Source organism: Thalassolituus sp. UBA2590 (assembly GCF_002339775.1).
GTDB lineage: Bacteria > Pseudomonadota > Gammaproteobacteria > Pseudomonadales > Oceanobacteraceae > Thalassolituus.
This window is the reverse complement of sequence record NZ_DDKU01000026.1, coordinates 1-45402: the sequence shown is the minus strand read 5'-3', so window position 1 is coordinate 45402 and position 45402 is coordinate 1. Positions and strand designations below refer to the sequence as shown.

The window sequence follows — 45402 nt, the reverse complement described above, 5'->3', positions numbered from 1 at the left end:
ATGAATTTCGCTTTTCCTGATTCAGTATAGAAATATCCATCGTCGTAAAAACGTGCACGACCAGAGGGATATTTATCATTCACTGGCCACTGAACCGGCGCAAGTGCGTCGTATTGTTCACGGCTCATATTGGTCAGGCCACTGAGGTCAAAGTCCCGCGTGCCTTTGTTCTCAAACATGGAAAGTCGCGCATGCTCGTCAAAAATATCGGCGGGATGCTCGTATGGGAATTCTTTCCCGAAACCCAGTCGACGTGCGACCTGAGTAATTATCCACCAGTCAGGGCGAGCTTCGCCCGGCGGAGGGAGGAAGCCTCTCTGACGCGATATACGGCGCTCAGAGTTTGTGACAGTACCGTTCTTTTCACCCCAGCTGGCAGCGGGCAGCAGTACATGAGCAGCCGCGGTTGTATCGGTGTTTGCCATGCAATCTGAGACGACGACCAGCTCACAGTGTTTCATGGCTTCTTTAACATCATCAGCATCGGGCATGCTGACCAGCGGGTTAGTTGACATAACCCAAAGAAACTTTATTTTCCCGCTTTTGACTTCGTTGAACAGATCGACCGCTTTTAGCCCTGGCTTTTCTGCAATACGAGGTGACTGCCAGAAACGTCGTACGCGGTCTCTATCGGCGGGGGAGAAGTCCATATGCGCAGCCAGCTGGTTGGCCAGGCCTCCAACTTCCCGCCCACCCATTGCATTAGGTTGCCCAGTAATTGAGAACGGACAGGCGCCGGGCTTACCAATACGACCCGTCGCGAGGGGAAGGTTGATAATGCTGTTTGCTTTATCAGTTCCATCGACACTCTGATTAACCCCTTGAGAATAAAAGGTCACTGTTTTCGGCATGTCGCGGAACCAGGCGAAGAAGGTTTCCAGGTCCTGCTGGCTGACATCAGTAATATCAGCGAGTGAAGAAAAATCAGCGGCTGCCTGTGATGCGGCATCAAGTGCTGCGCTGATATTTTCAGAACACTGTTCAATAAAGTGTGTATCCAGTGCGTTCTGTTGGTGTAAGTAGGTCAGCAGCGCATTGAACAGCGTCGTATCGGAACCCGGCTTTATTGGCAGGTGCAGGTCTGCAATGTCACAGGTTGCTGTTTTACGAGGGTCGATCACAACAACCTTCATATCCGGGCGAGCTTTCTTCGCCGCAGCCATACGTTGGAACAGGATAGGGTGGGCCCAGGCGGCATTGCTTCCGGTGATCACCAGAAGGTCAGCCTGTTCCAGGTCTTCGTAGCATCCCGGTACCGTATCACTGCCAATAGACCGTTTGTAAGAAGCAACAGCCGATGCCATACAAAGGCGGGAATTCGTATCCATATTCGCGCTGCCAATAAAGCCCTTCATCAGCTTGTTGGCAACGTAGTAATCTTCGGTCAGCAGCTGGCCAGAACCGTAGAAAGCAACGGCCTCAGGGCCGTGGGTAGAGATCACCTGACGGATCTTATCTGCCACCAGGTTCAGAGCTGTGTCCCAGTCTGTTGTCTGGCCATTCATTGTGGGGTGAAGCAAGCGGTCGGCGTGACCCAGGGTGTCATGCAGCGCGGAACCCTTAACACACAGGCGTCCGAAATTAGCAGGGTGCGACTTCATACCGGCAACGGGAGCGATATCTTCCTGAGTACCGGAGATATCCACGCCACAACCTACTCCACAGTAGGGGCATGTTGTCTGAACCTGTAATTTTTCATGACTCATAGGGGTATCCCATCACTGGACCTGATCCATCTCAGGTCTTTTCGGAGCAAAAAAAAACGCCCGCGGAGTTATCCGCGAGCGCCAATGCTCATAAACACAACACAAAACGACGACACCAACGCTGGTGTCTGGACCGCTGAATCTGGCTCCCTGCCAATGCACAAGGTCTTGTTGATTAGTAAACAAAAAAGGTGCCAAGTCTCGATTGTGACCGTGAAAATAGTGTAGGGGGCTCGCTCAACCCGCGCTACTACTGAACTTGGTTATGTAAGGGATGCTTAATCTTGCGCGATTCTGGATGCTTTTGTCTTTTCACTATGGGCTGATTTTCTCCGTGGCGTGCTTTGTCGGAGTGCAGGAGTGGGGTTTTTAGCACTCTTGTGGTGCGCAAAGTGATATTGAGTTGGCTGCCAGTTGTAAGAATGTGGGCTGGAGGCCAGACGGGCCGGACAGGAGCCGTATGTCAGTGTCGTTGGCATCCATATTGCTAAAGCCTATTCGATACTGTTTGCTGCAACGGCGTAGCAACTAAGTAGAGCAACGATGCACTTATTTAAGGAGACAAGAAGAATGTCTAAATAAGAGAGAGTCATCGCCATGAGTAAGAAGCGCATCATAGTTGTTGGTAACGGTATGGTTGGCCACAACTTCCTCGCCACTATGGCCGAATCTGATCACGCCTCAGAATTCGAACTAATTACATTTTCAGAAGAACCTCGCCTCGCTTACGACCGTGTACAGCTGAGCAAGTATTTTTCAGGCGCTACCGCGGCTGATCTCGCACTCACGACAGAATCTGAGTACGACGACTGCGGTATTACCTATTTAAAAAATGAGAAAGTCCTCGAGATCGACGCTGACAATAAAACAATAACGACCTCAACCGGTCGTATTGAAGGCTACGATAAACTCGTTCTGGCAACCGGCTCTTACCCATTTGTTCCACCGATTCCGGGTAAAGATCAGGAACACTGCCTTGTTTATCGTACGATAGAAGATCTTGAAGCAATTTCTGCGTCTGCCGAAGTATCTAAAACTGGTGTTGTTGTCGGTGGCGGCCTGCTCGGCCTCGAGGCGGCAAATGCACTTAAAGAAGCCGGTCTTGATACCCACGTTGTTGAATTCGCTCCGCGCCTAATGGCAGTGCAGCTCGATGAGGGCGGCGGTAACCTGCTGCGTCATAAGATCGAGTCGCTGGGTGTGTCAGTACACACTGAGAAAAACACCAAAGAAATTGTTGCTGGTGAAGAATGCCGCTATCGCATGAACTTTGCAGATGGCTCGCATCTTGAAACTGACATGATTCTTTTCTCCGCGGGTATTCGCCCTCAGGATGAACTTGCCCGTCAATTTGGAATTGATGTCGGCGAGCGTGGCGGCATCGTTATCAACGATTATTGCCAGACCTCGGTAGAAGATATCTACGCCATCGGCGAGTGTGCGCTTTGGGATAGCAAAATTTTCGGTCTTGTTGCTCCTGGTTATCAGATGGCCAAGGTAACTGCTACGCATATCACCGATACCCTGATTAACCTGAAAACCCCAGAGCTGGCATTTAAAGGCGCAGATATGAGCACCAAGCTTAAACTGCTGGGTGTGGATGTCGCCTCGATAGGGGATGCACATGGTCATACTGCGGGCTCTCAGTCGTTTGTGTTCAGCGATGATATTGAGGAAGTCTATAAGCGCCTTATCGTATCGGCAGATGGCAAGAAACTGTTGGGTGCAGTGTTGGTGGGTGAGACTGATTCATACGGTACTCTCCTGCAACTGATGCTCAACGATATGGATATCCCGGGTAATCCAGCTGCCTTGATCTTACCTGCATTGGGTGACGAGGCTCCAGCTGGTCTTGGTGTTACTGCATTACCTGATACGGCTCAGATCTGTTCATGCTACGACGTATCAAAGGGTGACATTGCTGCTGCGGTACAAGGTGGCTGCTGCACCATGGGAGACATTAAAGGTGCGACCAAAGCGACCTCCGGTTGTGGTGGTTGTGCTGCTCTGACTAAGCAGGTAATGGATGCCGAACTGGAAGCTCTGGGCGTAGAGGTAAATAATGATCTGTGCGAACACTTTGCCTACACCCGTGCTGAGCTGGCAGACATTATTCGTGTAAAAGGCTATGCCACCTTTAAAGATGTATTACAGGGGCATGGTAAGGGACACGGCTGTGAAATCTGTAAGCCGACCATTGGCTCTATTCTGGCTTCTTACAAGAACGAGTATGTCCTGAAAGATGATCTGATGCCGCTGCAGGATACCAACGATATTTTCCTCGGCAATATGCAGAAAGATGGTACTTACTCAGTAGTACCGCGCGTACCGGGTGGTGAGATTACTCCCGATAAACTTATTGCCATTGGTGAGGTCGCTAAAGAGTTTGACCTCTATACGAAAATCACGGGTGGTCAGCGAATCGACTTATTTGGTGCACAACTGCATGAGCTGCCAAAGATCTGGGAAAAGCTGATTGCCGCTGGTCTCGAAACAGGGCATGCCTACGGTAAAGCGCTTCGTACCGTGAAGTCGTGCGTAGGAAGCACCTGGTGTCGTTATGGTGTTCTTGATTCTGTCTCTATGGCTGTCGCTCTTGAACATCGCTACAAAGGGCTTCGTGCACCGCACAAAATTAAGTTCGGTGTTTCCGGGTGTACTCGCGAATGTGCCGAAGCACAATCAAAGGATATCGGTGTAATTGCAACCGAGAGTGGCTGGAACCTGTACGTCTGTGGTAACGGCGGTATGCGTCCTCGCCATGCTGATCTGTTTGCAACAGATCTGGACGATGAAACTCTGATCAAATACATCGACCGTGTGCTCATGTTTTATGTTCGTACAGCGGATCGCCTGCAACGTACCTCTGTATGGCTTGAGAACCTTGAAGGTGGTCTCGATTATCTGCGCGAAGTGGTTATCGATGACAAGCTGGATATCTGTGGCGAGCTTGAAAATGACATGACTCGTGTCGTGGGTACTTATCAGTGTGAGTGGAAAACTACCGTTGAATCTCCTGAGAAACTCAAACGCTTCAGTCACTTTATTAATGCCGCAGAAGAAGACAACAACCTTCTCTATGTGCGTGAGCGAGGGCAGCGACGCCCGGCGACTGATAACGAGCGTATCGAACTGGTTGAGTTAACGGCAGAGAAGCACTGATCTCTGGCAGACCTTAATAGAATTAAAGTATGCAGCAACGCCTGCATGCAGGAGAAAAATGATGACTGACTGGACAAATATTTGTTCTCTTGAAGATCTGGTTCCCGATACTGGCGTATGTGCGCTGGTGGAAGGAAAACAAGTAGCGGTATTCCGCTTTGGTGATGGCGAGACTGTATACGCGATCAGTAATTATGATCCGTTCGGAAAGGCGAACGTACTGTCGCGCGGAATTCTGGGCTCGATAGGTGAGCGTCCTGTGGTAGCGTCTCCGCTTTACAAGCAGCACTTCGATCTTTCGAATGGCGAGTGCCTGGAAGATGATGCAGTGAAGTTGGAGCACTTCCCAGTACGCATTGAGAACGGAATTGTACAAGTGAGATCAGCCGCGTAAGCGGCTCTCCCTGCAATCATATTGCTTTTATATCGTTACTAAGGCCATTTATGACCTCTGAAAAATTTAATATCTTCTCATTCACCGGGAAGATGAAGATTCTGCACCTCAGCTGGATTGCATTTTTTATTACTTTTGTTGTTTGGTTTAACCACGCACCATTATTAATGGCAATTGCAGACAGCCTGGGGCTGGCACCGTCAGAAATTAAGACGCTGCTGATCCTGAATGTTGCACTGACTATTCCAGCACGTGTTGTCATTGGAATGTTGACTGACCGGTTTGGTCCTCGGGTTGTATATTCCTCGCTGCTGGCAGTGTGCTCAATTCCCTGCTTTATGTTCGCGTTTGCCGATAGTTTTGTTCAGGCCGCGGTAGCACGCTTTATGCTTGGCTTTATTGGTGCTGGGTTTGTGATTGGCATCCGCATGGTAAGCGAATGGTTTCCTGCAAATGAACTGGGCACAGCCGAAGGTATTTACGGCGGTTGGGGGAACTTCGGTTCCGCAGCAGCAGCTTTCACTTTACCTGCCGTTGCTTTGTGGTTCGGTGGTGAAGACGGCTGGCGTTATGCCATCGCAGTAACAGGAGCGATGAGCCTGCTGTTCAGTGTTGTGTACTACATGAACGTTTCTGATACACCGAAAGGATCAACTTACTTCAAACCGAAGAATATTGGTGCGATGGAAGTGACCAGCAAAGGCGATTTCTTCTTCCTGCTGTTCATGAAGATTCCTATGTACGCAGCGCTGGCGCTGTTGACCTGGAAGCTGTCTCCAAACGGTGTTGGTCTTCTGACAGAAACCACTGCGATCTTCTGTTACGTCGGTCTGGCTCTGTTGTTTATCTACGAGGTGAGCCAAGTATGGAAGGTAAACAAAGAAATCTTTGAAAAGCCAGTACCAGAAATGCACCAGTACAAGTTTAAACAGGTTGCTGTTCTCAATGTACTCTACTTCGCAACCTTCGGTTCTGAACTGGCGGTTGTTTCTATGCTGCCACTTTTCTTTGCTGAAACTTTCACCCTGGACCCTGTTATGGCCGGTATGGTTGCGTCGGCTTACGCCTTCATGAATCTTATGTCCCGTCCGGGCGGCGGCTGGTTGTCTGATAAGTTCGGACGTAAGTCGACCTTGTTGATTCTGACAGCGGGTCTGGCTGTGGGTTATTTTATAATGTCTCTGGTTGATAGCAGCTGGCCACTCTGGCTCGCAGTTGTTGCTGCGATGGCGTGTTCGTTCTTTGTTCAGTCAGGTGAGGGTGCAGTATTCGCTGCAGTGCCTCTGATCAAGCGTCGTCTGACTGGTCAGATTGCGGGTATGACTGGAGCCTACGGCAACGTGGGTGCTGTTACTTATCTGACAGTGCTGTCGTTCGTCGATTATTCTGTCTTCTTTATGGTAATCGCGGCGACCGCCGTAGTAGGCTTTATTACTCTTCTGTTCATGGAAGAACCGAAAGGTCACATTGCTGAAGTCCGTGAAGACGGATCGGTTGAGATGATCAGTGTAAACTGATGGGTCTCGGTTCGGTAAAAAAGTGGCTCCGGCCACTTTTTTTATGGGAGAAAGAAAATGACGCCGCCAGGCAACGAACGTAACCTCGAAGTGACATTCGGTGGTTTTAGCTCTGCTGGGAACAAACCAGAAAATCAGGATGCTTTCGCAGCCTGGCAGCCGTCGACGAACAGCGCCCGTTACAAAGGCATCGCTTGCTGTATTGCTGACGGAGTGAGCTGCAGTGACAACGCTCAGCAGGCGAGTACAACCAGCGTTACCCATTTTCTTAATGACTATTACAGCACGCCAGACAGCTGGGACGTAAAAACCGCAGCCGGAAAAGTACTCAGTTCATTGAATGCCTGGTTATACCACCACGGGCAACAGGCCAGCGCACGGCATAATTCTCTGGTGACCACTCTCAGTTCAGTCGTACTTAAATCGAGTACCTTGCACGTCTTTCATGTAGGAGACTCACGCGTGTACCGATTACGGAACGGTTCTCTGGAGTGCCTGACCCGTGATCATACTCATCAGCATGGTAATGGGCAGGATTACCTCAGCCGTGCAATGGGGATGGATACGCATCTGGAGGTTGATTATCTGAGTCAGCCATTGGAAAACAGCGATGTACTCCTGATGACGACAGATGGCGTACATGGTTTTCTTACAGATAAAAGAATTCGCGATATTCTGATTAAGGAATTGAAGCCGCAGAGTACACAAACTCATTTTGAGCGGTGTGCAGAAACCCTGGTGAACCAGGCACTGGATAACGGTAGCAATGACAATCTTACCGCCATGGTTATTCGTGTTGAAAGCTTACCTGAGCAGAATATTGAAGAAACCCATCGTGTATTAACAGAGCGTGTTATACCTCCAGTACTAAATATCGGTGATTGCATTGATCACTATGAAGTCGAGCAGGTCTTGTATGCGGGCACCCGAAGCCATTTATATCGGGTGCTGAGCCGGCGTGATAAAAGGCGCTATGTGCTGAAAGCACCGTCTTTGAATTTTGAAGAGGACCTGGTCTATCTCGAGGGTTTTGTGCGTGAGCAATGGGTAGGTGCTCGTGTAGATCATGCTAATGTCATGAAAATTCTTCCGCCTGAACCTCACGCACGGTTTATGTACCATGTCTGTGAGTTGATTGAAGGCGAGTCTCTGCGACAGTGGATGAATGATCATCCTCAACCTGAACTGAGTAGTGTACGGAATATAGTCGAGCAGATAGTGATGGCGCTTCGCGCATTCCAGCGAATGGGAATGGTACACCGTGACCTGAAGCCTGAGAATGTCATGATCACTGCACAAGGGCAGGTGAAACTGATCGACTTTGGCACGGTTCAGGTGAAAGGCCTTGCCGAAGTCGCGAGTCCGGTAGAGGAAGATTGTCCGGTTGGATCGGTAAACTATATTGCACCTGAGTACGTCATGTATGGAGCCGCGACAACCCAGAGCGACTTATTTTCTCTGGGCGTCATGGTGTATGAAATGCTTAGTGGGCAGCAGCCGTTCCAGATGTCTCATATACATAGAAGAGGGGCTCGCTCTGTTTCCGAATGGAAATATCAGCCCTTGCGTGACGTTCGCTCTGATATTCCTTTATGGTTGGATCTCGCTATAGAAAAATCCTGCCATCCTGATATTCATGCCAGACACTCTGCCTTGTCTGAGTTCTGGGCTGATCTGACAAAACCAAATGATGCACTGGTCAGTGCCTACTCTGGAAAGCCCCTGATAGAGCGTCATGCTGATAAGGTGTGGCCGACAATATCAGCGGTTCTTTTGCTGGTGGTTATACTTCAGTCCTGGTTGCTATTATCAGAGTAAGAAGGCAACCTGAAGATAAAACAGAACCCACAACAGAACCCACAAGGAAGAAACAGATGAAACACGAAAAGATGGATTACGTTGAGTTTGCAGAACGTGATCTTGAAGCAACCAAAACGTTTTTTAATCAGGTATTTCACTGGCAGTTCACCGATTATGGTGAGTCGTACACAGCGTTCGACTTTCAGGGGTTAATGGGCGGTTTCTATCAGGCTGAGTTAGCCTCTGACCCCGCCCGAGGTGGTGCATTGCTGGTGTTTTATAGCCGCAATATAGAAAACACCATGAGTAAGGTCAGTGCTGCTGGCGGTGAAATCGTGCGCCCGGTTTTTGAGTTTCCAGGAGGGAAGCGTTTCCATTTCCGTGAGCCCAGTGGGAATGAGTTCGCAGTCTGGTCTGATCACTGATCAGGCTGCGTCGGAACAATACGCTTGCCCGAATATGAGCATGTCGCGATAGTCACTGACGTCTGTTTTTTCTTCCATCATTTGGTAGTACCAATGGCTGTCGGTGACATCTCCTATACATAACGCACCTATGATCCGGTTGGCCTTCAGGATCACTTTCTTGTAGACACCATATTCTCGGTCTTCCAGTACCAGGGCGTCTGCGCCTTCCGGTGTTTCGTACTCACCGATACTATGGATGTCCAGGCCCGATACTTTGAGTTTGGTCAGGTGTGATCGCTCAATGTAACCACTGGCGTTATCTTTGGATGTTAGTTGTCTGACGATGACGTCGGCCTGATCCCAGATAGGTGCTACTAAACCGTAAGTGGTTCCTGAAAACTCACAGCATTCTCCCAGGGCAAAGATGTCGTCAGCAGATGTCTGCATTCTTTCATCGACACAGATACCTCGATTCACGCTGAGTCCTGAGCTATCCGCAAGTTCTTTGTTAGGAAGAATACCCGTTGCAAAGATAACCAGTTGAGTATCGCGTTTTTCGAGAGTATCGGCGGTTGCAAAGGATACTTCGCGGACCCCTGAGTCGTCTGTCAGAACTTCTTCTGGATTTACTCCAGTGATCACTTCAATTCCTCGTTCCTCCAAAGCCCCTTTTAAAAGATCAGACGCTTTTGCATCAAGCTGGCGGTTCATTAAAACAGGATTGCGATGAATCAGAGTGACGTCGATTCCTCGTAGTTTCAGCCCGACGGCAGCTTCTACGCCAAGCAAGCCAGCGCCTATTACGGTTGCATGTTTAAGGCCGTTGAGCTTTTCTTCCATAGCATCAACATCACTCATTGTGCGAAAACCGATGACATCCGGGTGATCTGCACCTTTGACCGGAGGTATAAACGAACGGCTCCCCGTGGCGAATACCAACTTTTCATATGGATAGCTACGACCGCTTTGGGTGGTAACGATTTTTTGTTCTGTATCAACCAGAGTGGCACTGTCACCCAGCTGAATCGATATACGGTAGTTGGAATACCATGCGTCATCATGGGGTGTTATGTTCGCCAGAGTCGTTTCTTTGGCGAGAAGAGGTGAGAGCATAATGCGATTGTAGTGAGGGATCTTTTCATCGCCGAGCACAAGAATCCGGTCGTATGGATGATCTTCAGCAAGCCCCTCCAGTATGCGATTAGCCGCCATACCGTTACCGATAATTACCAGTTGGTTTTCTACTTTCTTGTCTTCACTCTTCACTCGATTCTCCACATCTTTTATAACAGAATAAACGAAAACAGCGGCCATAGGCCGCTGAGTTTCGTTGCGGGGTATCAGAACTTAGCCTGAACCCATGCCCACATTTTAGTGGTATCTACGCCGGTATCACCCGCAGAGTAAAACGCCGCTTTTGCACCTACAGTGAAGGTGTCATCGAGTTTCTTAACTGCCAGCAGGTCCAGTTCGTTACCAAAATCAACGTCATCTTCAACAGAGTTGAAAGTGTGGTAAAAACCAACCAGTTTTACGCCAGCGACTGCACCAGCGGCTTTGACATAAGTATCGCTCAGGCCGTCACCGCTGGTACTTACCGTGGTACTCAGGAACTTATCCGCCCAACCATTAAACTTGTGTTTGGTTGCCAACGGAGTTTCAAATGCTGCATTACCATCATCGCTACCCAGTGTTTCATTACCCAGTGCCAATGTTACGCCAGATACCACGGCGCCACCCTCAAGGGCAAAGTAGTTAGTGTCTGCAGTTTCCGTGCTCTGAGTAGCATACTCGGCCTTATAGATGAGTTTAGTGCCATCCATATCATAGCTACCGTTGTAGCTAAGGCCGAATGTGTCACGTTGACTATTTTCGGTATCATCGTCTTCTAGCAGGTAAGCGTACGCAGTGATTTTACCGGTACCTACTTTATAACCAGCGTTTAGTAAATGGCTTGTCGTATCGGCGTCAAACCTCGGCAAGATACCATTGACCTGATCAATGAAAGAGTAGTGCAAAGAAAGCTCATCTTTAGAATAGGTCAGCGTAACAGCATCAAACGTTTGCTCGTTTGCGCGCCAGCCTACGTTACCAACAAAACGTGCGCCGTCGAGAATAATACGCTGGCGGCCGACGATTGCACCGAATTCGTCTTTTTTGTAGCTGACCTGGGCCCGGTTCCATTCGCGGGTTTCAGGATCTGCAATAGCATCATAGCCTGCCTTTTCGGGAGCGTAATCGTCAATCAGAGGCTGAACAATTTCGTATTCTACAAGAGCCGAGAACCCTTCGTAATTGAGCGTTTCAAAGCCGACTGCAGCGTCAGTAATCAGGCCTGTCGCGGCGTCATTATCAGTCGCATCGTCAGTATCATTGGTCTCGTAACGCACTTTGACATCAGCGTAGGCATTGCCGTACTCAGTTTCATACGCAGATGCACCCAGTGTGGCAGTCCCCAATGCGATCGCCAGTAACGTTTTCTTAGCTTGCATGGCATTCTCCTTTTAATTCGAAGCCTTTTTATCAATAGAGGTTAAGCAACTTCACCGGTCTTTTTGTCGACCTTTTCTTCATTACTATCGTCGGAGTCGGCAGCCTTCTTAGCGGGCGCATCTGTATCCGGCTTTCTCTGTTTTTCATACAGGAAACTCAGAACCTGCTGACGGTACTTGTTGTATTGCGGGTCGTCGGCAAGTTGAATTCGGTTACGTGGGCGTTCAAGTTCTACGTCCATAATTTCGCCTATGGTCGCGGACGGACCATTGGTCATCATCACAATACGATCCGAAAGCAATACTGCCTCGTCGACATCGTGGGTAATCATGATGACGGTGTTGTTCAGGTCTTTCTGAATTTCCATCAGAGAGTCCTGCAGGTGAGCGCGTGTCAGGGCATCAAGTGCGCCGAACGGCTCGTCCATTAACAGAACCTGCGGCTCCATCGACAGGGCTCGCGCAATACCAACGCGCTGTTTCATACCACCGGAGATTTCATCCGGGCGTTTGTGCATAGCGTGGCTCATGTGAACCAGCTCGAGGTTGTGCTCAATCCATTCACGCATTTCTGCTTTGGATTTATGACCTTTAAATACGCGCTTTACAGCCAGCTCAACGTTCTGATAAGCGGTGAGCCAGGGCAGGAGAGAGTGGTTCTGGAAGACAACAGCACGCTCAGGGCCTGGTTCATTCACTTCTTTTCCGCTCAGGACGACGCCGCCCTGAGTCGCCTGATACAGACCAGCCACGATATTCAGTACCGTAGACTTACCGCAGCCTGAGTGACCAATCAGCGAAATGAATTCGCCTTTCTTAATTTTCAGGTTCACATTCTGAAGGGCACAGAAAGGACCTTTCGGTGTTGGAAATTCGATACCAACATCTGATAGTTCGAGTAATGGGTTCATAATGAAACTCCTCTGTCCTTTGTGTACTTATCGTGTAGCTGCTGACTTATCCCACGACACTTTGCGCTGAATCATCAGCATGACGCGGTCAAGTAAGAAGCCAATCAAACCAATGGTGATAACGGCGACCATAATCCGGCCTAAGGAGTCAGAAGAGCCGTTCTGGAATTCGTCCCAGACGAATTTTCCAAGGCCTGGATTCTGCGCGAGCATTTCCGCCGCGATCAGTACCATCCAGGCAATACCCAGAGAGAGACGTAGACCGGTAAATACCATAGGGATGGATGAAGGAAGTACGATCTTACGAACGTGTTCCATATAGCTCAGGCGCAAGACCTGTGACACATTCACGAGATCTTTAGGAATAGATGCGACACCCACCGCGGTATTAATTACCGTTGGCCAAAGGCAGCACAGCATGACTGTGATCATGGAAGTCACGAATGATTTCGGCACCATCGGATCGTCTGATACATAGAGAGCAGATACCACCATAGTGACGATAGGGAGCCAGGCTAAAGGTGATACTGGCTTGAAAATCTGGATAACAGGATTGAATGCGCTGTAAAGGTTGGCACTCAGTCCAATAACGATACCGAATGGGATAGCAATCAGTGAGGCCAGGACAAAACCACTTAATACGGTTACCAGGCTGGTCCCAATCTGATCAATGTAGGTTGGTTTACCTGTGTAGTCCCGGGTTTTCGGAACGTAAGTTGGGTCTTGTTTAACGCGGGCAGCGTTACGCTTTTCCTGTCGCTCGTAAAACGCTTCGGCTTTTTCACGTTCAGTGAAGTGTTCAGATAGCAGACCTTTGGTCTGGGTAACAACGTCACCTGGTCCGGGGAACTGCCCCAGAGAGGTATTGATATTACTGGCGGCGGCTTGCCAGATCATCAGAAAAACCAATAAGCCGGCCAGTGGCAGACCAATAGTTTTAATAATCGTCTGGATATTTCCAGAAACATCTTCACCTTTCGCAATACTCACAAAGGGTGAAATCCAGGCAATATTCGACAGCGCAGTAGTCATAAAAACTCCTTCGGTCCGGACCATTGAGTCCGTTGACCCTTTTTAATGGGTGGGTGAGGAAAGCCTCACCCACTTTGTTGCATCCGATCGGATATTCAGATCAGATTTTCTCGGCGCCTTTCAGGCCGATTTCGAACTTCTTGAGGTACTCATTAGGCTTGCTACCGTCGTATACGATATTGTCGATGAAGCCTTTCTGAGCGGGTTTGAAGCCGGTTTCTGTTGCGAAATCCGGAAAGTCTTTCGCATCAAGCTTGCCTTCTTTGATCAGCTCTTTGGCTGCAGAAGCGTAGATATCTGGGCGATAAACTTTCTTCGCTGTTTCCATGAACCAGTCATCTGATTTTTCTTCAGAAATCTGACCCCAGCGACGCATTTGAGTGAGGTACCAGATGGCATCCGAGTAGTATGGGTAGGTTGCGTTGTAACGGAAGAACACGTTGAAGTCCGGTACTTCGCGCTTATCGCCTTTCTCGTATTCGAAGGTGCCTGTCATTGAGTTAGCAATAACGTCATAGTCAGCGCCTACGTACTGGGATTTAGACAGAATTTTTACTGCTTCAGGGCGGTTCGCGTTGTTATCAGCATCCAGCCAGGCTGCTGCACGAATCATCGCCTTAACAACTTTCTTATGAGTGATTGGGTATTTGTCTGCCCACTCTTTGCTTACACCAAACACTTTTTCTGGGTTGTTTTTCCAGATTTCGTAGTCGGTAATAACGGGTACACCAATGCCTTTAAATACGGCTTGCTGGTTCCATGGTTCACCTACGCAGTAACCGTAAATGGTGCCGGCTTCCATCGTTGCAGGCATTTGCGGTGGTGGAGTTACAGAAAGCAGCGCATCGGCATCAATCTGACCCGAGGTATCACCCTTATGCGGTGCGTAGTAGCCAGGGTGAATACCGCCCGCAGCCAACCAGTAACGCAGTTCATAGTTGTGTGTTGAAACCGGGAATACCATGCCCATGTTGAATGGCTTACCGTCGGCTTTATATTTCTCAACGACTGGTTTAAGTGCATCTGCTTTAATCGGGTGAACTGGCTTGCCATTTTCGTGCGGGATATGTTCTTTCATCTGGCTCCAGATATCGTTTGATACCGTGATGCCATTGCCGTTGAGGTCCATGCTGAACGCAGTGATGATGTGTGCCTGCGTACCGAAGCCAATGGTTGCGCCCAGGGGCTGACCAGCAAGCATGTGGGCACCGTCGAGCTGACCATCGATTACGCGGTCGAGCAGGACTTTCCAGTTAGCCTGTGCTTCGAGGGTGACGTACAGACCTTCTTCTTCGAAGTAGCCTTTTTCATAGGCTACAGCCAGAGGAGCCATGTCGGTCAGCTTGATAAAACCGAACTTCAGTTCTTCTTTTTCTGCCCATTCCTCAGCGGATACCAGAGGCGCTGACATGGTTGCCATGCCTGCGGCCAATACCAGTGCGCTTTTCACAAACGTGCGGCGCAGAGTTTTGATTCCTCGCATTTCCTTCCCCTTTTTAAAGCAACAAAAAAAGGCGCTACGACAGCACTGCTATTAGCAGGAGTCGAAAGCGCCTTTGCTTTGTAAATCTTGATTTGAAAATTGCGAACTTCGCCATTGAAGTTCTGAAATGCTTAATACAAGCACCGTGCCAATTAATTTATTAAATTGAAATAATTCCAGAGAAGCCTTGTTTCATGCAGGTTTCAGAGAGGTAAGGATTATATGGTTGTCAGTTTTAAATATGAGGTTGAGAATTATTATTAGATATCTGCGATTACCTTCGGCTCGTTTTGGTGCGGAGCGCAGATGTTTGGTGATACTCTGGTGCAGCTCGTATCGTAATCACTATAACCATTTGTGAAATAAGGAATTTTTATGCTCAACCGCAAGCGCACCGGCCTGATCATTGTGGATGTTCAGGGTAAGTTAGCCCGATTGATGCACGATTCCGAGGCAATGCACGCCTCTCTGAGAACACTGATTTCCGGCATAAAGGCGATTGACCTGCCGATTATCTGGCTTGAGCAGAACCCGGAAAAGCTGGGCGAGACATCACCTGAGTTAACGGAGCTTCTTTCTGGAGAACCCATCTCTAAGTACACCTTCAGTGCGTGTGGTGAACCGCGTTTCGTCGACGCTATTGAAGCGAGTGATGTACATACCTGGCTGGTCGCGGGTATCGAGTCGCATATCTGTGTGTATCAGACCGTACGGGATCTGATTGAGCTTGGGCGTAAAGTTGAGGTCGTTACTGACTGCGTTTCCTCGCGAACACCCGCAAACCGTCAGCTGGGAATTGATCGTATGCTGGATGCCGGTGCTCGCCCAACCAGCGTCGAAATGTGCCTGTTCGAGCTGGTGGGCAGTTGCAAGGTACCGGAGTTTAAAGCCGTATTGGATCAGATTAAGTAATCTCTACCGTAATATGGGCGAGGCCAGACACCTCGCTCAGCCAGCGCTTCACAGTTTATTACATGTCAGGTGTGAGAAAGCACCAACCATACAAGCCATAAAGCCGGTGTGCACATTGGCTCTGGGCTCTGATTTTGAGACAATAGCTGACCATACTCCTCGGTCTTTGCGGTTATCCATGAATCAGCCTTCCAGCCAGACGAACAAGCACTTGTTCTCCAACTATCCATACTGGGCAGAGTGCTTCGGCACAGCGCCGTTTCTGCCTATGTCCAGGGAAGAGATGGATCAGCTCGGCTGGGATTCCTGTGACGTCATCCTGGTAACCGGTGACGCCTACGTTGATCACCCCAGTTTTGGTATGGCGGTCATGGGGCGGATGCTGGAATCTCAGGGGTTCCGTGTCGGCATCATTGCTCAGCCTGACTGGAACAACCCCGAAGACTTTACCAGGTTAGGTAAGCCGAATTTCTATTTCGGCATCACCGCGGGCAACATGGACTCCATGATTAACCGTTACACGGCCGACCTGAAAGTCCGCTCAGACGATGCCTACACACCGCATGGCGAGCCGGGTAAGCGACCAGATCGGGCGGTGATTGTCTATTCGCAGAAATGCCGGGAAGCCTATAAAGATGTCCCCATCGTGATTGGTGGCATTGAGGCATCACTGCGTCGAATCGCTCAATACGACTACTGGACTGATCAGGTACGTCGTTCGGTACTGATCGACTCTGGTGCGGACATCCTCCTATATGGCAACGCAGAACGCGCGATTGTCGATTTGACGCATGCGTTAGCTCAGGGGCGGGAAGTTAAAGATCTGACCGATCTTCGGGGTACGACAATCGTTCGTGAGGCAACTCCGGAAGGCTGGGCAGAAGTCGACTCCACACGAATCGACTGGCCTGGTCGTATCGACGAGATACCGAATCCGTATGAAATGAAAGATACAGAGACGATGTCCTGTAGTACCAACGGAGACGGGGAAGAGCAGGAAGGCAGCGCAGAAGACAGTGATGTGATGCCGGTTAAGATTGTGCCTATGCCGCTGCATCGTAAGGCCGATCTTGATCCTGAAACAACGGTGATTCGTCTGCCGTCGTTCGAGAAAGTCCGCAACGACAGCGCGCTGTATGCGCATGCATCACGGGTGCTTCATCAGGAGTCGAACCCATACAACGCACGACCACTGGTGCAGAAACATGGCACCCGTGAAATCTGGGTCAACCCGCCACCGATCCCTCTCGAAACCGACGAGATGGACAGCGTGTTCGGCTTCCAATACCAGCGTGTTCCTCACCCTTCGTATGGCGATGCCAAAATTCCGGCTTATGAAATGATCCGTTTTTCGGTCAATATCATGCGTGGTTGCTTTGGTGGCTGTACTTTCTGCTCAATTACCGAGCACGAGGGGCGGATTATTCAGAGCCGCTCGCAGGAATCCGTGATTAACGAAATTGAAGAAATCCGCGATAAAGTTCCGGGCTTTACCGGTACTATTTCGGATCTCGGCGGCCCGACCGCAAATATGTATCACCTGAACTGTAAGAGCCCGGAAATCCTGAAAAACTGCCGCCGTTTGAGCTGTGTTTTCCCTGGAATCTGTAAAAACCTGAAAACCGACCACAGTGCAACGACTCAGCTTTATCGTGCCGCCCGCGCACTGCCGGGAATTAAGCGAGTAGCGATTGCCTCTGGCCTTCGTTATGACCTGGCAGTCAAAGATCCCGAGTACGTTCGTGAATTGGTGACGCATCATGTTGGTGGCTATCTAAAGATCGCGCCAGAGCACACGGAGATGAACGTGCTCAACAAAATGATGAAGCCGGGTATGGGCACCTACGATGCCTTTAAGCGCATGTTCGATAAATTCTCGAAAGAGGCGGGTAAAGAGCAGTACCTGATTCCTTACTTTATTGCGGCGCACCCGGGTACTGAAACCAAAGACATGATGAATCTGGCGCTGTGGCTGAAACGCAACAAGTTCCGGGTCGATCAGGTACAGACTTTCTATCCGTCACCAATGGCACTGGCAACCGCCATGTATCATTCCGAGCGTGATCCGTTACACCGGATGAGCTATAAATCGAAGAAGATGCATATCCCGCGCAAGCTTGAGGAGCGTCGTCTGCAAAAGGCTTTCCTTCGTTATCACGATTCAAGAGGCTGGCCTGCCTTGCGTGAGGAGCTGAAACGCATCGGGCGTACCGATCTTATTGGTAGTGGCCCGAATGCATTGATTCCCGCAGAGGATGAAGTACCTTCCAAGCGTCATCAACGCCCGGGTTTCAAACCAAAGGCGGCTGCCGCGAAACGGAAAGGTGGAGCGCCGGCGAGTTCAGCTAAACCCGGTACTGCAAAGAAGGCTGGCCCACGTAAGCGCCGCTGAACTCTGGTGGCTTGCTGACGTCCAACCTGGATATGGACAATATGACACAGCAGTTTACTTCTTACGACGATATGGTCGCGCAGGTTATTGAGACCTGCGGGCCGGACATTCGTCTGGCTACTATTCTGGGGCTAGGCAAACCCAACCGTTTAATCAACGCGCTGTACGATACGGTGAAAGATCGCAGTGATTTATCACTGACTATTTTCACCGCACTTTCTCTTAACCCTCCTGAGCCTGCCTCCGATCTTGAATCCCGATTTCTGACTCCCTTTGTCGAAAGGTTGTATGGCAAGGATTTCCCGCGGCTGAAGTACGCTGACGATATGAAGGCCGGTAAGTTGCCTGGGAACATTCACGTTGAGGAGTTTTACACTCAGCCCGGCAGCTATGTGAAATCCGCGCAAGGGCAACAGAATTACAACAGCCTTAATTACACAGAAGTGGCGGATGCTTTATCGACCAAAGGGATAAACGTTGTTTTTCAGCGAGTATCAGCTAACGACAGTGGAGAATATTCGCTCTCGTCGAATACAGATTTGACACAGGACGTGCTTGATAGAATACAGCAGGCAGGGCAACCCCGACCTTTCTGTGTCGGTGAAGTTGATCACAACCTTCCGTGGGTCGGTGGCAAGGCCGTCATGCCTTCTCAGTTTTTCGACGCTATCGTCAATGTTACAAGTACCAATGACCAGTTGTTTGCTTTGCCTCGTCAGCCGGTCAGTGACAGTGATTTTGCCATAGGCTTTTATGCGTCATTACTGGTAAAAGACGGAGGTACCCTACAGGTGGGGATTGGGGCATTAGCCGATGCCCTTTGCTACGCACTGGTCCTCCGACATACGGACAATGCACTTTATCGTAAGATTATTAACGCGCTGAACCCGGATGTTCTGGCGTCTGATCTGGTGCGGGAGTACGGGGGATACGAGCCTTTCGAAACCGGAGTATACGGTTGTAGCGAAATGGTGAACGAAGGGTTCAGGGTGCTCGTCGAGCAAGGCATTATGAAGCGGCGCGTGGTTGATAATCTGACTCTTATGCGCAAACAGAATACGGGCGAACTCTCAGCTGAAGAGCAGGACATCATTGAGTCTGAAGGTAAGTACCTTCGCGGTGGATTTTATCTCGGCTCGCCGGAGTTTTATCAATGGATTGAAGAACAGGGCGCGCAACCGAATACGTTAGAGATGGACCGTATCGGTCGTATTAATTCTGTTACCGGGCCGGACTATGAGCTTGAGGTTGAACAGAGGCGCCATGCGCGATTTATGAATATATGTATGATGGCAACGCCGCTCGGCGGAGCTGCTTCTGAAACATTGCCCGATGGCCGCGTCGTCTCGGGTGTTGGTGGACAATATAATTTCGTATCCATGGCAGCGGATTTACCCGAAGCACGTTCAGTGCTGATGTTCCATGCTGCTCGCGGCGATAAGCAGGAAAGTAATGTCCGCTGGAACTTATCCAACCTGACGATACCTCGCCATCTTCGCGATATTTATGTGACCGAATACGGCATTGCCGATCTGCGTTTTGCGTCCGACGAAGAATGTATTCAGCGAATGCTCAGCGTATCGGCGTCGGGCTCAGTCACGAGTCTGAAAGAGCAGGCTGTTGCCGCCGGTAAATTGAAGGCTTCTTTTTATATCAGTACGATTAAACAGAAAAATTCACCGGAAATTCTGGGAAAAAGACTCGCAGAGTTTCGTCGCAATGGTAGCCTGATCGACTACCCACTTGGCAGTGACTTTACCCCGGTCGAGCAGAAACTGGTCACAGCCTTGCAGATATTGAGGCGAAGCACGTCGACCACAGCCGGTAAGTTACAGCTGATATATCGAGCCCTGACAACCCAGCTCCCGGATTACGAAGAAGAAGTATCGCGAATGTCGCTCAGTGAGGCTACGTCGCTCAAGGAAAAATTAACCGCCAGGTTGTTACGTTATGCATTATTCTCAAGCGAGTAGCAACAATATAAATGTCATCTGTGCAATGCATCATTGCATGAAGATAGGGCAGCCTCAGGAGACGGCGAGTGGCGGATAATCTCGATATAACCTCAGTACTGACGACACTGCGTGAGGATACCGACGATGAGCGTATTTCGCTGGGGGATATTGTCAGTTCGCTGGAAGGGCGGGGCTTTGGTCCGCTACTGATGGCTCCGGCACTGATAGCATTTTTACCCAGTGGTGCCATACCCGGTATACCGAGTTTGTGTGGGATTCTTATTGCCCTTATTGCAGTACAGAAAGTATTTGGAAAAAGTCATCCCTGGATTCCATCCCGTTTACGCAAAGCAGACTTCGACCGGGAACGCTTCAGTGAGGGCGTTGATCAGATCACTCCAGTGACCAAGCGAATTGACCGCTTGTTCAAGCCACGGCTGACGTTTTTATTCGGCCCTGTCATCAGTCGCTTAATCGCAGCGCTGTGCGTTATGTTTGGCTTGTTAATGATACCGCTTGAACTCATCCCTATGGCTGCAGCAATCCCTGCACTTGCGATTATTTTCGCTGCCATCGGCTTGAGTACCCGCGATGGGATTATGTTGGTTCTTGCACTGGTTCTTTTCTCTGTAGCCGGTTATTGGGCCGGTACTGAATTTGGCTTTCTTTGAGTCTGGCTCTAAGCTCGGAACAGCGCGAGAGGTCTGAGTAGAGTCGGGCGATAACTTAATACCTGGCCAACGATAAAAGCAGCAGTTGCGCTTAGCATGGCCCAGACAAGCACTGCCATTGAGGCGTGGTCAGCCTGAAGGCACGCCAGACCAGACAGCATGACGCACAACCAGCCCAGGCTTCTGAGAATACGCGAGGCGGGCTTTCCGTCCGTCACCTGCTTCCAGTGTGACTTGAGAGACAGCGCGAACCAGCTCATTGCCAGCAGCATCAGTACAAAGGCGATTGTTAACCATGCTGCCTCATTCATAAGCGGTTTCTCCTGTAGCTATCTCTTCTTGTCCGGCTTCCTGTTTGCTTTGTGTTTCATTCATTGCGGACATCTTTTTTACTGTCAGTAGAGCGATGAGGCTTCCCGCTAGCAGGCTGAGGTCGACACCCGCGACTGCCCAGTAGGGATCTGTAAAGATTGTTTTAATTAAATGGTCTCCGGTACTGATCCAGTTCGCGATGACCGCGACAACCCCCAGGAGGGCAATTAGCATCGTCTGCTCTTTCCAGGCGGGATTACTTTTCGCCAGAGCAACAGGAGCACTACGCCATGCTGCGTGCAGGAACGACAGCGCCCACACAGACCAGAAGACAATTTTCTCTATCTCACCTTTGCCTTCCGTTGCTGCAGGAATAAAGCGGTTGGCGATCAGCATTGCGATGGCGGCGATGACCATGCCGGTCACTGTGGTCACTGCAAATGCGTCGACAACTCTGCTTCCCTGAGAACCTGCTTTGGCATGCTGCTGCTTGCGCTTTTCGACAAAGAACATAAACCCAGTAGCAATACATGCACAGCCGAGCAGGCCTCCAATAACGTAGAGCCAGCGTAGGAACCAGTGCTCAAAATGCTGGAGGTGCAGGCCGGCGAGAAAATCGCCAATTGATTCGGCAAGACTGTGAGGGGGATCTTCGCGAAGAACCTCACCCGTAACCCCATTAAAGTGGATACCTTCACCAACGAGTGCAACACGATCGCTACCCGCGCGATAAATGCTGACGTAAGCATTCTGGTCGCCGACATGGTGCATCTGTAGGAAGCCGACTTCGCCAGCCATATCCCTTGCTGCCCAGCGACGTTTCGCTTCAGCCACCATCGCATCGACAGAGGCCATAGGTGCAGCAATGCCTGCGCGTTCATGAGGTAACCCCAGTTCTTGCGCTTGGATCTCCTGCTGAGCGCTGTGCAAGGGCTCGAGCATGGTATTGGTGACGGGCATATAGTAAAAGGCGACGAAGATAATCAGGCCGGTAAACGCAAAAAAGAAGTGAAATGGCAGTGCCACCACGCCGGTCATATTGTGCATGTCGAGAATACTGCGCTGCTTACTTTTATTGCGGCGGAAGGTAAACAATTCGCGGAAAATTTTACGGTGTATCCATACACCAGAAATAAGAGCAACCAGCATAAAGAAACCGGCAATGCCCACAATGAAAAAGCCGAGAAAGTTCCAGTTAATATTCAGGCTGTAATGGAGTGGGTAAAACCACTCACTGCCTATTTTGAGATGATGATCAGGAACACTGACACCAGTACGAGGATCGATCGTGGTATTGCCGTGGATATGGTTGTGACCTTCAGTGTCGGCAGGAAAGGGAACCCGGAATCCCGCACCCATACGTAAGACAGGATCGCGATGGGTGGTGTAAGCCCAATACTCATCCGCCGGTAGCTCCAGTCGGGGCGTCATCTCGCCAGCGCTGGCATCATGGTATTTCGGCATCATACGATTGTATTCAGCTTCATCCGGTTCGATGCGCTCGAACACACCCATCAGCAAGTGGTCGAATGAAGGCATAGGTTGCGGATCAAAGCGAGTCTCAGGTATCGCCCAGCGATCAATCTCACGATCGAATACAGACAGTGCGCCGAAGAAAAAACAGACCATCAGGACGAAGCCCAGAATCAGACCGAGCCAGGTGTGCAGCCAGGCCATACCCTGGCGTATGTTATTGAATTGCATGGTCAACCTCCCTGAGTCAGTAGAACAGTTTGTAGCCAGACTGATATGCCTGTCATAGCAATGCCCCCGCCGTAGGCAACGACATGCGTCAGCAAGGTTTTCCGGCTCAGGAACAACCAGAAGAAAACAAAAAGGAAAACAGGAATGGCCAGCAGAAATGCAGTGTGCTCTGCGGTATGAAAGCCCCAGCCAAGGGCGACCGTTGCGGTGACCGTCAGGGCAACGAAGCCCCAGGTGAACAGGTAGCCACCAATGAAGGCAGTAAGAACCGGGCCAAGCGACCTGCGGGTGAAACTTAAAAGAGTCGACATAAATCCTAAACGATTGTGGGTATGGCATTTCGCTTGTGATAGTACAAGAGATAATGGTTCGCATTCAATTGTTATCGTGAAACTCATCGGCCAGTAGTAAGGTCATTGTCAGGTGTTGTGTTTTTGCAACGGGGAGTGTGGTATTTGTGGCCTGAAAGAACATATCGGGCCGGGGTGCTGCTATTCTGAGGAGTAAGTCGACAGGAGACGTATTTATGCGAGTTGGCGTACCAAAAGAAATAAAGAATCACGAGTATCGGGCAGGGTTGACGCCCGACAGCGTCAGAGAGCTGGTACATCGGGGACATGATGTCTTTGTTGAAACGGGCACCGGAGAGGCGATAGGTTTCACCGACGATCTCTACCTGAACAGTGGCGCTGAAGTAGTCAGCAGTGCTGCCGAATTATTCGATGTTGCTGAACTCATCATTAAGGTGAAAGAGCCGCAGGCGTCTGAAGTAGAATTACTTACGTCCAAGCACACTTTATTCACATATCTCCATCTGGCACCTGACCATGACTTAACTGACTCGCTTATTGCGTCTGGCGCTACCTGTATCGCATACGAGACAGTCACAGACGAGCAAGGGCGATTACCTCTGTTAGCACCTATGTCCGAGATAGCCGGGCGTATGGCTGTTCAGGCAGGGGCTCATAGCCTTGAGATGGCCGCTGGTGGGCGGGGAGTGCTGCTGTCAGGTGCTGCTGGGGTGCCAGCGGCTGAAGTGATTATTCTGGGCGGCGGCGTGGTCGGGAGCAATGCGCTTGCCGTCGCTGTGGGTATGGGGGCTCGTGTCACAGTGCTGGATACATCGATGAATCGGTTGCGTGAACTCGACTCTCACTATGGCAACAGAATAAATACCGTGTACTCAACGAGAACAGCGCTGGACGAACACCTGGCTCGTGCTGATCTGGTCGTCGGTGCGGTTCTTCTTCCCGGGGCTTCAGCGCCCAAGCTGATTAAGCATAGCCACCTGCATTCCATGAAGCTTGGCTCTGTTATTGTGGATGTGGCTATCGATCAGGGTGGATGCGCTGAAACCTCGCGTCCTACAACTCACGAATCACCTGTATTCATTGAAGAGAGCGTTGTTCACTACTGTGTAGCCAATATGCCCGGCGCCGTTGCCCGCACGTCCACCCTTGCGCTGAATAACGCAACGCTGCCGTTTATTTTTGCGTTGGCCAATCATGGTGTGAAAGAGGCGCTGGTTGCAGATACTAACCTTTTAAATGGCTTGAATGTTTATCGAGGAGAGCTTGTCAGCCCTGAGGTTGCGGCGAGTCAGAATCGATCTTTCACAGATCGCCTGAGACTACTGTCGAGAAGTTGAGAGTAATTGATCTAATGATTTTTGAAAAATTACAGATGTCGGAACTTTGCAGCCTCGCCTTGGTCATTTAATGTAAGCTCAATAAATAAAAGCTTATGGAGATGATTATGAAACGTATTACATTCGCAATGCTCACTCTGATGTTTGGTCTGGTACTGGCAGGGTGTGAACAGGCCAAAGAAACGGCGGATACAGCCAAAGCCGAAGCCGAAGAAATGGCCGAAGCGGCAGGTGACAAAGCGGAAGACGCGATGCGCGCGGCGGAGGATGCTGCAGAAGAAGCCGCTGCTGCAGTCGAAAATACCTTTACCGATAAATCAGCTGCCGAAAAAGCAGCGGATAAAGTCTCTTCTGCCGCAGAGGATGCTGGTGAAGCAACGGAAGATGCTGCTGAAGATGTAGCAGATGAGATCGACGACGCAGCGACCGCAGCTGCTGAATAATCTCAGCCTTCAGAGCGAAAAGAAGCCACTCATCTGAGTGGCTTTTTTTGTTGTATCTGCCACAAACACAGCCCACCAGAGCCCCACCAACCTGTTACACTATCGCCTTGTTCTCAGTCACCCAGACAGACAAGGACGCCATGTTCCGCTTATATCACTCCAACGACCTGGAAATTCTCAAAGAACTGCTTCTGAATGAGATTCGTCAGAACCCGCCCGGTGTGTTCGAAGCTGAGCAGATTCTGGTGCAATCACAGGGTATGGCGCATTGGTTAAAACTACAGCTCGCCGATGGTCTTGGTGTGGCTGCTCAAGTCGATTTTCCTCTGCCATCGGCCTACGTCTGGAAGGTATTCAATACGCTCAAACCTGAGCTGCCCGAGCGTTCGCACTTTGAGAAACAGGCCATGGCATGGAAGTTAATGCGCCTTCTACCGGGGCTGAAAGATGAACCTGAGTGTGAAGGTATTGCCCGTTACCTCAAGAGCGACCCTGATGGCCTGCGCTGCTATGAACTTGCTCATAAAATAGCCGACGTTTTTGACCAGTATCTGGTGTATCGCCCCGACTGGCTGCTTAACTGGGAAAAGGGCATAGACGGGATCGACGACAGTGATGTAACGGTTCACCCCTGGCAGCCGCGGGTCTGGCGAGCGCTGGTGGCTGACAGTCAGGCGTTGGGGAATAGCCTCGAGCACCGCGCCCGGCTGACGACCTCATTAGCGTCCATCGTTGCTGAAAATGGGCATCGCTTAAACGCTATGCCACAACGCTTATTTGTATTTGGTATCGCAGCTTTACCCGGTGGTTACTGGGATGTTCTTAATGCGATTTCTGGTCATATCGATGTGCATTTCTTCCTGTTGAATCCTTGTCGTAATTTCTGGGGAGATATTGTCAGTGACCGACAGAAAGCCTGGATTCTGAAGACCAACCCAGATGCGGAGAATTACCTAGAGCGTGGTAACCCGTTACTGGCCAGCTGGGGGCGTCTTGGTAAAGATTTTCTGACGCTTGTGCACGAAACCTCAGATGAAGGTCAGTTACAGGACGTTGAAGCGTTTACAGAGATTGAGCGAACAAGCCTACTGAAGCATATTCAGGCAGATCTGTTAGACCTCCGGGATGGTCAATCAGCGGCCTATCAACCAGCAGCTTTAAAAAGTAGCCGCTTCAAATCATCAATATCTAAGAATGATGAGAGTCTGAGGGTAGTCTCGGGACACAGCCCGTTGCGGGAAGTTCAACGCCTGCATGACCAGCTCCTGTTCTGGTTCAACGACAACCCATCGCTTAAACCTCGCGACGTTGTGGTGATGGTGCCCGATATCGACCAGTACGCCCCCTATATCGATGCTGTATTCGCCAGCGCGCCCGAAGGTCATCGTGTTCCGTGGGCGATTGCAGATCAGTCGCAGGTTCAGGAGAACCCGCTACTCGATAGCGTCGTGTCTCTGATGAGTTTATTTGATAGCCGGTTGCAACTGACCGATGTGCTTGATTGGTTGGACGTGCCCGCCATACGTCGTCGGTTCAGCATTGAAGAGGGCGATCTCGAGGGCGTGCGTGAATGGCTTGATAACGCAGGTGTTCGCTGGGGGTTAGACAGTGATCACCGCAGTGACCTTGGTTTTCCTGCCTTTGGTCAGAACAGCTGGCGCAAAGGTTTGCGTCAGTTATTGTTAGGGTTAATGCTGCCCACCGCTGCTACAGCGCATCAGGGCGAAGATTGGCCAGTGTTTGGCGTAGAAGGTGGAGCAGCTGAGCTTCTTGGCCAGCTGATCCAGTTAATCGAAACTCTTGATCATTGGCGCGGCTATCAGTCTGAAACGCATACGGTAGAAGAATGGATGACCGCCATTCCTGAATTACTGGATGATTTTTATGAACCCGACCTTGATGAAGGTGTTCAGCTTCAGCGGGTCCGCGATGCTATTCAGCGCTGGGCAGAAGAACTCAGTGATGCAGCGTACGACCAAGCCTTATCACCTCAGGTGGTGCGCAGCTGGTTTCAGGAACATCTCGGTCAACAAGGTGGCTGGCAGCGTTTTCTGGCGGGTCCGGTAAACTTCTGTACCTTAATGCCGATGCGATCGATTCCGTTCAAAGCAGTCTGCCTGTTGGGAATGAATGATCAGGATTATCCGCGTCAGGTGACTCCGGTCGGTTTTGATTTAATGGTGCAGGGGCGAGCGCGTCGGGGGGATCGTTCCCGACGTGAAGACGACCGTTACCTCGTTCTTGAGGCACTGTGTTCTGCGCAGGAGAATTTCTACATCAGTTACCGCGGACGCGATGCCCGGGAAAACCACGAGTTGCAACCCTCGGTTCTGATCAGCGAACTTCTTGATTACATCGGTGATGCATATTGCCTTGAAGGTGATGAAAAACTACCTGCACGAGAGAGCCGGGAGCGATTGCGCAACTGGTTAACCGAAGAACTTCCATTGCAGCCGTTTAATCGGCGCACCTATGAGCCTGAGCACATAAATGCCGTAGCTGGCTATCACAAATTATGGGCAGACGTGGCCAACGCAGACCACAGTGATTCTGAAGTCAGGCCATTCTATTCAGCCCCCGTGGCGATACCAGAAGGCTTCAGTCGTAAACAAGTACTGTGGAGTGATGTAAAAGAATCTCTGTTGAAACCCGCGAGCTTTTTCGTAAAGCGCCGACTCCGATTGCAGCCCGATCTCCATATGACGCAATCGCGCAATGAAGAGATATTCCAACCGGGCGCACTGGAAAACAGTCTTCTGAAACAACGCTGGATACAGGATCAATTAGCCACTTCCGAACCCTCAGATATTCCTGACTTCACATACAGAGAACAGGCACTGGGCAGCCTACCGGTCAATGCGCTGGGAGACATCTACGTAAGCCGGATTGAAAATGAATTAGCGCCGTTACTTGATGGCGTTAAACATTTTATCTCCGGCGAACCAGACAGCGGCGCTCTGACCTTGCTGGTGAATGACCCTGGTATAACCGATGAGAATACGTCGACGGTTGAAATCAGTGGAGAGTATGCACAGTGCTGGAATCAACAGTTGGTGTATTGGCGAGCGGGTGATCTTCGAGGCGAGCACCTTTTAAATTTATGGCTCGACTTCATCTTCGCTGTTGCCGCGCAACCGGACCTGGTGCAGATGGCGGTGATCGTCGGCGGTAAGAAGAAGACGGAAGAATATATCTTTAATGCGCCTTCTCAGGAAGCGGCCATCCGCTATATTCAGCAATGCCTGATACATTATTTTGCCAGCTGGACATCGCCGCAGACAGCGCTACCCGGAATACAGTGGGCCATGCTGAAAGCGGATGAAGCGAAACGAATGGATACATTGAAAAAACAGGCCGAAAGCGAATATTCGGAGTTCAATCGAACAGCTATGCTGCGCTGTCACCCCGACCTCGCTGGCAGGCTTTTATCTGGTGAACTTGATAGCTGGTTAAAAACACACAGTTGGATCTGGGCGCTTCCCGAACAATGTTTGCAGCAGGAGGCCGTAGCGTGAATAAACTCGACCTTCATACGTTTCCTCTTTTGGGGCGGTCGCTGATTGAAGCGAGCGCGGGCACAGGTAAAACCTACACGATTAATCAGTTATATCGTCGTGCCGTACTGGGGCATGGAATTAACCAGAAGCTTGATTGCACTCAGATTCTGGTGGTGACCTTTACTAATGCCGCTGCGGAAGAATTACGCGGCCGGATTCGTGCTGGCTTACGTGATGCCTTTGAGAATTTATTGGCTGCAGAGCAGGGGGTAATGCCTGACCCTGACATTCAGCGCTGGGTTAACGAACTACAAACAGATAAGGTCTCTTCTGAAGCACTTATAAAAGAGCTTCAGACCTGGTTGCAGCTAAACCTCGCCCAGATGGACGAGTCCTCTATCTGTACCATCCATAAATTCTGCGCACAGATGTTGAAACGCTACGCATTCGACAGTGGTGTAGCGTTTAACCAGGCGTTAGAAGTAGAAGGTGAAGAATATCTTCGCCGCGCCTGTGAAGATATATGGCGCCAGCTGTGCTATCCACAGAATCGGGACGTGCTCGAGTTTCTGACATCAGGTTTCTCTGATCCTGATTCCCTGTTCAGGTATTTCCGCAGCTGGATGAATAAACCTGGCGTGCGCACTAAGCCGGATATCAAAGAGGACTTTGACGTGCTTTGGGGGCGTTTAAAGCAAACGTTCGAAGATGCTAAAAATCTTTGGTTTTTCCTTGGGCATGACAACATCGTTAAAGAGATCATGTCGGCTGATATCGATAAACGCAGTTACAGTAGTAAGAATTTTCCTAATTGGTTGCAGCAGGCCGGAGACTACTTCGCAGCAGGGCAGGCTTTGCCTATTCCGGCCAATCTGAACCGTTTCGGTTCAGTCATGCTCAGTGAAAAAACGAAAACGGGTGAGCCGCCACGTCATAAGCTATTTGAAAAAATTGATGAGCTGATCGAACTTGAAAGAACACTCAGGCAGTCTCAGGAGCTGACCTGGTTTCGTTCTATTTACGACCGTTACATTGACCTTCTAGAGCAAGCGGCGGTTGTCACCAGTAATGATCTTCAGCGCCTTCTTGATAGTGCTCTGCAGTCTGAGCAGGGCGAAGAGCTGGCAGCGCAGATCCGAAGATTGCACCCGATTGCAATGATCGATGAATTTCAGGACACCGATCCGGTTCAGTATCGAATCTTCAGTCGTATATATCAGTCTTCTGAGGTCAATGAGTCGGCTGCCGTAAATAACACGGATGATCAGCATGGCCTGATTATGATCGGTGATCCTAAGCAGGCGATTTATGGGTTTCGTGGTGGTGACATCTTTACCTATATGGCCGCCAGTAAACGAGTCGATGAGAATCGGCGCTTTACACTGGATACGAACTATCGCAGTGATAGTCGCCTGATTCATGCGGTGAATGCACTCTGGCAGAATCATGAAAAGCCTTTCGTATTTGATGACGCGATTCAGTTTTACCCGGTACAGGCCGGCGGTCATCACGATAAAAAGGCGCCCCATTGGCAGCAGAGTATTCCGACGGAAGCGTTACAGCTGTGGGTGGGTGATGATCCGGAAGAATCGAAACCAGAAGCCCAGCAACGAATAGCCACTGAGTGTGCTTCTCAGATTGGCGCTTTAATGTCGGGTGCCGCCAGTTTCCCGGTTAATGGTAAAAAGAATGCGAAAGGAAAGCCGGTTGAAGCCGGCGATATTGCCGTATTGGTTTTCTCCCGGGCACAGGCAAAGATAATTCGGGATGCGTTGACTCGGGAAGGTATTGGCAGTGTTTATCTGACGCGCGACAGCGTACTTGATTCTGTAGAAGCCTGGGACCTGTTAGCTATGCTTGAAGCCATCGCTCATCCCGGTAGTGAAACCAGTGTGCGCCGGGCAATAGCTACCTCAATCTGGGGCGCTACCGCTGACGATCTTGTTCGGATGCAGGATGATGAAAACTCCTGGGAATCCCAGCTTGCCAGTATGCATGAGTATCATCAGATCTGGCAGCGCCGGGGTGTTATGGCCATGCTGATGCAATGGCTCGAAGACGACGAGCGTGCCGTACGTCTGCGAAAAATGGAGAACGGTGAGCGTACTCTGACCAATATCCTCCACCTTGGAGAAATGCTTCAGGCACAAAGTCGTAAGCTGCGTGGCCATCAGGCTTTGATTCGCTGGTTCAGTGAGCGTATTGATCCGGATTCTGATCGTGGTGAGGAAGCTCAGCTCCGACTGGAAACCGACTCACGCCTGGTCAATATTGTCACCATTCATAAATCGAAGGGCCTTGAATACCCCTTTGTATTTCTACCGTACCTCTGGGCCGACAGTGCCAGGCCCAGACGCCAGAATACAGAAACGATTTATTTTAATGGCCGTGAGCTGGTGCGCGATCTTGCACCGGATGATAAAGCAAAAGAATTGCAGGCTCGCGATACGCTAGCTGAGCAGATGCGACTCTTATACGTTGCGTTAACACGGGCGAAATTCGGCTGTTTTATGTGGCTGGCGAATGTGCAGGCAGGCCCCAAAAATAAACGTGCGCCGATCTGGCTTGATTCTGCATTGGGTGAATTATTAAGTAATGGTGGACGTATTGCCGATATCGCTGACGTCGATATTAACGGTATGTTTATCGGTGAGCTGCCAGAGTGGCGGGTAGCCGGTCAGGCAGAGCTTGATGTTCCACCTCCGCCGGTCGTTCCCGCAATCAATAAGGCGCGCTGGCGCGACCATTGGCGGGTCGGAAGCTACAGCCAGCTGGCTGCCCACTCTGCGAATTCTGCCGCCCACAGTGTTGAAGCGGCAGCGGCAGATTTAGGGCATTACTTTGACTGGGAGGCAGGTGTCACAGATGTCTCTTCAGTATCCGATGGCGAATTGCCGCTGGCTTTGCGTTTCCCGAAAGGTGCCAATCCGGGGACCTGTTTGCACGCAATTTTTGAACACTGGGATTTCCACGATAAAGAGGCTCTGCTTGATGTGTGCAAAGAGCAGCTGAATCTCTATGGCCTGCAGGAGCAGCCCGTCGACGAGGTGTCAGACTGGATTGAAAGTATCGTGAGTCAACCATTGGCACTTTACGATACGACTCTCACACTGAAAGACATTGAGCCATCGTCACGGTTGGATGAAATGGAATTTTATCTACCCGTGGGCCAGCTATCGGCGTCGGATATTGATGCTTTGTTAGGAGGTGATCAACGCTTCAGCTTTGAACCTTTAACCGGCTATCTGAAAGGTTTTATCGATCTTATTTTTGAGTGGCAGGGCCGTTATTACGTCGCCGACTATAAATCGAACCATCTGGGTGATCATTGGCGTAATTATGTGCCCTCGGCATTGCGCGATTCGATGCGTGACCACAGATACGATCTGCAGTCCTGGATTTATATGCTGGCACTTGATCAATTGCTTAGCCGTCGATTGCCTGATTATCAGCCGCAAAAGCACTTAGGTGGCAGTGTGTATTTCTACCTCCGTGGTATGGGAAGTCATTTCTGTAAAAGCGATCACAATACAGACCCTGATGCCGGCGTCTGCTTCACGCCCGTGAGTGTTGAATCTCTGCGCCAGTGGCGAAAAGCGATATTGCCAGAGCAAGCGCAGGAGGTTGCCCCATGAGCACCGATTACTTAAAGCTCTGGTCAGAAAGCGATCTTATCCGTGCGATTGATTATCAGCTGGCTCGTCAGGCAGTGGAGTGGGAGTCCAGTTACGGTACAACCTCTCCACAAGACCAGCAGGCCTTAATATTGACGGCCTGTGCCGTAAGTTATGTCCTCGGCCGCGGACAGGTCTGCCTCGAATTATCAGCCTGGCCAAAAGCATTGGCTGTATCGCCTGAGCATCTACCGACGACTGACCAACTGACGCGCTGTCAGACTGTTTCTATCGCAACGTCAGAAGCAGATACATCAGCACTGTTTGTCGTTCAGGGTGAGCGGGTCTACCTGAACCGGTATTTCCGATATGAGCAGTCGGTGCTGGAGCAGATACGTCAGCGCGTCAGCCCGGAAGGCATGCCGGCCAGTAAGGCGCTGGCGACGACGTTGCGAAAACTGTTTCCAGCCCCGGAAGCGGATATCGACTGGCAGGCTATTGCAGCCGCAACGGCCTGTGTTCAGCCGCTGTGTGTGATTACTGGAGGCCCCGGCACAGGAAAAACGACCACGGTGACTCGTTTGCTGAGTGCCTTGTTGAGTGAAAACCCGGATCTACGGGTTGCCCTGGCCGCGCCGACCGGTAAAGCTGCGGCACGCATGACAGAATCCATCCGCCAGGCCCGTGAGCGCGGTGGACTGCCGCATGCCGATGGTATTCCCTCGGTTAGTTTTACTCTGCATCGTCTGCTTGGCTGGAGCCCGCGAGGCTTTCGCTACCACCATGAACGTTACCTTCCGTATGACTGCATCGTGGTCGATGAAGCGTCCATGATTGATTTGCCAATGATGGCTCATCTGCTGAGTGCACTGGCTCCAAAGACACGTCTTATTCTTCTGGGGGACCGTGACCAGCTCGCATCGGTTGAGGCTGGGAGTGTGCTTGCCGATTTGTGCGACGCCGGTACAGAACACGGTATTACCGACGCTTTTGCCGCGCGACTGGGGGCGTTAACGGGGTACGACATGAGCGCCGTTATCGAAGCAGAATGTTCAATTATGCAGAATGCGATGGTCCAGTTGCGTAAATCCCATCGATTTGGTGAACACAGCGGTATTGGCGCTCTGGCGCGTGCGGTGAATCAGGGGGCCGTTCAACAAGCTGATCAGGTGTTAGAGGACCCGGCTTTTGCTGATGCAGTGCGCTTAGCGGCAGATTCTGAAGAGTGGCAGGCGCACGTTGTTGAGGGTTATCGTCAGTATTGTCGCCTGATAGAAGACGGCGCCTCGCCAGAGTGGATTCTAGATGCGTTCGACCAGTTTCAGGTATTGGTGGCATTGCGCAGTGGACCAGTCGGGGTTGAAGAAACTAATCGACGAATTGAACGTCTGCTTAACAGAGCTGGTTTATTGTCAGACACCAGCCAGCTTTGGTATCCGGGGCGCGCAATCATGATTACCCGCAACGATTATGATGTTGGCCTGTACAATGGGGATATCGGCATTATGCTCAGGCACGAAGGGCAGGAGCGTGTTGTATTCCGCGATGCGGAGGGCGGCTTACGTTTCCTCTCGCCGGGTCGTCTGCCTAATCACGAGACGGCATTCGCCATGACGGTACACAAAAGCCAGGGGTCTGAGTTTTCTGCTGTGATGCTTCTCTTACCCGAAAAATGGCAGCAGGTGATTACGCGGGAGTTGGTCTATACGGCCATTACCCGAGCGAGAAAACAATTCTGGTGTCAGGTAGGGAACGCCTGCTGGCAACAGGCTTTGAATTCCAGAACAGAAAGAGCAAGCGGCCTTAGAGACGCGCTCTGGAGCAATAACGACGCACTATGAATGACAGTCGAAAAACAGAAGATAATGCGCAACAGAACGCATTAACAGGATCGCAGAAAAAAGCGCAGAAAAAGGCGCAGAAAAAGTATCCCAAGCATGTTCGTCATCGGGCTAAAACTCCCTTGTGGCTGAAGCTGCCGCTGATACTCGTTGCGGTTCTGGTCAGTATTTACCTGCTGGTGTTTGTTGCCGCTCCTTTCTTTGCGCTGCGCTACGTCGAGCAATGGTATGCCGAGCAGGGAGAAGGGCAGTCGCTTCTTATTGGTGGTTGGACGCTGTCACCCTTCACCGGCGAAGTCGAGCTGCGGGACGTCAGTGCGGTCTATCCCGTTAAGGATTCAGAGGCAGAGGTCGGCGCTGATTTTATCGGTATTAACGTCAACCTCTCTGCGTTGCTCGATCAGACAATCCATATTCAATCCGTGGGTGTGAGCGGATTAAAGTTTCGCGGAAAGCAATCCGAGGAAGGGCTTTCCCTGGCGGGTATCACTCTGCCGGGCTCTGACCAGGCTGAGGAAGCAACGCCTGACAACGGTGAATCAGCTAATGAACCAGGTGATCAGGATAGTGACCAAAATAGAGACCAGGAGAGTGATCAGACAGGCAGCTCCGGGCCTCTTCCTGAAGGCTGGTCACTCCGGGTCGACGATATATCGCTCACAGATGACTTGATTCAGTGGCAGCAAGCCGGGCTGGCAGTCACCGTTGAATTAAGTGAGTTATCGACGGGCTTGTTCAATTCGGCAACCGACGATGCAACGCCTCTCACTTTAGATGTCACTCTGCGCGAGCTGAGCGTCGCCATTGGCGAGGATTCTCTGGTATTGCGTTCTCCAGTCACTCTGCGTTTGCAGGCAGAGGCTCAGAAGGTGTTAACCCAACCAAATATTTCGGGTGATATATCGCTGACTGCACTGGCACTCGATGCACCGGGTATTGAAGGCGTGGAATTCAATGCGCTGGATATCAAAGGTGCATCTTTCAATCTGGGCGAAAGTGGTATGACCGCAGGTCTCAGATCTTTACTACTGAAAAATGTGCAGGCTCAGTTACCGGATGATGAGAAAGCGCAACTGGACCAGTTAATGCTGAGCCAGGTGAGCTGGCGCGCCAGTGAAGATGACGTCTTGATTAAAGAACTTTCACTCGAAGGCTTCAGTGGCAACCTGGCCGGGTTCCCGGAGTTATCGCTTGCGGCCTTTACTACTTCAGAAGTCAGAGTCGAAGGACTCTCTACTCAGCCTGTTGCTGATATTGGCCGTGCCGCACTCGACACCTTAAGGGCGCGTCACCCTGAAGCTGGTGTTCTGCAACTGGGTAACCTGACGGTTATCGGCGTTCTGGCAAATGCAGATGAGCAGAAAGTATCCTCTCTGGAACTGAATGCACTGAGCGTGACACCGCCGGGTGAAGAAGTGCCGCTGGCGTCATTGGCGCATTATCAGATCACCGATATTACGGCGACCCCGTCGGGTTTTGCATCAGGCGTACATCAGTTTTACGGGCTGGTGTCTAACGTGACCCGTCTTGCAGACGGCAGCATTAAAGGTGTTCCTCAAGCTGAGGCAGAGGCAACTCCTGAGTCTGGCTCTGGTACAGATTCGTCCGCCACTGAAGATACGACGGATGAGACAGCTGCCGAAGCGGTGCCTTTCAGAGTTCAGATTGCCGGTATTCAGTTGCTGACAGAGGGCGATGATATACCCGCTACAACCTTCAACTGGACCGATGAAGCGGTAACACCGACGGTAAATACCAGCGGTAAAGTACTGGAGCTTTCGACGGGAGCAATTGATACCGAGCAGCTCGAAAGTGGCGTTGACCTGACATTGTTGCTTGCTCTGGATACCTACAACCGTATCCGTGCCAGCGGAAAAATGGGCGTGAAAGGGGATTATCCAGAGGGCAAGCTTGAGGTCGATATCGACCAGCTCAACCTGGTCGATTTCAACCCTTACCTCGTCGACGCCATGGGTTATCGACTTAAAAAAGGCATGTTAGGCGTTGACTCAATCATCAGTATTACCGACGGTCAGCTCGGAGGTAATGTGCTGATTAAGCTGCAGAACAGCAAGTTTGAGCCCGCAGATGAAGAAACTATCGACCGCCTGAGCAAACAGATATCCATGCCGGTTGAAACGGCACTGTCAGTGCTGAAAGACGATAACAACAATATCCGCATCGACGTTCCATTGTCGGGCGATATCAGTCAGCCAGACGTGGGCATCAATGACGTTATCAGTCAGGTCAGTCGCAAAGCGCTGCGCACGGCGACTCTCTACTATCTGAAGCAGTCTCTCGTGCCATACGGTCAGCTCATCAGCCTGGCATCGTTCGCCGGTGATCAACTGTTTGCGATTCGTCTCAATGACCTCAACTATGAGCCGCAGCAACTGGAGTTGAATGAAGAGCATATTGCGTATCTGGATACCGTGGCTGAGATGATGTCGAACAAGCCAGAGCTGGAATTACAGGCTTGCCCGGTTGCAAGCGAGCAGGAAGTTGCGGCATGGGGTGACGCCTGGTACAGCGAGGCCGTTAAGCGCGGTGCGGCCGTGAAGGCGTATCTGGCAGAGAAGCAGGACAAAAACGATAAGTCGTTATCGGGCCGGGTCACGGTCTGTGCGCCTCAGAAAGGAGACAAGCCAGAGGTTATTCTCGGCGTCTAGTGTGGGTTGCAGAATGCTTATGGCGCTATCTTGCTGATTCGTATGCAATTTCTTCAGAAAGGGTTGCGTAATGCTAAGCGCCTGAGTAATATACGCACCACTTCAGGACTATAGCTCAGTTGGTTAGAGCGCTACCTTGACATGGTAGAGGTCCCCAGTTCAAATCTGGGTAGTCCTACCAGAATTTAAAAAGCCGCTGCAGCAATGCAGCGGCTTTTTTGTTTCTCTTCTTAAGTACTCTTCTTAACTACTCTGCTATCCGCGATAAAGGCCAGAACAGTAAAGGCCAAAGGGCTTCTAAACTCCGAGCAAATGAGCGGCTAATACCAGCTCCTCGACCCGTTCCTCCAGCGCGTTGGCGATATCAATACGCTCGAACCGCGAAAGAGTGTCTGCATTACCCAAAGCTAACGCATTGAGATGCAGACAAGGCGTGAGTTGATCAAAGTCTCTGAGGTCGCCACGTTTTACCACGGGAAGAAACGGGCCGCGGAGTTGTTTGCGAACGAGCTGAAAGGCAGTTTCTAAGGGCAGTGTTCTGGATTTCTGATTTTTCAATCTGAGATTAACACCAACACCATCAGGCGTCGGATGCAGTAACAGGCCCGTCGCTTTTACCGATTTTTCTGGGATGTGAGAGTAGGTGGCCGTAAAGTCGGCAGGGTCAGGAAGAATGACCACTGAGGTTTTTGTGAAGTAAGTATCGTAGTCAGAGTACACCTGACGAAGGGCTGGGCTGTATACGGGAAGAAACTCACTGAGGTTCAGAAGAAACTGCTTGCCGAGTTCCTTCGCCCTCATTTCTTCCAGCGACCAATGAAGGTCTGCTGTAATCGCCAGTTTCCTTTCTCGTAACCCTGCCACCGGGAGACCTTGTGTCAAAATAATGGCTCATTCTTACCCATTACTCAGTCAATTGGAAGAGGCTTTGTCCTGATAGAAGATACTTGGTCCAGGTTGTAGAAAAGTACCAGGCCACTACTTTCTATAGCGGCCTGAATGGCCAATATTTCGGGTCAGTTAATGGTCAGGCGACGCTGAGATTCCTGCTGCACTTTTTTCGGTAAAGTCAGTTGCAGGACGCCATCTTTATACTCCGCTGCGGACCTTTCAATATCGACGTCCTGTGGCAGCTCGAAGCTACGCGATACCGAACCATAATAGCGTTCGCTGTGCAGCACGCGTTGATTATCGGACGTACTGTCTTCCTGTTTAATTTCTGCCTTAATTGATACCTGTGCGCCATCGATATCAACATGAATATCCTCTTTTGATACGCCGGGTATATCGGCATGTATCAGGTAATTTTCACCAGCATCAGTGACATCAACCTTCACGCTCTTAGGTAACGCATCACCATGAAGCGGTTTTACGTAAAAGCCAGATGCAACATCGCGGAACAGATCATCAAACAGAGATGAACGATTAATTAAATGAGTCATAGAAGTTTCTCCACACCAAATAAAACACTCGTGCGCATTGCGCATTTAAAGGTTTCGCCTGGCGGATGAAGCACTCCCGGGATCGTGCTTTTCCGTTCGGTTACTTCTTATATAAGGCAGGATTTTTCACTTCCAAGAGGGGCAATGCAAAAAAGTTGATACAGATCAGTGGTGCACTGCTTGTCACTAATCTGAAATCCTTCTGTCACGGATTTGCCAGATGACTGTCACCGGATGGTAAGCGTTCGTTCTTAATGTGTTGGTGAATTTTATCAACTAAACGCATTAAAGGTTTAATCATGAAAGTGTGGAAACTTACAGCACTGGCAGCCATGGTCGCAGGTCTCTCTGCATGTGGCGGTGAAGACGGAAATGATGGCGCTCAAGGGCCAGCAGGCCCTCAGGGCCCCCAAGGTGAGCAAGGCGAGCAGGGCGAGCAAGCACCATCGAACGAAGATAACTCCATGTCGATCAGCATTCTGCACATGAATGATCATCACTCACACCTTGAAGCTGAGTCATTTGGGTTTGATGTGTCCGAGCTGGGGTTTGAAACAGGTGCCGAAGGTGGAGCCATTGCAGAAGTGGATGTCACTTACGGCGGCTTTCCTATGATGGTTAGCCTGTTCAACAGCCTGGACATGCAGTCAGATAATGTTCTGAAGCTGCATTCAGGCGATGCCATTACTGGCACCCTGTATTATTCGCTGTTCAAAGGTCGTGCTGACGCCGACATGATGAACCAGATCTGTTTTGATGCTTTTGCTCTCGGTAACCACGAGTTTGATGACGGCGATACCGGTCTGGCGAACTTCCTTGATTCTCTCAATTCCTCTGCGTGTGTAACGCCAACACTGGCAGCGAACGTTAACCCGGCAGAAGGCTCAGCCATCGCTGAAGGCTACATTGAGCCTTACACCATCGTTGAACGTGAAGGTCAGAAAATCGGCATCATCGGCATCGATATTGCGGGTAAAACGAAGAACTCATCAAGCCCGGACGACGGCACGACCTTCTCTGACGAAACTACAACCGCTCAGCAGTACATCGATGAACTGACTGGCATGGGTGTAAATAAAATCATCCTGATGACCCATTATCAGTACGCCAATGATCTCGAACTGGCCGCGGCACTTAATGGCGTTGACGTGATTGTTGGTGGTGATTCTCATACCTTGCTGGGCGATGAGACCTTCTCACAGCTGGGCTTTAATACACAGGGCGAATACCCAACGGTTGTCACCGACGCGGGTGGTAATACCGTTTGTGTGGTACAGGCGTGGGAATACGCCCACCTGATGGGCAAACTGGATGTTGACTTCGATACAGACGGTAATGTCACGGCATGTGCTGGTCAGCCGTATATGCCGATCAGTACCACCTTCGAGTATGAATATAACGAGGAAGAAACCCGCACCCTTACTGGTGCCGATGTTACTCGAGTGACAACGGCTCTGACGAAAGAGGACGAAATCGTTGCTATCCGCCCAGATGCGACCACTCAGGCTATTCTGGATGTATACGATGAAGACGTCGATGTGCTGAAACAGACAGTGATTGGTACTAACGCAGAAGACCTGTGCCTTGAGCGAATTCCGGGACAGGGGCGCTCTACGATTTGTGATAGCTCAGCGACCTACGAAAATGGTTCTGATATCTCAAACGTGGTTGCTAAAGCCTTCCTGACAGTAACGCCAACTGCGGATATTGCCATTCAGAATGGCGGTGGTGTTCGTGTCGATCTGGCCGCCGGGGATATAAGCATTGCTGATGCGTTCACACTGTTGCCTTTCTCGAACACCTTGGTGATTCTCGATATGACAGGCCAACAGATCATCGACGTCCTCGAAGATGCGCTGGCTAACTTCCTTGATAACGACGGTTCAAGTGGTTCGTACCCATATGCGTCCGGTCTGCGCTATGACATTGATGCTTCACAGGCAGAAGGTAGCCGTGTCAGCAATGTCGAGGTGAACTCGCAGGTTGCAGGCATCTGGGCTGCCATTAACCCAGCAGCAACCTATCGCGTAGTCACCAACGACTTTATCGCGTCAGGTCAGGATGGCTACACCACCTTCAGCGTACCGTTTGATGCAGGTAACTATGAAGATACCTACACCGAATACGCGCAGGGCTTTATCAACTATGTTGAGGCACTGACTGAAGACGGCCAGCAGGTTCAGAAGCTGCCGATTGAAGAGTATTCAACCCAGCTCTTTATTGATGCCGATGGCTGTAACCACAGCACAGGCGCTGGCTGTGCACCGCGTTAAGCGCTGATTCACACCAGTAGCAATAGACGGGAGCCTCGGCTCCCGTTTGTGGGAGCGAATTACCTCTTCTCTCTGTGGGAGCGAATCAGCCGAAGGCTATTCGCGATCACGAAATCCTCGGTATTACACAACCGACGCTACTTACCCCCTGTAGGAGGGGAGCTTCTCCCCGACACGCACGCTCTTCCCGTTACGACTCCTCCCTCCATGTAGGAGCGCTTCAGCCAGCTTGTCTGGCTATGCGCGAAATCTTCAGAGCCGCGCCTTCTGATATCTGGATTGGAATCACCTTGAGTGAGCAAATTACCTCTTCTCTCTGTGGGAGTGAATCAGCCGAAGGCTATTCGCGATTACGAAATCCTCGGTATTACACAACCGACGCTACTTACCCCCTGTAGGAGGGGAGCTTCTCCCCGACAATAATTCAATAGCGTGCATCACCACTTCCTCCATTTTCCCCCCCAGATCAAACATAACCTGACAGTTGCGACGTATGCACTCCTGCATTTCAGCTGATAAGCTGACCTTTAATAACCGGCTACGGACAGCACGTATGGACAAACAAGTTTCCTATCAGCATCAGTTAATACTTCGATTCATCGAGCTTCGGGCACTCTGGGAAGGGCAGATCAATGCCTCGCATCTGATGCAGGAATTCGGCATCGGGCGAGACCTCGCCAGTAGCCTGATAAAAAAATACGATCACGCCAGTCCCGGCAATCTTAACTACAACGCCAGTACCAAAGGCTATGAACCATCGCGTGATTTTGTGCCGCAGTATTCAAACGGCAGCCTCGAACAATACCTGATTGGATTTCAGGCTATGGACCTGCCGGAAAACACCACAGGTCTGCAATCGGCAGACATGTTCCCGATGCGACAGTTTGAGCGCCATCCTGAGCCAGAGATTGTCCGGCACGTACTCAGTGCCATTCGTCAGCAGCGCAGACTCGATATATCGTACCTATCGGTAAGTAGCACCGACTACGAAGACCGCATCATCAGCCCTCATAACCTAGTACACAACGGCATGCGCTGGCATGCCCGCGCCTGGTGCGAAAAGAATCAGGAGTATCGCGACTACGTACTCTCCCGTATAAAAGAGGTCTACAACGACGAAGGCGCAGCGGACAAAACAGCCCAGCAAGACCACAAATGGAATACTTTCGTCGACGTGACCATCGAACCTGACATTCGCCTCAAAGACAACAAAAAAGCGGCGCTCGCGTTTGACTTTTGCATGACCCAAGACCAACAAGGGCGCTACACGCGAAGTTACTCCGTACGGGCAGCCAACGTGATTTATGTGATGCGCCATCTGGGGCTGGATCGTTTACGGGATAAGAGTGAAGCTCAGCAAGTCATGTTAACGCCGGAGTCGGCTGAGGCAGTTGAACCTTATTGGTAAAAGCATGCTGGAAACGGTGAAGCCTTAGTCAATTGCGAGGAGTGCATCCATATGGATGCGATTTTGCTAAGGTGAAGTTGGTTGAGTCAGTAAACCCTGCTCATTGCTGTTGCAAGCTGCGTTGTGGCATTACCGGATATACAGTGCACAGCATCAGTGTCTGAAGTACGCTGCCAAGCCCAGCCAATCATGCTAAGCGGATACAGAAAACAGTGCAGGACTGTAGTCCTGTAGGAGAGCCACCGGTGGATATCTATCACATTACGTTGATCTTGAAGGGTGATTATACCGAGTCAGACGCCCTGGAAGATCGTTTATATGAAGCAGGGTGTGACGACGCCACCCTTTGCTTCAACGGCCGAACGGCGTATCTGGAGTTTGACCGTGAAGCCGCAAGCGCGCGCGACGCCGTGGCCACAGCCATCGCCAACGTAGAAGCCGCCGGGTGTCAGGTTGCTCACTCAGAGCAGGGCGGATATGTGACACTGGCATCCGTGGCCTATCTCAGTGAGTTACCGATCAAAACGCTGCGCGCCTGGGCAAACGGCCAGCGTGGTAAAAAGTTAGAAGCGAGCTTTCCGGCACCGCACTTTGGTATCAGCAGTGGCTCGGCCGTGTACTACTGGCCTGAAGTGGCTGCGTGGCTGGTAAAGAACGGCAAGCTTGAAAGCCGATATCTCGAAGTGGCTCAAGTCGTAACTGAACTATTACCGTTGGCAAAGTGAGCAGCTTAAAACAGAACATACTGATCTGAGAGTGCGTTAACCTGTTGGAAAATCCGACATGTGCGTTTGTACAGTGGTTGAACACACCGTAGATTAATCAAAAAATGACAGAAATTGAGAAAAGGAACTTACGATGACTGACTTTAAAATCATCTCTCCAATCGCGATTGACCTTGGTGGTCTTTATACAGGCCTGTATATGGCGCAATACCCTTTTGGTGAAAGCCTCGCTCAGCATCATGGCAAGTTGACCACACTGGTTATGCCAGAAGAGGGAGGCAAGATGACTTGGTCGCAGGCGGGGCGGACTGCCACCCGGCACCGAATACGTTCCAACAAGCGTAGAAAGCTTGCGAAGCGTTTATTGAAAGTGACCTTTACACAAGGGCTGTCGTACAAACTGAATGATTCAGAACTTGAGGCCTTGAATGGCTTGCTGAACCGTAGGGGCTATAACAGAATAGAGACCGAGATTGATCGTAGACCTCTCGAGACGGTTCCTCCTTCTTGGATCGCCAATGAGTTCCCAGAATTTTTCGTCAGTAGCATTGCTATATCTGAACAGTTGGAAGAACTACTGGAAGATATACCCAAACTTCGTGATTTAGCAGCTACTGAGAAATTTAATCTAAACAATCGCGAAGCTAAGAAGCAGTTATTCGAAAACGCAGAAGATGAGAAAGTTGATCTTCTGAAAGCCTATGGGGTTTTACAGGCAACGGTGTCCGAGCTGCTGAACAGTATCGACTTTGGTCATCAGCACCGTCGAAAATACCTTGAAGCGATAGGTAACGAGGTTTTGAAGGATTCTCGCCTGGCGGAGCTACGGGCTAAGTTCGGGGCTTCCGCTCTCAAGAATCTTATCGGCAACATCAGCAATCTACAGTTGCGAGCGCTGCGATGGTACTTCAACGATACAGCAATGAAGGGCGCAGATTACTACGACGGAGAGCGCTTTAAGTCGGTATATGTTCGTTGGCTGCAAAACTGGCATGTAGACGAAGAAACACGGGTTAATCGTAACAATGCATTAAAAGTGATTCATCCATCAGAAGATATTCTGACGGCGTTGATGACGATAGATGCAGATCTGACGATACCACCCTATGAAGATCAGAATAACCGTCGACCACCAAAAGACCAGACCTTATGGCTTAACCCCCAGTCACTGAACGAGCAATATGGCTCACAGTGGCGTATATGGGTTAATAATCTGCGCAAGCGTAACCCGGAACTGGCAGAAGGCATCGCGCCGATTCTTGAGTTTACTGACCGCCGCTCACGTTTGATAACCAATAAGCAGCGCCTGACTGATACGTCTTTATATGCAGACAGCTACTTTCTTCAGCGCCTGTTGGATCGGAGTAAGATTCACGATAACTACGCACTCCGGGCGATATCAAAGAACTTCAAGTCAGGAAAACTCGATAGTTTCCGCTGGAGTCTGAAGCAGGATCTGGGAGATCAGCATACAGAAAAATTTCTTGATCTCACTCAGAAGTATTACCGGGAAGTGGAACGCGCAAAAAGTGGTATCTGGGAGCAGGAGTCTGCATCACTGCTTGAAAAAGCGGATATTAACCCTCCCTCAAAACGAAAGATTCTGAATCGGTTAGTAGGGAATATTCTTGGCGTTGAAATGAACGCTGAAGAACTGACCACCTTTCTGTCAGACGTATGGACGAAGAAAGTTCATGGCCCATCAACGGTAAAGAGTATTTGTAAAGCTGCCGAAGACCTTAGAAAACAGAATGGCAACCTCTTCAATATGTACGTCCAGTCTGTGCGATATCGGGCGTCGGTCGAAGCAGGCGCAGAGAAGAGTTTTAAAGGTCTGGATAAAGAGATTTGGCAGCTTCTGGTTAAAGTCGAGAAAGCAGTAGATGTTATTGCTGACTCAATTTCTGCGACCGAAACCCAGAAACAAAGATTGAGCAATAGCTTTTCACTTGCTCAGTTGTACACCTTGATAGAAACAGACCGGAACGGATTCTCAAAGGTCAGTGCTGCTGCACACATGGAGCTTGCATGGCGTATGACAATGATCCCGGTGGACGATAAGGAGGCCGCACGTTGTTCGCGCTTACCGGCAGACAGCTCTCGACCATTCGATGGTGTGTTGAGGCGCTTGCTCGAACGTCAGGCTTATGAAATAGCGATGCTGAAAGTAGAGCAGATAAAAGAATCAGGTGTCAGAGATTCTGAAATTAACATCCCGGTGGTAGTAGAAGAAAACCGCTTTACGTTCAGTATTGGACTTGCAGATGTTAAAAAAGATGGGGCGAAACGAAAAAAGTTATTATCGCTGGGTGAGAAGCAACTGGAAAAGTGGCAAGAAAAAAATGAACGTATCAGGCAGGGCGGAAGTGGCCTGTGCCCATATAAGGGAACAACCCTGGATAAAGATGCTGAGCTGGACCACATCATTCCACGCTCATATAGTCGTGATGCGTCAGGCACAATCTTCAATAGCGAAGCCAATCTTATCTACGCCAGCCGCCGTGGCAATCAGGAAAAGAAAGACCAACGTTACGGGATTTCTGATTTAGCACCCAACTACCTCAAGGCCGTCTATGGGACGTCAGATTCGGCAAAGATAACCCAGGTTATCGAAGCGTCTGTGGCTACTATTAAGAAAGACTTCCTATTCTCGGAGCTAGCAGGTGATCAGAAAAGGGATGTCCGTCATGCCTTATTTCTGGAGCGCAATTCAAAGGCATTTGAGAAAGTATTCAGGCGCCTGGCAACTCAACAGAGCGCGCGAGTGAACGGCACACAAGCATGGCTGGCTCGAAAACTGATCAGTGTTCTTAGAGGCCAGTTGAAATCATGGCAGTCTGACACGGGTAACACTCTCGTCTTTGATCTGTGTAAAGCGGATGCTCAGCAAACATCGTTGGTTCGCTCGGGGCTTGCAGTCGCAAAGCCTGAAACTGTCAAAGGAAATCGGCAGGGCGTAGGGTCTCACGCCATAGATGCTTATTGTGCATTT

The 45402-nt window shown here is 50.4% G+C and carries 30 protein-coding genes and 1 tRNA gene; 20 read left to right on the top strand and 11 right to left on the bottom strand.

The window, feature by feature from the left end; all coding sequences use genetic code 11:
- Window positions 1-1706 (bottom strand): molybdopterin-dependent oxidoreductase (locus B2067_RS02655; RefSeq protein ID WP_301387354.1); only part of this gene is annotated, 1706 nt, incomplete at its 3' end.
- Window positions 1707-2303: 597 nt separating this feature from the next.
- Between B2067_RS02655 and nirB the strand changes: the two genes are divergently transcribed.
- The 5 genes from nirB to B2067_RS02630 all read left to right on the top strand — a co-directional run bounded on the left by nirB (window position 2304) and on the right by B2067_RS02630 (window position 9004).
- Entirely contained in the window at window positions 2304-4868 is a 2565-nt protein-coding gene (gene nirB / locus B2067_RS02650; RefSeq protein ID WP_301387353.1) for a nitrite reductase large subunit NirB, read from the top strand.
- Window positions 4869-4929: 61 nt separating this feature from the next.
- Entirely contained in the window at window positions 4930-5262 is a 333-nt protein-coding gene (gene nirD / locus B2067_RS02645; RefSeq protein WP_301387352.1) for a nitrite reductase small subunit NirD, read from the top strand.
- Between the two features lie 50 nt (window positions 5263-5312).
- The gene (locus B2067_RS02640; protein WP_301387351.1) at window positions 5313-6779 is read left to right on the top strand and encodes a NarK family nitrate/nitrite MFS transporter; all 1467 of its coding nucleotides are present in this window, start codon (window positions 5313-5315) and stop codon (window positions 6777-6779) included.
- Window positions 6780-6836: 57 nt separating this feature from the next.
- Window positions 6837-8597: a bifunctional protein-serine/threonine kinase/phosphatase gene (locus B2067_RS02635; RefSeq protein ID WP_301387350.1), complete on the top strand. Its 1761-nt coding sequence runs from the start codon at window positions 6837-6839 to the stop codon at window positions 8595-8597.
- Between the two features lie 56 nt (window positions 8598-8653).
- On the top strand, window positions 8654-9004 hold the full coding sequence (locus B2067_RS02630) for a VOC family protein (protein WP_301387349.1): 351 nt from the start codon (window positions 8654-8656) through the stop codon (window positions 9002-9004).
- Here the strand turns inward: B2067_RS02630 and B2067_RS02625 are convergent, their stop codons facing one another.
- From B2067_RS02625 to B2067_RS02605, 5 genes are all read right to left on the bottom strand, one after another.
- A complete protein-coding gene (locus B2067_RS02625) occupies window positions 9005-10252 on the bottom strand; it encodes an NAD(P)/FAD-dependent oxidoreductase (protein WP_301180993.1) in 1248 nt (415 codons plus the stop codon).
- Window positions 10253-10326: 74 nt separating this feature from the next.
- Entirely contained in the window at window positions 10327-11478 is a 1152-nt protein-coding gene (locus B2067_RS02620) for an alginate export family protein (protein WP_301378504.1), read from the bottom strand.
- A gap of 41 nt (window positions 11479-11519) precedes the next feature.
- On the bottom strand, window positions 11520-12389 hold the full coding sequence (locus B2067_RS02615) for an ABC transporter ATP-binding protein (protein WP_076514685.1): 870 nt from the start codon (window positions 12387-12389) through the stop codon (window positions 11520-11522).
- A 27-nt stretch (window positions 12390-12416) separates the two neighbouring features.
- Window positions 12417-13421 carry an ABC transporter permease gene (locus B2067_RS02610; RefSeq protein WP_084188676.1) on the bottom strand — a complete coding sequence of 335 codons (1005 nt, stop codon included), beginning with the start codon at window positions 13419-13421 and terminating at the stop codon, window positions 12417-12419.
- 100 nt (window positions 13422-13521) lie between these two features.
- Window positions 13522-14841 carry a CmpA/NrtA family ABC transporter substrate-binding protein gene (locus B2067_RS02605; RefSeq protein ID WP_273087977.1) on the bottom strand — a complete coding sequence of 440 codons (1320 nt, stop codon included), beginning with the start codon at window positions 14839-14841 and terminating at the stop codon, window positions 13522-13524.
- 438 nt (window positions 14842-15279) lie between these two features.
- Between B2067_RS02605 and B2067_RS02600 the strand changes: the two genes are divergently transcribed.
- The 4 genes from B2067_RS02600 to B2067_RS02585 all read left to right on the top strand — a co-directional run bounded on the left by B2067_RS02600 (window position 15280) and on the right by B2067_RS02585 (window position 20834).
- Window positions 15280-15816, top strand: coding sequence for a hydrolase (locus tag B2067_RS02600; protein WP_076514688.1), 537 nt, complete (start codon window positions 15280-15282; stop codon window positions 15814-15816).
- A gap of 178 nt (window positions 15817-15994) precedes the next feature.
- Window positions 15995-18208 (top strand): YgiQ family radical SAM protein, encoded by a 2214-nt coding sequence (locus B2067_RS02595; protein WP_301387348.1) that lies wholly within the window; start codon window positions 15995-15997, stop codon window positions 18206-18208.
- Between the two features lie 41 nt (window positions 18209-18249).
- Window positions 18250-20181, top strand: a complete 1932-nt coding sequence (locus B2067_RS02590; RefSeq protein WP_301387347.1) for an acetyl-CoA hydrolase/transferase C-terminal domain-containing protein — start codon at window positions 18250-18252, stop codon at window positions 20179-20181.
- A gap of 68 nt (window positions 20182-20249) precedes the next feature.
- Window positions 20250-20834 carry an exopolysaccharide biosynthesis protein gene (locus B2067_RS02585; protein WP_068437712.1) on the top strand — a complete coding sequence of 195 codons (585 nt, stop codon included), beginning with the start codon at window positions 20250-20252 and terminating at the stop codon, window positions 20832-20834.
- Window positions 20835-20842: 8 nt separating this feature from the next.
- On the opposite strand, the gene B2067_RS02580 is transcribed toward B2067_RS02585, so the two are convergent.
- From B2067_RS02580 to B2067_RS02570, 3 genes are read right to left on the bottom strand one after another with little or no spacing between them, the layout of a single operon-like run.
- A complete protein-coding gene (locus B2067_RS02580; protein WP_301387346.1) occupies window positions 20843-21145 on the bottom strand; it encodes a DUF3325 family protein in 303 nt (100 codons plus the stop codon).
- A complete protein-coding gene (locus B2067_RS02575; protein WP_301387345.1) occupies window positions 21138-22850 on the bottom strand; it encodes a PepSY-associated TM helix domain-containing protein in 1713 nt (570 codons plus the stop codon). The genes B2067_RS02580 and B2067_RS02575 overlap by 8 nt, the downstream gene beginning before the upstream one ends.
- Before the next feature lie 2 nt (window positions 22851-22852).
- A complete protein-coding gene (locus B2067_RS02570) occupies window positions 22853-23161 on the bottom strand; it encodes an iron uptake protein (protein WP_301387344.1) in 309 nt (102 codons plus the stop codon).
- A gap of 215 nt (window positions 23162-23376) precedes the next feature.
- On the opposite strand from B2067_RS02570, the gene ald reads away from it, so the two are divergent.
- The 7 genes from ald (at window position 23377) to B2067_RS02535 (ending at window position 36743) form a co-directional block, all read left to right on the top strand.
- Complete coding sequence (gene ald / locus B2067_RS02565) at window positions 23377-24498, top strand: alanine dehydrogenase (RefSeq protein ID WP_301378515.1); 1122 nt, start codon at window positions 23377-23379, stop codon at window positions 24496-24498.
- Window positions 24499-24605: 107 nt separating this feature from the next.
- Window positions 24606-24941, top strand: a complete 336-nt coding sequence (locus B2067_RS02560; RefSeq protein ID WP_084188678.1) for a hypothetical protein — start codon at window positions 24606-24608, stop codon at window positions 24939-24941.
- Window positions 24942-25081: 140 nt separating this feature from the next.
- Window positions 25082-28456 carry an exodeoxyribonuclease V subunit gamma gene (gene recC / locus B2067_RS02555; protein WP_301387343.1) on the top strand — a complete coding sequence of 1125 codons (3375 nt, stop codon included), beginning with the start codon at window positions 25082-25084 and terminating at the stop codon, window positions 28454-28456.
- Window positions 28453-32073, top strand: coding sequence for an exodeoxyribonuclease V subunit beta (gene recB / locus B2067_RS02550; RefSeq protein WP_301387342.1), 3621 nt, complete (start codon window positions 28453-28455; stop codon window positions 32071-32073). Before recC ends, recB begins: the two co-directional genes overlap by 4 nt.
- Complete coding sequence (recD, locus tag B2067_RS02545) at window positions 32070-33893, top strand: exodeoxyribonuclease V subunit alpha (RefSeq protein ID WP_301387341.1); 1824 nt, start codon at window positions 32070-32072, stop codon at window positions 33891-33893. The genes recB and recD overlap by 4 nt, the downstream gene beginning before the upstream one ends.
- A complete protein-coding gene (locus tag B2067_RS02540; protein ID WP_301387340.1) occupies window positions 33890-36562 on the top strand; it encodes a DUF748 domain-containing protein in 2673 nt (890 codons plus the stop codon). The genes recD and B2067_RS02540 overlap by 4 nt, the downstream gene beginning before the upstream one ends.
- 104 nt (window positions 36563-36666) lie before the next feature.
- Window positions 36667-36743: transfer RNA gene (locus tag B2067_RS02535), tRNA-Val, on the top strand.
- 116 nt (window positions 36744-36859) lie between these two features.
- On the opposite strand, the gene B2067_RS02530 is transcribed toward B2067_RS02535, so the two are convergent.
- Both B2067_RS02530 and B2067_RS02525 read right to left on the bottom strand, forming a co-directional pair.
- Window positions 36860-37444 carry a hypothetical protein gene (locus tag B2067_RS02530; RefSeq protein WP_301387339.1) on the bottom strand — a complete coding sequence of 195 codons (585 nt, stop codon included), beginning with the start codon at window positions 37442-37444 and terminating at the stop codon, window positions 36860-36862.
- 134 nt (window positions 37445-37578) lie between these two features.
- Complete coding sequence (locus B2067_RS02525) at window positions 37579-38004, bottom strand: Hsp20/alpha crystallin family protein (RefSeq protein WP_273087975.1); 426 nt, start codon at window positions 38002-38004, stop codon at window positions 37579-37581.
- Window positions 38005-38303: 299 nt separating this feature from the next.
- On the opposite strand from B2067_RS02525, the gene B2067_RS02520 reads away from it, so the two are divergent.
- From B2067_RS02520 to cas9, 4 genes are all read left to right on the top strand, one after another.
- Window positions 38304-40277: a bifunctional metallophosphatase/5'-nucleotidase gene (locus B2067_RS02520; RefSeq protein ID WP_301387338.1), complete on the top strand. Its 1974-nt coding sequence runs from the start codon at window positions 38304-38306 to the stop codon at window positions 40275-40277.
- 553 nt (window positions 40278-40830) lie between these two features.
- Window positions 40831-41685, top strand: a complete 855-nt coding sequence (locus B2067_RS02515) for a WYL domain-containing protein (protein ID WP_301387337.1) — start codon at window positions 40831-40833, stop codon at window positions 41683-41685.
- Window positions 41686-41930: 245 nt separating this feature from the next.
- Window positions 41931-42410 carry a hypothetical protein gene (locus tag B2067_RS02510; RefSeq protein WP_301387336.1) on the top strand — a complete coding sequence of 160 codons (480 nt, stop codon included), beginning with the start codon at window positions 41931-41933 and terminating at the stop codon, window positions 42408-42410.
- 133 nt (window positions 42411-42543) lie between these two features.
- A partial coding sequence (cas9, locus tag B2067_RS02505; RefSeq protein ID WP_301387335.1) for a type II-B CRISPR-associated RNA-guided endonuclease Cas9/Csx12 occupies window positions 42544-45402 on the top strand: 2859 nt, incomplete at its 3' end.

What these genes read in the sequence shown, in the direction of transcription:
- recC (WP_301387343.1), top strand. Translation starts at nt 25,082, where the DNA reads ATGTTCCGCTTATATCACTCCAACGACCTGGAAATTCTCAAAGAACTG.
- B2067_RS02570 (WP_301387344.1), bottom strand. Translation starts at nt 23,161, where the DNA reads ATGTCGACTCTTTTAAGTTTCACCCGCAGGTCGCTTGGCCCGGTTCTT.
- B2067_RS02580 (WP_301387346.1), bottom strand. Translation starts at nt 21,145, where the DNA reads ATGAATGAGGCAGCATGGTTAACAATCGCCTTTGTACTGATGCTGCTG.
- B2067_RS02595 (WP_301387348.1), top strand. Translation starts at nt 15,995, where the DNA reads ATGAATCAGCCTTCCAGCCAGACGAACAAGCACTTGTTCTCCAACTAT.
- B2067_RS02520 (WP_301387338.1), top strand. Translation starts at nt 38,304, where the DNA reads ATGAAAGTGTGGAAACTTACAGCACTGGCAGCCATGGTCGCAGGTCTC.
- B2067_RS02525 (WP_273087975.1), bottom strand. Translation starts at nt 38,004, where the DNA reads ATGACTCATTTAATTAATCGTTCATCTCTGTTTGATGATCTGTTCCGC.
- B2067_RS02615 (WP_076514685.1), bottom strand. Translation starts at nt 12,389, where the DNA reads ATGAACCCATTACTCGAACTATCAGATGTTGGTATCGAATTTCCAACA.
- B2067_RS02640 (WP_301387351.1), top strand. Translation starts at nt 5,313, where the DNA reads ATGACCTCTGAAAAATTTAATATCTTCTCATTCACCGGGAAGATGAAG.
- B2067_RS02600 (WP_076514688.1), top strand. Translation starts at nt 15,280, where the DNA reads ATGCTCAACCGCAAGCGCACCGGCCTGATCATTGTGGATGTTCAGGGT.
- B2067_RS02620 (WP_301378504.1), bottom strand. Translation starts at nt 11,478, where the DNA reads ATGCAAGCTAAGAAAACGTTACTGGCGATCGCATTGGGGACTGCCACA.
- B2067_RS02540 (WP_301387340.1), top strand. Translation starts at nt 33,890, where the DNA reads ATGAATGACAGTCGAAAAACAGAAGATAATGCGCAACAGAACGCATTA.
- B2067_RS02635 (WP_301387350.1), top strand. Translation starts at nt 6,837, where the DNA reads ATGACGCCGCCAGGCAACGAACGTAACCTCGAAGTGACATTCGGTGGT.
- nirB (WP_301387353.1), top strand. Translation starts at nt 2,304, where the DNA reads ATGAGTAAGAAGCGCATCATAGTTGTTGGTAACGGTATGGTTGGCCAC.
- B2067_RS02630 (WP_301387349.1), top strand. Translation starts at nt 8,654, where the DNA reads ATGAAACACGAAAAGATGGATTACGTTGAGTTTGCAGAACGTGATCTT.
- B2067_RS02610 (WP_084188676.1), bottom strand. Translation starts at nt 13,421, where the DNA reads ATGACTACTGCGCTGTCGAATATTGCCTGGATTTCACCCTTTGTGAGT.
- B2067_RS02590 (WP_301387347.1), top strand. Translation starts at nt 18,250, where the DNA reads ATGACACAGCAGTTTACTTCTTACGACGATATGGTCGCGCAGGTTATT.
- ald (WP_301378515.1), top strand. Translation starts at nt 23,377, where the DNA reads ATGCGAGTTGGCGTACCAAAAGAAATAAAGAATCACGAGTATCGGGCA.
- nirD (WP_301387352.1), top strand. Translation starts at nt 4,930, where the DNA reads ATGACTGACTGGACAAATATTTGTTCTCTTGAAGATCTGGTTCCCGAT.
- B2067_RS02515 (WP_301387337.1), top strand. Translation starts at nt 40,831, where the DNA reads ATGGACAAACAAGTTTCCTATCAGCATCAGTTAATACTTCGATTCATC.
- B2067_RS02605 (WP_273087977.1), bottom strand. Translation starts at nt 14,841, where the DNA reads ATGGCAACCATGTCAGCGCCTCTGGTATCCGCTGAGGAATGGGCAGAA.
- B2067_RS02575 (WP_301387345.1), bottom strand. Translation starts at nt 22,850, where the DNA reads ATGCAATTCAATAACATACGCCAGGGTATGGCCTGGCTGCACACCTGG.
- recD (WP_301387341.1), top strand. Translation starts at nt 32,070, where the DNA reads ATGAGCACCGATTACTTAAAGCTCTGGTCAGAAAGCGATCTTATCCGT.
- B2067_RS02560 (WP_084188678.1), top strand. Translation starts at nt 24,606, where the DNA reads ATGAAACGTATTACATTCGCAATGCTCACTCTGATGTTTGGTCTGGTA.